Annotated in this window: 57 protein-coding genes (2 of these 57 cut by a window edge); 12 read left to right on the plus strand and 45 right to left on the minus strand. The window is 41.6% G+C overall.

What is annotated here, in order from left to right; all coding sequences use genetic code 11:
* Positions 1–686, plus strand: the 3' portion of a protein-coding gene (gene purH / locus VIA_RS02595) for a bifunctional phosphoribosylaminoimidazolecarboxamide formyltransferase/IMP cyclohydrolase (protein ID WP_004410715.1). 907 nt of this gene lie to the left of the window's left edge; the window shows 686 of its 1593 coding nt (coding positions 908–1593); its start codon lies beyond the left edge, outside the window; it ends in the stop codon at positions 684–686.
* A gap of 280 nt (positions 687–966) precedes the next feature.
* Entirely contained in the window at positions 967–2256 is a 1290-nt protein-coding gene (gene purD / locus VIA_RS02600; RefSeq protein ID WP_004410716.1) for a phosphoribosylamine--glycine ligase, read from the plus strand.
* A gap of 82 nt (positions 2257–2338) precedes the next feature.
* On the opposite strand, the gene VIA_RS02605 is transcribed toward purD, so the two are convergent.
* Both VIA_RS02605 and hupA read right to left on the minus strand, forming a co-directional pair.
* Positions 2339–3031, minus strand: a complete 693-nt coding sequence (locus VIA_RS02605) for a DUF1481 domain-containing protein (protein ID WP_038211454.1) — start codon at positions 3029–3031, stop codon at positions 2339–2341.
* Positions 3032–3122: 91 nt separating this feature from the next.
* A complete protein-coding gene (gene hupA, locus VIA_RS02610; protein WP_004410720.1) occupies positions 3123–3395 on the minus strand; it encodes a nucleoid-associated protein HU-alpha in 273 nt (90 codons plus the stop codon).
* A gap of 330 nt (positions 3396–3725) precedes the next feature.
* On the opposite strand from hupA, the gene VIA_RS02615 reads away from it, so the two are divergent.
* On the plus strand, positions 3726–4835 hold the full coding sequence (locus tag VIA_RS02615) for a CNNM domain-containing protein (protein WP_004410723.1): 1110 nt from the start codon (positions 3726–3728) through the stop codon (positions 4833–4835).
* Positions 4836–4879: 44 nt separating this feature from the next.
* Here the strand turns inward: VIA_RS02615 and VIA_RS02620 are convergent, their stop codons facing one another.
* Positions 4880–5467, minus strand: coding sequence for a YjaG family protein (locus VIA_RS02620; protein WP_004410726.1), 588 nt, complete (start codon positions 5465–5467; stop codon positions 4880–4882).
* 84 nt (positions 5468–5551) lie between these two features.
* Between VIA_RS02620 and VIA_RS02625 the strand changes: the two genes are divergently transcribed.
* The gene (locus tag VIA_RS02625; protein ID WP_004416749.1) at positions 5552–6478 is read left to right on the plus strand and encodes a D-2-hydroxyacid dehydrogenase; all 927 of its coding nucleotides are present in this window, start codon (positions 5552–5554) and stop codon (positions 6476–6478) included.
* A 15-nt stretch (positions 6479–6493) separates the two neighbouring features.
* Entirely contained in the window at positions 6494–7069 is a 576-nt protein-coding gene (locus VIA_RS02630; protein WP_004410732.1) for a uracil-DNA glycosylase family protein, read from the plus strand.
* Positions 7070–7142: 73 nt separating this feature from the next.
* On the opposite strand, the gene groL is transcribed toward VIA_RS02630, so the two are convergent.
* The 5 genes from groL to VIA_RS02655 form a co-directional block, all read right to left on the minus strand.
* A complete protein-coding gene (gene groL, locus VIA_RS02635; RefSeq protein ID WP_004410734.1) occupies positions 7143–8789 on the minus strand; it encodes a chaperonin GroEL in 1647 nt (548 codons plus the stop codon).
* 72 nt (positions 8790–8861) lie between these two features.
* Positions 8862–9152 (minus strand): co-chaperone GroES, encoded by a 291-nt coding sequence (locus VIA_RS02640; protein WP_004410737.1) that lies wholly within the window; start codon positions 9150–9152, stop codon positions 8862–8864.
* Positions 9153–9346: 194 nt separating this feature from the next.
* A complete protein-coding gene (locus VIA_RS02645; RefSeq protein ID WP_004410740.1) occupies positions 9347–9682 on the minus strand; it encodes a DUF3135 domain-containing protein in 336 nt (111 codons plus the stop codon).
* Between the two features lie 126 nt (positions 9683–9808).
* Positions 9809–10429: a helix-turn-helix transcriptional regulator gene (locus VIA_RS02650; protein ID WP_004410743.1), complete on the minus strand. Its 621-nt coding sequence runs from the start codon at positions 10427–10429 to the stop codon at positions 9809–9811.
* Between the two features lie 57 nt (positions 10430–10486).
* Positions 10487–10921, minus strand: a complete 435-nt coding sequence (locus VIA_RS02655) for a GNAT family N-acetyltransferase (protein ID WP_004416753.1) — start codon at positions 10919–10921, stop codon at positions 10487–10489.
* Positions 10922–10988: 67 nt separating this feature from the next.
* Between VIA_RS02655 and murB the strand changes: the two genes are divergently transcribed.
* From murB to VIA_RS02675, 4 genes are all read left to right on the plus strand, one after another.
* Positions 10989–12035 carry a UDP-N-acetylmuramate dehydrogenase gene (gene murB / locus VIA_RS02660; protein WP_004410747.1) on the plus strand — a complete coding sequence of 349 codons (1047 nt, stop codon included), beginning with the start codon at positions 10989–10991 and terminating at the stop codon, positions 12033–12035.
* Positions 12032–13003: a bifunctional biotin--[acetyl-CoA-carboxylase] ligase/biotin operon repressor BirA gene (gene birA / locus VIA_RS02665; protein ID WP_004410749.1), complete on the plus strand. Its 972-nt coding sequence runs from the start codon at positions 12032–12034 to the stop codon at positions 13001–13003. Before murB ends, birA begins: the two co-directional genes overlap by 4 nt.
* 69 nt (positions 13004–13072) lie before the next feature.
* Entirely contained in the window at positions 13073–14413 is a 1341-nt protein-coding gene (pssA, locus tag VIA_RS02670; RefSeq protein WP_004410751.1) for a CDP-diacylglycerol--serine O-phosphatidyltransferase, read from the plus strand.
* Between the two features lie 116 nt (positions 14414–14529).
* The gene (locus VIA_RS02675; RefSeq protein ID WP_004410755.1) at positions 14530–15756 is read left to right on the plus strand and encodes a sugar transferase; all 1227 of its coding nucleotides are present in this window, start codon (positions 14530–14532) and stop codon (positions 15754–15756) included.
* A gap of 1 nt (position 15757) precedes the next feature.
* Here VIA_RS02675 and VIA_RS02680 read toward each other — a convergent pair whose 3' ends face one another.
* The 27 genes from VIA_RS02680 to VIA_RS02810 form a co-directional block, all read right to left on the minus strand.
* Positions 15758–16786, minus strand: coding sequence for a glycosyltransferase (locus VIA_RS02680; protein WP_235801284.1), 1029 nt, complete (start codon positions 16784–16786; stop codon positions 15758–15760).
* A 1-nt stretch (position 16787) separates the two neighbouring features.
* Entirely contained in the window at positions 16788–17882 is a 1095-nt protein-coding gene (locus tag VIA_RS02685; protein WP_004410759.1) for a glycosyltransferase, read from the minus strand.
* Between the two features lie 38 nt (positions 17883–17920).
* Complete coding sequence (locus VIA_RS02690; protein ID WP_004410762.1) at positions 17921–18913, minus strand: polysaccharide pyruvyl transferase family protein; 993 nt, start codon at positions 18911–18913, stop codon at positions 17921–17923.
* Positions 18903–20066, minus strand: a complete 1164-nt coding sequence (locus VIA_RS02695) for a hypothetical protein (RefSeq protein WP_004410764.1) — start codon at positions 20064–20066, stop codon at positions 18903–18905. Before VIA_RS02695 ends, VIA_RS02690 begins: the two co-directional genes overlap by 11 nt.
* Before the next feature lie 170 nt (positions 20067–20236).
* A complete protein-coding gene (locus tag VIA_RS02700) occupies positions 20237–22171 on the minus strand; it encodes a polysaccharide biosynthesis protein (RefSeq protein ID WP_004410766.1) in 1935 nt (644 codons plus the stop codon).
* Positions 22172–22291: 120 nt separating this feature from the next.
* Complete coding sequence (locus tag VIA_RS22645; protein WP_004416770.1) at positions 22292–22651, minus strand: GtrA family protein; 360 nt, start codon at positions 22649–22651, stop codon at positions 22292–22294.
* Between the two features lie 4 nt (positions 22652–22655).
* On the minus strand, positions 22656–23597 hold the full coding sequence (locus tag VIA_RS02710) for a glycosyltransferase (RefSeq protein WP_004410767.1): 942 nt from the start codon (positions 23595–23597) through the stop codon (positions 22656–22658).
* The gene (locus VIA_RS02715) at positions 23594–24469 is read right to left on the minus strand and encodes a class I SAM-dependent methyltransferase (RefSeq protein ID WP_004410769.1); all 876 of its coding nucleotides are present in this window, start codon (positions 24467–24469) and stop codon (positions 23594–23596) included. Before VIA_RS02715 ends, VIA_RS02710 begins: the two co-directional genes overlap by 4 nt.
* Positions 24459–26618 carry a hypothetical protein gene (locus VIA_RS02720; protein WP_004410770.1) on the minus strand — a complete coding sequence of 720 codons (2160 nt, stop codon included), beginning with the start codon at positions 26616–26618 and terminating at the stop codon, positions 24459–24461. The genes VIA_RS02715 and VIA_RS02720 overlap by 11 nt, the downstream gene beginning before the upstream one ends.
* Before the next feature lie 208 nt (positions 26619–26826).
* Positions 26827–28008 (minus strand): DegT/DnrJ/EryC1/StrS family aminotransferase, encoded by a 1182-nt coding sequence (locus VIA_RS02725; RefSeq protein ID WP_004410772.1) that lies wholly within the window; start codon positions 28006–28008, stop codon positions 26827–26829.
* An 8-nt stretch (positions 28009–28016) separates the two neighbouring features.
* Positions 28017–28634 carry an acetyltransferase gene (locus VIA_RS02730; protein WP_004410774.1) on the minus strand — a complete coding sequence of 206 codons (618 nt, stop codon included), beginning with the start codon at positions 28632–28634 and terminating at the stop codon, positions 28017–28019.
* Positions 28631–29230: a sugar transferase gene (locus VIA_RS02735; protein ID WP_038210999.1), complete on the minus strand. Its 600-nt coding sequence runs from the start codon at positions 29228–29230 to the stop codon at positions 28631–28633. The genes VIA_RS02730 and VIA_RS02735 overlap by 4 nt, the downstream gene beginning before the upstream one ends.
* Positions 29226–30455 (minus strand): glycosyltransferase family 4 protein, encoded by a 1230-nt coding sequence (locus VIA_RS02740; RefSeq protein ID WP_004410777.1) that lies wholly within the window; start codon positions 30453–30455, stop codon positions 29226–29228. The genes VIA_RS02735 and VIA_RS02740 overlap by 5 nt, the downstream gene beginning before the upstream one ends.
* Positions 30445–31527, minus strand: coding sequence for a glycosyltransferase (locus VIA_RS02745; RefSeq protein ID WP_004410780.1), 1083 nt, complete (start codon positions 31525–31527; stop codon positions 30445–30447). The genes VIA_RS02740 and VIA_RS02745 overlap by 11 nt, the downstream gene beginning before the upstream one ends.
* A 1-nt stretch (position 31528) precedes the next feature.
* Complete coding sequence (locus tag VIA_RS02750) at positions 31529–32638, minus strand: glycosyltransferase (RefSeq protein WP_004410783.1); 1110 nt, start codon at positions 32636–32638, stop codon at positions 31529–31531.
* A gap of 2 nt (positions 32639–32640) precedes the next feature.
* Complete coding sequence (locus VIA_RS02755) at positions 32641–33858, minus strand: hypothetical protein (protein ID WP_004410786.1); 1218 nt, start codon at positions 33856–33858, stop codon at positions 32641–32643.
* Positions 33858–34547, minus strand: a complete 690-nt coding sequence (locus VIA_RS02760; protein WP_004410788.1) for a hypothetical protein — start codon at positions 34545–34547, stop codon at positions 33858–33860. Before VIA_RS02760 ends, VIA_RS02755 begins: the two co-directional genes overlap by 1 nt.
* Positions 34548–34555: 8 nt before the next feature.
* Positions 34556–35632 (minus strand): UDP-N-acetyl glucosamine 2-epimerase, encoded by a 1077-nt coding sequence (locus tag VIA_RS02765; RefSeq protein WP_004410789.1) that lies wholly within the window; start codon positions 35630–35632, stop codon positions 34556–34558.
* Positions 35625–36269 (minus strand): PIG-L deacetylase family protein, encoded by a 645-nt coding sequence (locus VIA_RS02770; RefSeq protein ID WP_004410791.1) that lies wholly within the window; start codon positions 36267–36269, stop codon positions 35625–35627. Before VIA_RS02770 ends, VIA_RS02765 begins: the two co-directional genes overlap by 8 nt.
* Positions 36266–37105, minus strand: coding sequence for a UDP-3-O-(3-hydroxymyristoyl)glucosamine N-acyltransferase (locus VIA_RS02775; RefSeq protein ID WP_004410792.1), 840 nt, complete (start codon positions 37103–37105; stop codon positions 36266–36268). Before VIA_RS02775 ends, VIA_RS02770 begins: the two co-directional genes overlap by 4 nt.
* Before the next feature lies 1 nt (position 37106).
* On the minus strand, positions 37107–38249 hold the full coding sequence (locus tag VIA_RS02780) for a glycosyltransferase (protein WP_004410794.1): 1143 nt from the start codon (positions 38247–38249) through the stop codon (positions 37107–37109).
* Entirely contained in the window at positions 38242–39348 is a 1107-nt protein-coding gene (locus tag VIA_RS02785; RefSeq protein WP_004410795.1) for a glycosyltransferase, read from the minus strand. The genes VIA_RS02780 and VIA_RS02785 overlap by 8 nt, the downstream gene beginning before the upstream one ends.
* The gene (locus VIA_RS02790) at positions 39335–40747 is read right to left on the minus strand and encodes a glycosyltransferase (RefSeq protein ID WP_004416779.1); all 1413 of its coding nucleotides are present in this window, start codon (positions 40745–40747) and stop codon (positions 39335–39337) included. Before VIA_RS02790 ends, VIA_RS02785 begins: the two co-directional genes overlap by 14 nt.
* Positions 40748–40754: 7 nt before the next feature.
* On the minus strand, positions 40755–41819 hold the full coding sequence (locus VIA_RS02795) for a DegT/DnrJ/EryC1/StrS family aminotransferase (protein WP_004416782.1): 1065 nt from the start codon (positions 41817–41819) through the stop codon (positions 40755–40757).
* A gap of 5 nt (positions 41820–41824) precedes the next feature.
* Positions 41825–42406, minus strand: coding sequence for an acyltransferase (locus tag VIA_RS02800; protein ID WP_004416785.1), 582 nt, complete (start codon positions 42404–42406; stop codon positions 41825–41827).
* Between the two features lie 186 nt (positions 42407–42592).
* A complete protein-coding gene (gene tviB, locus VIA_RS02805) occupies positions 42593–43867 on the minus strand; it encodes a Vi polysaccharide biosynthesis UDP-N-acetylglucosamine C-6 dehydrogenase TviB (protein ID WP_004410805.1) in 1275 nt (424 codons plus the stop codon).
* 18 nt (positions 43868–43885) lie between these two features.
* Positions 43886–44926 carry a Gfo/Idh/MocA family protein gene (locus VIA_RS02810; RefSeq protein ID WP_004410807.1) on the minus strand — a complete coding sequence of 347 codons (1041 nt, stop codon included), beginning with the start codon at positions 44924–44926 and terminating at the stop codon, positions 43886–43888.
* 495 nt (positions 44927–45421) lie between these two features.
* Between VIA_RS02810 and rfaD the strand changes: the two genes are divergently transcribed.
* Both rfaD and lpxM read left to right on the plus strand, forming a co-directional pair.
* Positions 45422–46363 carry an ADP-glyceromanno-heptose 6-epimerase gene (gene rfaD, locus VIA_RS02815; RefSeq protein ID WP_004410809.1) on the plus strand — a complete coding sequence of 314 codons (942 nt, stop codon included), beginning with the start codon at positions 45422–45424 and terminating at the stop codon, positions 46361–46363.
* A gap of 86 nt (positions 46364–46449) precedes the next feature.
* The gene (gene lpxM, locus VIA_RS02820; RefSeq protein ID WP_004410811.1) at positions 46450–47406 is read left to right on the plus strand and encodes a lauroyl-Kdo(2)-lipid IV(A) myristoyltransferase; all 957 of its coding nucleotides are present in this window, start codon (positions 46450–46452) and stop codon (positions 47404–47406) included.
* Positions 47407–47435: 29 nt separating this feature from the next.
* On the opposite strand, the gene VIA_RS02825 is transcribed toward lpxM, so the two are convergent.
* From VIA_RS02825 to VIA_RS02840, 4 genes are read right to left on the minus strand one after another with little or no spacing between them, the layout of a single operon-like run.
* Positions 47436–48404 (minus strand): glycosyltransferase, encoded by a 969-nt coding sequence (locus VIA_RS02825; protein ID WP_004410813.1) that lies wholly within the window; start codon positions 48402–48404, stop codon positions 47436–47438.
* Between the two features lie 13 nt (positions 48405–48417).
* A complete protein-coding gene (gene coaD / locus VIA_RS02830) occupies positions 48418–48900 on the minus strand; it encodes a pantetheine-phosphate adenylyltransferase (protein ID WP_004410815.1) in 483 nt (160 codons plus the stop codon).
* Positions 48901–48925: 25 nt separating this feature from the next.
* Positions 48926–49981 carry a glycosyltransferase family 9 protein gene (locus VIA_RS02835; RefSeq protein ID WP_004410816.1) on the minus strand — a complete coding sequence of 352 codons (1056 nt, stop codon included), beginning with the start codon at positions 49979–49981 and terminating at the stop codon, positions 48926–48928.
* Positions 49982–51079 carry a glycosyltransferase family 9 protein gene (locus VIA_RS02840; RefSeq protein ID WP_038210995.1) on the minus strand — a complete coding sequence of 366 codons (1098 nt, stop codon included), beginning with the start codon at positions 51077–51079 and terminating at the stop codon, positions 49982–49984.
* A 69-nt stretch (positions 51080–51148) separates the two neighbouring features.
* Between VIA_RS02840 and VIA_RS02845 the strand changes: the two genes are divergently transcribed.
* On the plus strand, positions 51149–51868 hold the full coding sequence (locus tag VIA_RS02845; protein WP_004410822.1) for a 3-deoxy-D-manno-octulosonic acid kinase: 720 nt from the start codon (positions 51149–51151) through the stop codon (positions 51866–51868).
* 67 nt (positions 51869–51935) lie between these two features.
* Here the strand turns inward: VIA_RS02845 and VIA_RS02850 are convergent, their stop codons facing one another.
* The 6 genes in view from VIA_RS02850 to VIA_RS02875 are tightly spaced (at most 3 nt apart) and all read right to left on the minus strand, a layout consistent with a single transcriptional unit that may run on beyond the window.
* Positions 51936–52826, minus strand: a complete 891-nt coding sequence (locus tag VIA_RS02850) for a hypothetical protein (protein WP_004416789.1) — start codon at positions 52824–52826, stop codon at positions 51936–51938.
* 2 nt (positions 52827–52828) lie between these two features.
* Positions 52829–53569 carry a glycosyltransferase family 25 protein gene (locus tag VIA_RS02855; RefSeq protein ID WP_004410827.1) on the minus strand — a complete coding sequence of 247 codons (741 nt, stop codon included), beginning with the start codon at positions 53567–53569 and terminating at the stop codon, positions 52829–52831.
* Entirely contained in the window at positions 53569–54864 is a 1296-nt protein-coding gene (gene waaA / locus VIA_RS02860; protein WP_004410829.1) for a lipid IV(A) 3-deoxy-D-manno-octulosonic acid transferase, read from the minus strand. Before waaA ends, VIA_RS02855 begins: the two co-directional genes overlap by 1 nt.
* The gene (gene waaF, locus VIA_RS02865) at positions 54864–55916 is read right to left on the minus strand and encodes a lipopolysaccharide heptosyltransferase II (RefSeq protein ID WP_004410831.1); all 1053 of its coding nucleotides are present in this window, start codon (positions 55914–55916) and stop codon (positions 54864–54866) included. The genes waaA and waaF overlap by 1 nt, the downstream gene beginning before the upstream one ends.
* Positions 55917–55919: 3 nt before the next feature.
* Positions 55920–56846 carry a glycosyl transferase family 90 gene (locus tag VIA_RS02870; protein ID WP_004416792.1) on the minus strand — a complete coding sequence of 309 codons (927 nt, stop codon included), beginning with the start codon at positions 56844–56846 and terminating at the stop codon, positions 55920–55922.
* On the minus strand, positions 56843–57671 hold the 3' portion of the coding sequence (locus VIA_RS02875) for an O-antigen ligase family protein (protein WP_235801286.1). It continues 404 nt past the right edge of the window; only the last 829 of its 1233 coding nucleotides appear in the window; its start codon lies off the right edge, out of view; it ends in the stop codon at positions 56843–56845. Before VIA_RS02875 ends, VIA_RS02870 begins: the two co-directional genes overlap by 4 nt.

Consider the following 57671-nt stretch of genomic DNA (forward strand, 5'->3'; position numbering starts at 1 on the left):
AAGCATACGACCGTGCATTCAAAACAGACCCAACGTCTGCATTTGGCGGCATCATCGCATTCAACCGTGAGCTGGATGCTGCAACTGCAACAGCTATCACTGAGCGTCAATTCGTTGAAGTTATCATTGCTCCTGCTGTTTCTGCACAAGCAGTCGAAATCATCGCGGCTAAGAAAAACCTTCGCCTACTTGAGTGTGGCGAGTGGACAACCAAGACTACGGGCTTTGACGTGAAGCGCGTTAACGGCGGCCTACTAGTTCAAGACCGCGACCAAGGTATGGTGTCTGAAGATGACCTTAAAGTCGTTTCTAAACGCCAGCCAACCGCTGAAGAGCTAAAAGACGCGCTATTCTGCTGGAAAGTAGCGAAGTACGTGAAATCAAACGCGATTGTTTACTCTAAAGGTGACATGACTATCGGTGTCGGTGCTGGTCAAATGAGCCGCGTGTACTCAGCAAAAATCGCAGGTATTAAAGCTGCAGACGAAGGTCTACAGGTTGAAGGTTGTGTCATGGCATCAGATGCATTCTTCCCGTTCCGTGACGGTATCGACGCGGCTGCAGAAGCAGGCATTAAGTGTGTTATCCAACCAGGCGGTTCTATGCGTGATGACGAAGTTATCGCGGCAGCCGATGAACATGGCATGGCGATGATCTTTACCGGAATGCGTCACTTCCGCCACTAATTCTCTCTTCGTATTTGGTACTGTGGCGTCGTTAACTGCTTTCGCCCACCCCGGTCACATAGCGGGGATGGGCTCAATTGTTGCCTAGCCACAGCACCAACTACTTTGAGAAAAGCTTATTACTTGGCTTTCAAATATTTAGCATTTCAAAAAATATTTGAAATACGTAGAGCAAGTCAGTGGTTTTAGTTCAAGGAAAAAGCGCGGAGTTTATAAGCATAAATGAGCACTTTTGACACAGAAATAAAGACACTGACGCAGCTATAAGGATTTTAAAGACATGAATGTATTAATTATTGGTGCTGGCGGTCGTGAGCACGCTTTAGGTTGGAAAGCAGCACAAAACCCAAATGTTGAGACAGTATTCGTTGCGCCTGGTAACGCAGGCACAGCTCTAGAGCCAAAACTAGAAAACGTAAACATTGATGTTGAAGCAATCTCTGAGCTGGTTGCTTTTGCTCAAGAGAAGAAAATCGAGCTAACAATTGTTGGCCCTGAAGCGCCGCTAGTTATCGGTGTGGTTGATGCTTTCCGCGAAGCGGGTCTACCAATCTTCGGCCCAACCGAAGCGGCTGCGCAGCTAGAGGGCTCAAAAGCATTCACCAAAGACTTCCTTGCGCGCCACAAGATCCCAACAGGCGCATATGCAAACTTCACTGAAATTGAACCAGCTCTAGCTTACGTTCGTCAGCAAGGTGCTCCTATCGTAGTGAAAGCTGACGGTCTTGCTGCAGGTAAAGGTGTTATCGTTGCGATGACACTAGAAGAAGCAGAAGACGCAATCAAAGACATGCTGGCTGGCAACGCCTTTGGTGAAGCTGGTAGCCGCGTGGTAATCGAAGAGTTCCTTGAAGGCGAAGAAGCGAGCTTCATCGTGATGGTCGATGGTCAGAGCGTTCTACCTATGGCCACCAGCCAAGACCACAAACGTGTCGGCGACAAAGATACCGGTCCTAACACTGGCGGCATGGGTGCTTACTCTCCTGCTCCTGTGGTAACACCTGAAATCCACGAACGTATCCTTGAAGAAGTTATCTACCCTACCGTGCGCGGTATGGATGCAGAAGGCCACCCATACACGGGTTTCCTATACGCGGGTCTAATGATCGATAAAGACGGCACACCGAAGGTTATCGAGTACAACTGCCGCTTCGGTGACCCAGAAACGCAACCTATTATGATGCGTATGGAGTCTGACCTTGTTGAGCTATGTCTAATGGCCATCGACGAGAAGCTAGATGAAGCTGAGTCAAAATGGGACCCTCGCGCGTCTATCGGCGTTGTCCTAGCCGCTGGCGGTTACCCTGCTGATTACGCAAAAGGAGATGTCATTTCTCTACCCGCTGAGCAAGCTGACGCTCAGAAGATCTTCCATGCTGGTACTGCAAATAATGCAGCGGGTGAAGTGGTGACAAATGGTGGGCGCGTACTGTGTGCAACAGCATTAGGTAATAGCGTTTCAGAAGCGCAAGAGAAAGCTTATGCACTGGCTAAGCAGGTGAGTTGGAATGGTATGTTCCACCGCAACGACATCGGCTACCGCGCGATTGCACGTGAGCAAGAGAAATAAATAACAATTTCAGTTTGGCTAACTGACTAAAAGTAAAAAGGCGCTCAACGAGCGCCTTTTGTTTATCTGTTAAAGCCTACGCTTATTCTTCAATTAAGCTTGGACGCTCAATACAGTCATGACTGTCATCAGACAGCATTAATAGCTCATTAACGACTACTTTATTGCTGCGTGTTGAACCAATAAACGCCGCATAGCTATCGACCGATGATAAACGATTCACGACGAAGCTTGGTAAGGTCTCATTAAACTCCACCTGCTCGTAACTCTTACCATTACATGCATCGAAGCTGGTTCCGTCCCAATAGCCTTGAATCAGTCTCGTACCATTGCTACTTTGCTGCTTGGCGACATCAGCAATGTTGAGCGCTTCTTGCTTCAACCAAGCAATTTTATCGGCCTTAAGCGGCAACACTCGACCATCTAGCCTATGTTGCTGATAGATCGCATCGCCGTCTTTGTTAAAGCGCACATGAATACGATACGGCACTAGCTCGGTATCTTTAAGCTGTTCACCTTCACGAATCAGTTCTCGCAGCTCACCGTCATCCCAGCGGTAGTCGGTTTTATACCAGCCATAATCGCCAGCCGCGACATAATCTGCAGCCGTATGAGGAAAGGTCAGACGCTCCGTGTACCAATATAAACTGGTCGCATCGCCCATCGTCTGTCCACCAGTATAGTTGGAGAACTGATCAAGGTTCGGCGTTGGTACACTCGAGGAGCAACCGATAAGCAAAGAAGCGATTAGTGAAGGAAGAAGTATTTTTTTCATAGTCACAAAATAAATATACGCCAAGATAGGAAAGACTACCTTGGCGTATTATATACAATCTAGAGTGTAAAACTCTGAAATCAGTATTTAATTATTTTACTGCGTCTTTCAGTGCTTTACCTGCTACGAATGCAGGAACGTTCGCTGCAGCGATTTGGATCTCGTCACCAGTTTTAGGGTTACGGCCAGTACGTGCTGCACGGTGGTTAACTTTGAATGTACCAAAACCAATTAGTTGAACCTGGTCACCCTCTTTTAGTGCGCCAGTCACACCTTCAAGAGTAGCTTCAAGAGCAGCTTTAGCTTGTGCTTTAGATAGGTCTGCTTTCTCTGCGATAAAGTCGATTAATTGGGTCTTGTTCATTAGGTTTCCCTTCTCATATGTTATCGAATTCAACTCACTCTAAATCATAAATGCCCCATCTGGCAAAGGTTTGTAAGCGATCTTTCGCTTTCATGACGTACTTTTAACCGTATTCTGAGTAATAACTCACAATTTGTTACTCTGGAAGGATCAGTTAATACTTGTTTTTAACCTCATTAGGCCTTATTTATACATCAGCGAAAGTCCGTAAAGCCTGATAGTGCGGGGCTTAAAGCGAATACAAAATGTCCACTTTAATCATGCACAGGTTCGAAAAGTCAGACTTTTCATGCAAAGTTTAAAGTGGAGATAAACCTACATAGGACACTTATGTTGTTGCTAACTATATACGTCTCTGTTGCGATTGGCGTATCGTTTATCTGCTCCGTTTTAGAAGCGGTTCTTCTGAGTATCTCACCAAGTTATATCGCCCAATTGCGTCAGCAAGGCCACCCTGCGGCTGCCGCTTTGGCAAAGTTAAAAACAGATATCGACCGTCCACTGGCTTCGATCCTTACCCTTAACACCATCGCTCACACAATTGGTGCGGCGACAGCGGGTGCTCAGGCTGCGGTAGTATTCGGTAGCGAATGGCTTGGCGTATTCTCTGGCGTACTGACACTAGGTATTCTGGTCCTGTCTGAAATCGTACCGAAAACCATCGGCGCGACATACTGGCGTCAACTTGCGCCAATGGCAGCAACTACACTACGCTGGATGGTATGGGCCCTGACACCGTTTGTTTGGTTCTCAGAACAGATCACTAAGCGCTTAGCTCGTGGCCATGAAGCACCAAAAATGCGTGATGAACTGTCTGCGATGGCAATTTTGGCAAGAGAGAGTGGCGAATTTGCTGAGGGTGAGTCTAAGATCCTCAACAACCTGCTAGGTATTCAAGATGTCCCCGTGACGCAGGTGATGACGCCTCGTCCGGTGGTATTCCGCGTCGATGCAGAAATGACGATTAACGAGTTTCTGGATAAACATAAAGAGACGCCATTTTCGCGCCCACTGGTATACAGCCAGTCAACGGATAACATCATCGGCTTTGTTCACCGCTTAGAGTTATTTAAGCTTCAGCAAGCAGGCAGTGGTGAGAAGCAACTTGGTGCAGTGATGCGTCCAGTACATGTACTGTTCAATACCATTGCGCTACCAAAAGCGTTTGAGCAGATGATGGCTAACCGCCTGCAACTAGCCATGGTGGTCGACGAGTACGGTACAATTCAGGGTATTTTGACTCTAGAGGATGTGTTTGAACACCTAGTTGGTGAAGAGATTGTCGACGAAGCGGATCGCACCACCGACATGCAAGAGCTCGCTTTTGACCGCTGGGAAAAGTGGAAAGAAAAACACGGCGTTATCGAAAATCGCGATGATGACGATGAAGAGTTTGAGAAACCATCAAGCACTGATGACTCGAAAGAGAATAAATCATAGAAAAAATAAAGGGAGCCTCGGCTCCCTTTATTTTTAAAACTGCTTTACAGACTAATACCGATATTGCTCACGCCTTCATCACGCAGCTCTGCTCGTAAATCTTTAATCAAGTCGATATCACGCTCTTCTGCTTCACGTAGCGGACGGAAGATCGCCCATTGCACGTCCCACTCCTCACAAACCGCTTCATTCTGCTTCTGGTTTTCGTTAGTGATTTCTTCACCCGTTTGCGCTTCTTCAAGTTGAGCAACCGTCATCACTGACTGCTGACTTACCTTATGCATGTTCTCAAACAAGTAGTCTCTGTCTAGCAAGCCATGAAGTAAGTGCGACAGCGATACACATGCATCAATCGCTGGGTAAACCCCGTAAAAATCAAAGTCTTCAGAAGTAGGGATAATCTCTTCAAGCTTTTCTAGTTGGCGTTCAAAATTCACCTTCGCGGTTTTAACGGTAAGCTGCTCCCAGATGCTATCCAACACATCGCGGTAAACACGCGCCTGAGCAAACTCTGTACTATCACAAAACATCGCATAGTTTGGGTACATACGTTCACACAGGCTCGCCATAAAGGTAATCTGTTTCCATGGTTCTAACTTCTCAAGGCGAAGCTGAAGAGGATTCTGTAGCATAGAGACTCTTAGGGTCTATTGACCTAGTTGCTGAATTAGACAGCGAAAGTGTACTTGATAACCAGCAGGGAAAAAAGCAAGGCGATGAACAATTTCACTCATAAGTTGTATCTACTCACTGAAGATAATCCATATTATCTCGCGCTATTGGATCAGTTAACACTACCTGATATAGAAATAACGTCTGATAAGGAACAAGCGACGATTCTATTAGCCTCTCCGCCCATGGCAGCCAAGTGCTTTGATGAGTTTCCCAATGTCGAGTGGGTGCAATCTATCTACGCAGGTGTTGACGCACTTGTTCCATGTCTAGAGAGCTTTAGTGGCGAACTCACCAATGTAAAAGGCATCTTCGGCCAACAAATTTCTGAGTACGTCCTTGGCCATACCATTGAGCATTGCCGTCACTTTACGCACTACCACCAGCAACAAATGCAAAAAGCTTGGTCACCAAAGCCTTATCAATCTCTGGCAGGCAAGAAGATGGTGATTCTTGGCACAGGTTCGATAGGTTCCTATCTCGCCAATACTGCTAAAACATTTTCGATTGTGCCTATTGGTATTAATCGTAGTGGTATCCCAAGTAAAGGCTCACCATTTGAGTCGACTTATCATATTCAAGAGTTAGCTACCGCCTTAGATCAAGCAGATATTGTCGTCAACACATTACCCAACACGCCTGAAACACAACATATTCTAAATAGCGACAGCTTATCTCACTGTAAAGGCGCGCTACTGTTCAACGTTGGTCGCGGCAGCGCGCTTGAGCAGCAAGGTCTACTAGAAGCTCTTGAATCTGAATCAATTAGCCATGCTTTCCTTGATGTATTCGAGCAAGAACCATTAGAAAGTAATCACCCCTACTGGCAGCATCCAAACATCACCATCACTCCACATATTGCGGCTCTTAGCTTTCCTGAACAGGTGGTGGAGATCTTTGCGGAAAACTACCAACGCTGGCGAGATGGGTTTGGTTTAATTAACACTGTGGACTTGGATAAAGGCTACTAGTGCCGAGAAAGATATATGTTGGATGATTTACTGCAGCAAGTAAGAGCTTGTCGTTTGTGTGAAGAGAACTTGCCCTTTGGCGCGAACCCCGTCATACAAGCTTCTGAATCTGCAAAGTTATTGATTATCGGCCAAGCTCCTGGAACTCGTGTCCATGAAACCTCAATCCCTTGGAATGACCCAAGCGGTAACAGACTAAGAGAATGGCTTGAGCTCGATAAAGAGACCTTTTACGACGAAAGTCAGGTAGCCATTATGCCGATGGGGCTCTGCTATCCTGGCAAAGGGACAAGTGGAGACTTACCTCCTAGAAAAGAGTGCGCCCCTAAATGGCATCAAGCGGTATTAGAACAATTACCTAATGTCGGTATGACGTTACTGATTGGACAGTATGCACAAAACTACTATCTAAATGACAAACCTAAGACTCTGACGGAAACTGTGCAGCAATGGCAGCGCTGGGCACCAACTTATTTACCACTGCCCCACCCTTCACCAAGAAACACATTATGGCTAAAAAAGAACCCATGGTTTGAAGATGAGGTGGTGCCGTTTATTCGCGACTACGTACATCGACACCTAGGCACCTAGCTAACTAGCAGATACAAAAAAACGGAGACCGAAGTCTCCGTTTTCAATTTCACTATGAATAGCGAGGGGATGATTACATCATACCGCCCATGCCACCCATACCGCCCATGCCACCCATATCTGGCATTGCAGGAGCATCTTTAGCTGGTTGGTCAGTAACCATAGCTTCAGTTGTGATCATAAGACCAGCCACTGACGCGGCAAATTGTAGTGCGCTACGAGTTACTTTAGTTGGGTCTAGGATACCCATCTCGATCATGTCACCGTATTCGCCCGTTGCCGCGTTGTAACCGTAGTTACCTTCGCCTGCACGAACATTGTTAGCAACAACAGACTCTTCATCACCAGCGTTCTTAGTGATTTGACGGATTGGCGCTTCCATTGCACGTAGTGCTACACGGATACCAACGTTTTGCTCTTCGTTGTCACCTTCAAGGTTAGCAACTTTAGATGCTGCGCGGATTAGTGCAACACCACCACCAGCAACCACACCTTCTTCAACCGCTGCGCGAGTTGCGTGTAGCGCATCTTCTACGCGGTCTTTCTTCTCTTTCATTTCAACTTCAGTTGCTGCGCCAACTTTGATTACCGCAACACCGCCAGCTAGTTTAGCTACGCGCTCTTGTAGTTTCTCTTTGTCGTAATCTGAAGTTGCATCTTCGATTTGCTGACGGATTTGAGCAACACGACCTTGGATCATCGCTTCTTCACCCGCACCATCGATGATGGTTGAGTTTTCTTTCGTGATAGTCACGCGCTTCGCTTGACCTAGGTCTTCAAGAACAACTTTCTCTAGTTCTAGACCGATCTCTTCAGAAATCACTGTACCGCCAGTTAGGATAGCGATGTCTTGTAGCATTGCTTTACGACGGTCACCAAAACCAGGCGCTTTAACCGCTGCTACTTTCACGATGCCACGCATGTTGTTCACAACTAGAGTTGCTAGCGCTTCGCCTTCTACATCTTCAGCGATGATTAGAAGTGGACGAGATGCTTTCGCTACCGCTTCCAGAGTTGGAAGAAGTTCACGAATGTTCGATACTTTCTTATCGATTAGTAAGATGAACGGGCTTTCTAGATCAACAGAACCTGCTTCTTGGTTGTTGATGAAGTAAGGAGATAGGTAACCGCGGTCGAACTGCATACCTTCTACTACGTCTAGCTCGTCTTGTAGAGCCTGACCTTCTTCAACTGTGATAACGCCATCACGACCTACTTTTTCCATCGCTTCAGCAATGATGTTACCGACTGTCGCGTCAGAGTTTGCAGAGATAGTACCAACCTGTGCGATCGCTTTTGTATCAGCACATGGTACAGATAGCGTTTTTAGCTCTTCAACAGCAGCGATTACAGCTTTGTCGATGCCACGCTTAAGATCCATTGGGTTCATGCCTGCAGCGACTGCTTTAAGGCCTTCATTCACGATAGCTTGAGCAAGTACTGTTGCTGTTGTTGTACCGTCACCCGCAGCGTCATTTGCTTGAGACGCCACTTCTTTAACCATTTGCGCGCCCATGTTTTGGAACTTGTCTTCAAGCTCGATTTCGCGCGCTACAGATACACCATCTTTAGTAATCGTTGGGGCACCGAAAGATTTGTCTAGAACTACGTTACGGCCTTTAGGGCCTAATGTTACTTTTACTGCGTCAGCCAGAACGTTTACACCTTCAAGCATTTTTACGCGTGCGTCGTTACCAAATTTAACGTCTTTAGCAGCCATCTTTTATTTCCTTTAAATTCTTTGTCTTGACTAGTATTTGAATCTGAGCAAAAAACTACTCAATGATTGCTATTACTCAACGATCGCCATAATGTCGTTTTCAGACATCACTAGCACTTCTTTACCGTCGATTTTTTCAGTCTTAGTACCGTAACCTTCAGCGAAGATAACCGTGTCGCCAACTTTTACGTCCAACGGTAGAACTGTACCGTTTTCTAGAATGCGGCCTTTACCTACAGCTAGAACTACGCCGCGAGTCGATTTCTCTGCAGCAGAACCAGTTAGAACGATGCCACCAGCTGACTTAGATTCAACTTCTTGGCGCTCAACGATAACTCGGTCGTGTAATGGACGAATATTCATCGGGTGTCTCTCCTGAAAATTTCCATGTTTGATTTGATAAACGGCTTTCAAAGCCTTGTGGTAACTATATGAGGGACGGATTAAGTAAACCCAAGGGGGAGTAGAATTTTTTTTGTGATCGAGTTCAGAGATGTAGGCAAACGAGAGCCTGTTCAATGAGAATATTCTTGAGAAATTAAAGCGACCTAAAGAACTCAGCGCCACTCATCTAACGAGATAACATCCGCTAATGGCTGTTTGTCTGATTCAATGACATCGCCATCTAATACACCTTGGAATTTGGTCATTTGAGATACAAGTTCACGCATTAAGACCATATTGGCATGGTTCGGGTTCTTACAGGTGCTGACAACACGATCGATATGACTTTGCTGTGCCCAAAGTCTCTCTTGCATCTCTTCCGAAGCGGAGAGGATCATCTCTTCACACATGTCTTGCTTGAGTTGAGAGAAGGCATCGGGGTTATTTTGTGCAAGCTCCATCAACTCATCAAAAGAAGGTAATGTTTGATTGATTAATGGTGTTCTCATAATGCCTCCTCATACACTGATTGAAGTATCAGCAACTCATTTAAGGATAGGTGATCATGAAAACAATGGAAGATGGGATTATTCTAAGTCTCAAAAGTAAGAACACTTAATGAGGTATAGGTTTAATCAGTCTTCAAACGAAATTCGGTAAGCGCATCGCCTTTCGCCTTGAACAATATGCTCTGTTCGTTCTATCAGGCACTCAGCACCAAGTAGCTTCTTAAAAACATTCAGCTCAGACTGACAAAGAGAAGGGCAACGCGTTGCAGCTTTACAGATAGGACAGTGGTTTTCAATCATAGTATATCCAGACTCCGTCTTCTCTAACTCAGCCATATAGCCTTCTTGTTGACGCAACTCGACTAGCTTTAGTAAACGAGCTTCCAGTTCAGAATATTCGCTTAACTGACTTAGGTAATTATGAAAAGTTTGCTTTTCCCTTTCATCGGCGACCTTTTGTAGCCCTTCTTTACCAAACAAGCTCTCAACCGCGTCTATGACTTGAATTGTTAGTTCACCGTGACGATCAGCAAATTCTTTGTGCCCTTCAGAAGTAAGCGACCAATATCTAGTTGGTCGGCCAACTTTTAATTTACGGTCTTCAAATGTAAGCACGCCTTGAGACTCAAGAGCTTGTAGGTGCTGACGAGCGCCCATCGTCGTCATAGATAACTCTTGTGCCAACTGTTTTACCGTAACCGCACCAGTGGTTTTGATTAACTGTAAAATTTTATCCGTGCTTTTCATATTTACTTCCTCAATCACTAGGTAATTATGAGGGAAGCCATTTATAAAGCAAACGCTTTACATGCCTAAAGATGACTCTGACACAAGGTACTTCATTGGTACCAGCGCTTTAGTACGAGTATAGCGATCGTATAAACCTTTCAACGAGTTAGGCAGCTCCTGACAATCAACCGTCTTAAAGCCATGCTGTGCATAAAAGCCTTCAAGGTGCTGATAGGCAAAGCAGTAATCGCCCTCAGCTAGCACATGCTGCGAACAATAACACATCAGTTCATGTCCGAGCCCTCGCCCCCTAAAATCAGGGATAACAAGCATCCCCGTCAGTAATCGATATTGTTCAATAGCTCGAAAGCGGACAACAACTGCCATTTGGTTTTCCATGTAGCCGACCAAAGTTAGCTCATCCTTTTTTGCCTTACCAGATGGATAAAAGGATTTGTATAGCCTCGTGACTAAAGGCAACTTCATCGGGTCCAGTTGCTCAATCTGCATTGCACTCATTATCACCAATCTCGATTTGAGGTAGAATGAGCGCAGTTTAGATTACTCGATAAAACCAATGCAAATTACAGCTAACGCCGACCTACGTCCTTATCATACTTTTTCTATTTCTCAGCAGTGCGCCTTTCTTGTTGAGGTCAACTCTATAGATGAGCTAAAACAGGTCTACCTGAATGCCGAATGGAACGCTTTACCTAAGCTCGTACTTGGTAAAGGCAGTAATATGCTCTTTACTGAGAAATACCAAGGTATGGTGATCATCAATGCGTTGCTTGGCAAAAAAGTTACTGAGTCTGACACACACTGGCATTTGCATATATCGGGTGGTGAAGATTGGCCTTCTCTTGTCCAGTGGGCGATTGAAAGTGGTTACCCTGGTTTAGAAAACTTAGCTCTTATCCCGGGTTGTGCCGGCAGTGCACCGATCCAGAACATTGGTGCTTACGGTGTTGAGCTAAAAGATATCTGTGAGTATGTAGATATTCTCTGCCTTGAGACCTTCACGGTTAAGCGACTGAGCGCAGCGGAGTGCCAATTTGGTTACCGCGACTCGATTTTTAAACACAAGTTATATCAAAAGGCTGTAATCATTGCGGTTGGTATGAAGCTCTCTAAAGATTGGCAACCAAATATCGAGTATGGTCCCCTTAAATCCTTGGCTTCAACAGACCTTGCCGCCCAACAGATATTTGATCGCGTATGCCAAATTCGTATGGAGAAACTCCCTAATCCTGCTGTAACGGGCAATGCTGGTAGTTTTTTCAAAAACCCGGTGATTTCAAAAGCCCACTTTGAGCAGTTAAAGAATCAATTTCCCGATATTGTTGCCTACCCCGCGGATAACGGAATGAAAGTCGCCGCTGGCTGGTTAATCGATCAATGTAAGTTAAAAGGTACAACCGTTGGTGGCGCTCAAGTTCACCCGATGCAAGCACTCGTGCTGATCAACCAGAACGACGCAACAGCGAAAGACATCATTCAACTTGCCGCTAAGGTTCGAGATGCCGTGTTAAATCGCTATCAAATAGAGCTTGAACATGAAGTTCGCTTTATGGGGGCGAAACAAGAAACCTACTTACAAGACATCTTGGAGAAGCAGTCATGAAGGACCACTCGGCAAAATTATCGATATTAAAAACGCTTTCCCAAGGTGGCTTTCACTCAGGTGAAGAGCTTGGTGATCAACTTGGTGTTTCTCGCGCCGCTGTGAGTAAGCATATTAAAGGTATTCAAGAATGGGGCGTCGATATCTTCCGCGTACAAGGCAAAGGCTACCAACTAGCGAAACCCATGCAGTTGCTTGACCAAGAATTATTAAACCAAGCCCTAACGACCCCCGTTGAACTTATTCCTATTATAGATTCGACCAACCAATACTTACTCGAACGAGCAGACAGCTTAGAGTCTGGGTCGGTATGTTTAGCTGAATATCAAGCTAAAGGGCGCGGACGTCGTGGCCGAGAGTGGGTTTCCCCATTTGGCTCTAATCTATACCTATCGATGTTTTGGCGCTTAGATGCAGGCATGGCAGCGGCGATGGGACTAAGCTTAGTCGTTGGTGTTGCCATCGTTGAAGCACTAGAAGAGATTGGTTTAGAGGGCGTAAAGCTTAAGTGGCCGAATGATCTTTATTATCAAGATAAAAAGCTCGCTGGCATCTTAGTTGAGATGTCTGGTCAAGCGGGAGCTGCGGCAAACCTTGTTATCGGCATGGGTATGAATCTGATGATGTCTGATAAAACTGAAGGCATTACTCAACCGTGGGCAAGCCTGTCTGAAGTGGCTGATAATCAGAATATCGACCGCAACCAACTGGCTATCACTATGATAAAAACCTTGAATAAGTCGCTCGCTGATTATGAGCTGCAAGGAATGTCAGGTTTTGTTGAAAGATGGAATCGACTCGATAATTTCTTAGGACGCCCTATCAAACTGATCATGGGGCCAAGAGAGATTTCGGGCATTTCAAAAGGCATCAATGAACAAGGCGCGGTACTTTTAGAGACCGAACAAGGAATCGAAAGCTATATTGGCGGCGAGATCAGCCTACGACCTTCAAGTAGCGAGTCTTAGGTCACTCGCAACTTTTTCGTTCTTTTGCTAATATCCCTGTCCACTTTAAGTAAAGGTTACCCATCCAACATGATGACTCATAGGAATTTATTCGAACAACTTCCTACTTTGGCGCAAGATCCCGCTCAATTTGAGACGTTATACGCAGCCAAAGACTTTCGAGCTCGCTTAATTGAAGCGATTCGTCAGGCAAGTAAACGAATCTACCTTGTGGCTCTTTACTTAGAAGATGATGAGGCTGGTCGAGAAGTTTTGACCGAACTTTATCAAGCCAAGCAGCGCAATCCAGGCTTAGATATTAATGTCTGTGTAGACTGGCACCGTGCCCAACGTGGTTTAATTGGTGCTGAACCTGGCGAAACCAATGCAGCAATGTATAAGTCATTTGCCGAAAACCATGAACATAAGATCCCAGTTTACGGAATCCCTGTTCGTGGCCGCGAAGTATTTGGCGTACTACACCTCAAAGGCTTTATTGTTGATGATCAGGTCATCTACAGTGGTGCAAGCTTAAACAATATCTACCTGAACTATAAAGACCGTTACCGCTTTGACCGCTACCATATACTAAGCAACAAAGCGCTCTCAGATAGTATGGTCGAGTTTATTCAGTCTGAAATGATTGAGCACCCTGCAGTGAATGACTTGGCGTGCCCAAGCAAACCTGAAACCAAAGAGATCAAAGCGCAAATTCGCCAGCTACGAGCATCGTTAGCAAAATCGAATTACCAATTTGAGTCTCAAGAAGTTTCTGCTGAACAAGTCGCTGTCACTCCTATCGTGGGTGTCGGTAAAAAACGTAACAAGCTAAACCAAGGTATCAACCAGCTACTTGCTCAAGCCAAAGATGAGATATTCATCTGCACGCCTTACTTTAACTTCCCACGCAGCGTGGCAAAAGAAGTGAAGAAGGCGCTCAAACGCGGGGTAAAAGTCACGATTGTTGTTGGTGATAAAACAGCTAATGACTTTTACATCTCACCAGAAGAAGATTTCCGCACCATTGGTGGCTTGCCGTACTTGTATGAGCGTAACTTACGCCAATTTGCCAAAGCCAATGAAGCTAATATTGCTAGCCGTAAACTATCTATCCATCTTTGGAAACACGAAGAAAACAGCTTCCACTTGAAAGGAATCTGGGTTGATAAACGCTATATGCTAATTACAGGCAATAACCTTAACCCACGTGCTTGGAAATTAGATTTAGAAAACGCTATCTTCATCCAAGATAACTATCATCACCTAACACCTCAGTTTGAAAAAGAGGTCGAGAATATTCTTCAACACACTGACCTAATCTGTACATACCGACAGTTAGAGAAATTTGAAGATTACCCAGATGCAGTACAAAAGCTGATGCGCAAAATTACTCGTGTAAAAGCGGATCGGGTTTTGAAACAGATTTTGTAGACAATATAAAGTTAGCTTGATATCTCCATACATCGAGCTAACTCACTTCTGCAAGAGAGTCGTTGTTTACATGTATATGCTAATATCTATCCAAGACTAATTAGAACAAGCTACTCATGGAAAAACGTCACTGCATTTATTATCACTGCTGTTATTTCTTTTTTATGCTTAGTGTCTTACTAGCATGGACATCCTTTAGCTACCCGACCTTTCCGACAACCATTCTCTCTAGTCTACTTATTGTTTTTTCTGTCTTCTTCTTTACTTCCATAGTACTTCCTCCTCCGACATGCTCTATTTTACAATCACAAGTTAGCCGAATTATTCCGACGCTCTTAACCGGGTTTGGAGTCGCATTTTTTGCTCTACTGTTGTTTAGAATCGACTACTCGAGACCAATATTGTTAATGGGGGGGACCCTAAGCTGCATTTGGTACATCAGCTTTTATGCTCGGCAAGAAGCAAAGTGGAAAGCAACTCTATACTTAGTCGGTGATTTCCAGCAATCACACGATAAGCTAACCAAGAAACTCACCTTAAAGCCCTATACTCCCATCATGGATTTATCCCTGTTAAAAAATGGCATTCTTGTCGATATGCAAACACCTTTTACAGAAAAGGAAGAGGGTATTATCTCCGATTGCTCCATTGCACAAATCCCGGTATACCATATCAGCCGACTTCAAGAGCGCTTAGAGCATAAAGTATCCAGCATGCACTTATCCGATACTACCGTACGCGCGTTACAGCCTAACTCAGGGTACTTTCGGATAAAATCAGTGCTCGATTTTGTAATAGCGATACTCGCAATTATCATCTCAGCTCCTATCATGGTAATTATCTGCGTATTGATTAAGAGTCAGGGGGGGGGATTGATCTTCTTTAAGCAAACTCGGGTTGGCCAAAACAACCAGACATTCACACTATACAAATTTAGAACGATGAGAACTAAAGCAAAGAGGAACACTGCTAAGTTTGCTTCAGAAGAGCCAGAGCGTATTTCTAAGCTAGGCCGGGCTTTGCGTCACAGTCGCCTAGATGAACTGCCGCAATTTTGGAATGTCTTGAAAGGAGACATGTCAATCATAGGGCCAAGGCCGGAGCAACCCTCTTTTGCAAAACAATTTGCTAAAGAGATCCCCTTTTATGACTACAGGCATATTGTAAAACCCGGGATCACAGGTTGGGCACAAGTAACACAAGGCTATACTGACAATACAGAAAGTACTAAAGAAAAGCTCGCATACGACTTCTACTATTTAAAATATTTAAGCTGGCAACTAGATTTCGAGATTTACCTCAAAACACTACGGGTAATGTGGATAGGCAAGGGAGCAGCCTAACCTACTCCAATATTGAAAGATATTCTGATTTATAGCTATAGATATTGAACTTCTCTGAGAGATCATTCGCTGCCGTTTTATATCGAGGGTAATTTAGCTTGATCTCCATAAGAGCTCGACGAACCTCCTCAATATTATTTTCAACGAGAAGACCATTCGGATTGCTTGGCTCAATCAACTCACGACAGCCTCCAACATCACTTAATATTAAGGGGATATTTGCGCTACCAGCTTCAATTGCAGACATGGGTAAACCCTCACTATCTGACAGCAAGATAAAAACATCAAAGTCAGCATAGTCTCGAAAGTTCTCAACTTCTCCAACCAACTCAACATTGGGTGATCGCCAAGTCGATAATTCGTTAAAGTCAGGGCCATTCCCTACAATCGTCAATTCAACCTCTGCTAGGTTGTGAATTGCATCCATCAGCAATTCATACCTTTTGGGCTGGCATAATCGCCCAACACTTACGACACGTAGCGCCCTTCCTTCCTCCAAGAAAGTTTTCTTACTCACCCTGAGCGGGAAAGTAGCGTTTTGAGCTAATTTCAGCTTCCTTTCTGGTACTTTTATAATATCCCTAGCCTTAACATAATCACTATGAGAGACACACCAGACTATATCTGAAAGCTTAGATAGTAGATGCTCTAAGGTGATGTATACCGACTTAAGTACTCCACCGTTATAGATACATGACCAACCATGAGAAACATACACACATTTAAACGAGTACTTGAGAGATATCAAGCGAGCATAAACACCTGCATTTGCTGAACTAGCAATAACAGTATCGACCTGATTATCTACCAAAAGTCGCGATATCTTACAAACGGCCTTTATCGAGAAACCTTGCTCTATTTCAGAGACAAAGTAGCAAGGTATGTTCGGTGATGCGCTGGATAACCAACCTGGCTGATTTGTAATGATAATAGGCTGAATGTCTCTCTCTAGTAGAGTAATGAGTTGTGCCACCCACGTTTGAGCACCACCGACTTCAGACTTTGTGATTAGGAATGCGACTTTTTTCACTTTACCGCTCATACACTTCAAGCCACTTATCAACCACACATATAATAGAGTAATGCTCCTCAATCATAACCCTAGAAATTCTACAATCACTATGTAAAGAGCGACTAGCTGCTTGCTCTAGCGCTTTAGCCATCGCTCCTGAATCCCCTACTGGCACTATAAGATCTTTATTAGCTACAAGTTCCCGAACGCCTTCACAATCAGAAGCAACAACAGTTCTCTCACAAGCCAAAGCCTCCATAATTGATACGTTAAGTCCCTCATGCTTAGAAGAAAGCACATAGATATCACAAGCAGATAGCCATTGTTCAGTATTATGTTGAACACCTAAAAATTGGATCTGTCGCCCCAAACCTTTAGAATTGACTAACTGTCGCAACTCATTCAACTGACTCCCTTGACCTATGATACCCAAAACAAAAGACTGGTTACTTTTAGCTGAGCTCAGCGTAAGTAGGTGAAAGGAATCAATAAGAGTAGCAAAATCCTTGGGCTCCTCTAGACGTCCGATTGAGAGAATAAAGATATTATCGTCTAGTAAATCAGCCTGAGAGCGGATCAGTTTTCTCGCCGACAGCGAATACTTGAACCGATGAGTGTCAATTCCATTGCCAATTACCACCATCTGGTTGGCTTTTCTTACTACTCCGAGATCTACAAATGATCTTAATGCCGCAGAACTTACAATTGTATTCACGCTAGCCAAAGGGTGAGTGACTCGGTAAACCAAAGTGCGCCATAGCCCTCCTTCATTAGAGCTATGAGCTGTGCAAATCAACTTAGGAATAGCCCCCATGATACGAAGTACACGACAAAATATATTGGCGTGAAACATATGACTATGTACAACGTCAGGCCTTATTTTCAAGATTAAAGCTTGGGCATGCACAAGACCAGCGACCATCCCCCAAGGAGTCTTGCTCATAGACAAAGAATGTAGCGTTACTTGAGTGGACTTAGGAGATACCTCATGCCGAGAGTTCAAACATAATATAGTTACAGAATGCGCTTGCCGTATAAACTCATCAGCCAGATCGCAAATTTGTCGTTCTGCCCCGCCCATGCCTAAACCAGTAGTTACCAGCAAAATCTTCATCTATATTCAATCTGTCCGCTTAGCTGTCAATACCATCATCAGAATTGAGATTTCCAAGTACTAATATTTTCAAAAGGAATGCGTAAAGACACCTCCAGTGGCATTTCAACACGATCTATAAGTGCCCGTTTATAGTTATCTAATTCAGTAGCCACTTCTGGTCGGAAAATTACAGGCAAGCCAAAATCTTTTTGCTTCTCTTTAGCCCTATTATCTACTCCAATAATAATTGAACGTTTATGGTGTTGCAGTGCAAGAACTCCACCATGCAATCGAGTACCTACATAGTCTAGTTCAGGATTAAGACTAAAGAGCTGGGTTATACTATCGATACTAGGTGATATAACCTCAATGACGCTATGCTCAATAGGAAGTAACTGGTAGTACTCAAAGTCCTTTGAGCCTTGTATCCAAAAGTATACCTTTCTGTATAGGTGTTGAAGCACCGAGATCATCACTGCATCAGCTTCTCGGTTTGGGCGATAATCTGTAAGCGTAAAAACAACGTCTTTACCTTTCTTCGATGAAATCAAGCTCAGGGAACTTGGAGTCAAACGCCATAATGTTGGGCAACCCGTATTAATTACATTGCCAATCCCGCAGGCCCTTAGTTTTGACTCTGTATATGAATCTCTGACCGAATGCAGGTGAGAATCTGAAAGCATCCTTTTTAACAAGCTTCTAGTATAGATGTCAGGATCCCCTTCATAACTTCCCCACCCAACCCCCAACGCAACTGTCGGAGCCATTAAAAACGTATTTACGAAGCCCACATTCCATTGACGCTTGAATAACATATGGGAATTTAAGCAGTTAGTTCCACACAAGAAGTTAACGCTAACTTCTCTCTGACGTTTAAAACCAACTCTCGTAAGCCTTTCATGGGTGGGGAACTGTACTTTCTGCGCTAAAGGAAATAGTTCAACGAGCTCTTGTTGAGCCGAGTTCATAATAACCTCATCACCAAGGTTAGTACTCACTATGCTCGTATTTAGAACTCCTAACTTAATTCCTAATGTATTAAAGCCCAAGTTTTTTCCTTACTAACTTACCCATTGATGCTTGCACGACAACTAATGCAAAAAAAGCCAAAGCGATAGCGAGATCCGTAAACTTAGACAATATTGCAAAGCATAGCAGCGACAGGAATACTGCAAATACATTAGATATCAAAACAAAACGCAGTTTTACATAAGACTTTAGCAACCAGAAGTCGAACCTAGACTTTGCTATCACTGTTTGTGACAAAATCACGATAACAAAGATAGCCACATTGATGGCATTCAATTCAACGAATGACAAAAACAAAGGAATAGCGATTGAAGTCACTGCTAACATAACTCTATTACTCTGCTTCAAGTAACTACTTTCAGCAAGGCTGATTTCAGTACTCTTGCGCTGACTAACCATTGTGGTTAGCAAGGGTTGCAGTTGATTTTCTTTAGCTGAAAAATAAACACTAGAAAAACCCATTACCATTATTGCAATTCTAGAGGCAACAACTACATCAGGGGCTAACCCATCAGAGAAAAGCAAAAATATTGCGTTAGTTCCAAACCAAAAAAGTAAGATAGATGACGTGTTCATCGCCCCCCGAGAAAAATAGAGGGCAATATTTGTAAAACAGACTCTCCCTAGCGTAGCAGCTCTGGAAGCACATAAGCCTAAAATTAAGCCTAGACAAGCTGACATCACAATCGAGGTAACAAGGTCGGTAACATTATTGATAAAGCCAATCATAATAAAAATGGACAAACTGCATGCCGATGACAAACTCATCAGCATCGCCCAAATATCCATTCCATATTTATACTTAGCTCTTCTAGAAACATCTAGCAAGGTAACAAACACGTAAAGTGCTACACACTGATAGGAAGCAAGAAATGCATCGATGATCTTTAGCTTTGCAGCAAGTATCACGGCACCAATCAAAGTAACCAATAACCCGGCTAAAACTATATTTCGGCAAGATTCAACGTTGTCAATATGGCTCGTCGATAAAAAATACGGAACAGTCACCATTCCATGACTTAACATTAGAAATAGAGATAATGTCGCAGCCAATTTTACAACCAGAAGCGCCTCAGAAGGTGATAAGAAAGTCGAAGAGAATAAAACGGGCAACGCTGTCAACAAGGTAAAAGAAACTTGGTCAACGTACTTATGAGTCTTCAAGCAGTCCACTAAGCTGTATCCCTCATAAATTTGTTAACCCCAGATTAGAAAATATAAACAAAATCATTTAGTTTGAAGGGTAAATGAAAATCATTAATAATCTAGCTCGTTATAATAAAGCTTATATGATGCTTTATTATATGCACTAATTTTTGAAGTGAGTAAAAAACACATAAAATCTAATGGAGCACGTCTATTTCATTAACTGTTTCACCTTTCAGTTTCTTCCAAACCAAATCTTCTATACCATCTTTTGGAGTAAACCCTATAGGAGCTTCTAATAACAATCTCCTGATTTTTTCATGCTCAAAGGCATGACAAGCCTTGTCTAACGATTCGAGCAACTTTAAGTATTCACTTAATAGAAGATAATTCTCATTTGCCGTCATAACTCTTGGGTGTGAGGTCCCTTCAACACTATCACTAATAAGAAGCTCTTCGAATAATTTTTCACCTGGCCTTAAGCCGGAGAACTCAATTGATATATCACCATCAGGGTGTAGTTTATCCTTCACTTCAAAGCCAGAAAGGCGAATCAACTTCGCTGCTAAGTCTACAATTTTAACTGGCTCCCCCATATCTAATACAAACACGTCTCCACCACGACTCATCGAGCCCGCTTGAATCACTAATTGTGCTGCTTCGGGGATAGTCATAAAATAACGAATAATATCTGGATGAGTAACAGTTACAGGTCCTCCAGCGGATATCTGATGCTTGAATAATGGAATAACTGAACCAGATGAACCCAGTACATTACCAAAACGAACCATTGAGAAGTTCGTGCGGCACTCTCCCATACTGTTTCCACTCGCCAGCGCTTGAAGCGCTAATTCAGCCATCCGCTTTGTTGCCCCCATAACATTAGTTGGACGAACAGCTTTATCTGTCGAAATAAGAACGAAAGACTCAACACCAGCTTCTAGAGCTGCCTTTGCCGCATAGTATGTACCAAAAATATTATTGCGAACGCCTTCAACAACATTAAACTCTACCAGTGGAACATGTTTATAAGCTGCCGCGTGATACACTGTATCAACGCCGAAGCTCTTGAATATCACCGAAAGCCTGTTAATTCTCTGTACTGAACCAATTAGTGGAACAATCTCTATATTGTAGCGCGACTCACAAACAACCTGTCTGATCTCACGCTCAATTGCATAAAGGCCATACTCTGAAACATCAAATAATATTAGAGTCTTAGGTGACAAATGAACGATCTGCCTACATAATTCAGAACCAATAGAACCACCTGATCCAGTTACCATCACCGTCTTATTCTTAATATTAGACTCCAAAAGTTCGCGCTTTGGTGCTACAGGATCTCTGCCTAGTAAGTCTTCTATAGCGACATCTTTCAGCTCATCAATTTTTGCCTTCCCTTCGACTATTTCTTTTAAATCAGGAACGGTAAGAACCTCGGCCTGCAAATGAACCAAAGAGTTAATTATCTCTTTACGTTTTGCTCGGCTGGCGCTCGGAATCGCTAATATTATCTGAGATATTTTATGCTTTGCGACGAGCTTGGGGATATCTTTTACACTTTCTACGGCGATGCCTGAAATCACAGATCGTCTAAGAGACTGATCTTCGTCAACGAATGCTTCTACCTTGTGCGAATCAGACGATCTCATCGCCTGAGCAAGCTGCCGACCAGCTGAACCTGCCCCATAAATGAGCACTTTCTTTCGGTCTCTCTGTAGAACACCGGAGAGCAACACTCGTACCAATAAACGAGCACCGCCACACAATAAGCAAAGAAAGGAGCCATAAATAACAGGAACAGATCTGGGAACAAATGCATCAAAATAGAAAGATAAAAGCCCGAATGTTCCCGCCGAAATTAAAGTTCCAATGCTAATGACAGCCAGAGCATGAAAAGTAAGATAGCGAAGTATAGCTCTGTATAGGCCTAACCGAGTAAAAGCATATACCGTGATAATTATTGTACCTAGTAGAATAAAGTGGTAATTATCATCATATAACGAAATGGGCTTACCTAACCTAGCCAAAAACGCCAAATAAAATGAGAGTACAATAAAAAAAACATCGACACTTACGCTTATGATACGTTTCTTTGAACGAGATAAGCGCCAAATTTCATTAAGGTTCATAAATAAGCCATTCCCAACTACATGTTAAAGTCACTAGTGTCCAAAAATAGAAAATTTAATTCTCAGAATGAAAACACAGCCATCATTACAAAAATCAATTAAGTACAATTTCCCCAAAAATTAACCATCAGAATTTTTAAATACCCAATGCCTACACATAATGAAGAAAAATGGAACATGAATCAGGCTTACTATAACAAAAACCAACATATCACGGCCGCCTAATATTAACACCAGCTTTCCTATAAGTTGTTGCACAACAAATGCAATACAAACTGCTAAAAGAAATTTAACCTTGGCCGCCTCTTCTGTTCTAAATACAAACCGGGAGTTAATAAGATAGCTGACAAAAAATGTAATCCAGAACGAGCCCGCTAGTGATACTGATTCGGAAAAATGTTGATTAATAAAATAAAATGAGACTACTGACACTAAGGTGTTGATGCCTCCACCAAACAAAAAACGCAAGTACTGAAACATAAAATCAATCTTCTAACTCTGTTTGTAAGTTACGAACATCGACTATTAACCGGGATAAGCTTAGGGATAAAATTCCCAGAGTACTCCACAAAATCATAGATAACAAAGCTGTTATTGTCATATACCCTGGATACAAAGTGCCAGCTAGCCAATCAACAATAACAAACCCGATAGGTAACAATGATGCAACAACACAAAAACCTAGCCCACCATAAACGATCTTTGATAACGCATTAGGGTTGAGTAGTAAGCACCTAAGCCCTAACCTAACTAATCTCCAACTTGAAAAGCGAGAGCCACCTTCCTTATCTGCTCTTGAGGCTTGAAACTTCACTGAGTCATCCGGTTTTAAAAAAGTCGCCAAGAATATTCGCCATGGAATGAAACGAAACAACTTGTTTTTGTTCCAGCACCTCACCGCCACTTTCCTGATTTTTTTTTCAAACATAATGCAATCAGTTAAGCCATCAATCTCAACGGAAAAAAGCCGACTCGATACAACCCTAACACTTTTCCGCATAATGTTCTTCAATAAAGATTCACTAGTCGTTGGTTTTTCTCGGTTGGCTAAAACCAAACGAGAGCCTCGTTCATGAATTAATTTCCATTGTTGAATAAGCAGGCTCGCTGGCTGCTCTCCATCACCATCAATTGCGCAATAATAATTAGCTTCGGGAGCTCGGCATAAGCCATAATAAAGAGCACTATCTTTGCCCAAATTTTGATGTGTCCCAAGAATAGTAATGTTAGAAAATTCAACACTTTCAACATCACTTAGTATAGGGATGTTTTCTTTAGCCGAACCATCATCAATTATAACTATCGCAACATTGGTGTCAGGAAACTCTTGATGGAATTCAAATAAAATCTCTTTAGAAAAATTAACCGGTAAGTTGCCTTCATTAAAAGCAGGAATTAGAATGCATAAATCATATACTGAGCTCATTTTACTTTTCTCACAACCGCGATAAAGTTTGAACGATATCCAATTGGAACTAGATCTAGTATATTAGAAATTGATTTCGTCGGTTTTATTTTCAACCATTTAAGTGCATCACTTAGTTTTGCTTTCATCATTGGAGCTTTGATAATTAAAGCCTCACCCACACAATCGTTATTTTTGAGAAGAGCCTTCATAGAGCGCCATGTAAAATAACTAAAGTGCATAGGAGTAGTCAGATAGTAATTATTCCCCAATATACGGGCAGGTAATCTAGAGTAATCAGGAACACTAATTATAATTATTCCATCAGGCTCTAGATAGTCCATCACTTTACTTATAAATTCATTAGGGTCTTCTACATGCTCCAACAAATCATTCATTGTAATAAGTTGAAATTTTTTTTCCTTAGGAACTTCAGAAATATCTTTGTAGCTAGATACATTATTTTTCCTAAGGTTATTTCTTAGCAATGGAGAAGGTTCGATAGCATATTTAACAATTTCATCGTTAAGACTAAATAAAAATTCACCATCTCCAGCCCCAATATCAAGTACCGATTCAAAAGAGTCCAGGCTAATACCAACCTGCGTTTTAATGCGACACTTAAAGTCTTGATAAAACTCCGCTCTTTTTACATCACCATCGGAATAGCCTTGGTCTTCGTTACCGAAATTCTGATAAAATGATTCATAGTTATCGGCCAGGTTATTAATAAACTTAAAACCACATTGCAAGCATGAAACAACATTCTCTATCTTACTATACCCGCCGTAAAAGAAGTCCATTGATGACTTTGGTGGAGTATAGTTTTTATTGTTAGATAATTGTAGGCTCTTACTATGACAGCAAGGACACTCAGAAAACCTAGTGGACATAACTATTCCTTGAAAGTTTTAAATTAATTAAAATAGGGCCAAAAAGCGAGAATACCCACAATGCAATTAGTATCAACATTGTCATATAGACGCTAAAAATCAAATATACATATCTAGGTGTAAGATTAGAAGTGACTTTTATATTTTCTGTATTCTCATCCATGACTAAACAAACAAAGCCCGAGCAACTAGAATAATTCATATCTCGCTGACCGTTTGATACTAAACTTAGAGAATCATGGTATCGAATAGGAAGAACAACAAAGTTTGCACCCTTACTTTCAACAAGATTAAAAAGCGCTGAAGAATTAGAAAGTTTCATTTCTGAACCATCATAAAGTAATATTGAATACTTCAAGATGCATTTTAGATCTTCTACGCACGAACCTTCCGGCCGATCAATTACACCTTCTAGATCTTGATAACCAGATCTTGAAAATCGAATCTCTCGATACGCTACCTTTCTTTTTTTATCTATCATAACCCACGGTTCGGATAAACGTTTCTTAACATCTACAATACCCTTGACTCCTAACGCAGCTAAATAGAGTTCAAAATTATCGGACCGTCCCAATTCTAAAGATGCTAGCAGACGCTCAGTAGTTAGCATCGTATACCCCTGTCGAAATGAAGGGTAAATAGGCTCGCCTGTAACACCTTTTCCGAACATTGATAAATTATTTATACCATCAAGACTCATTGACGTCCCATGAACAAAACGATGACGTAGCTTTTGATTATGTACTAAAGTTTCACTTTTTTTTGAAAACAGTACTCGGTCTCCCTTTAATACGCCATACTCACCTTTCTTTCCAAATAAAAACTTATTAGGGACAGAGCTCGTACTTGTTGAGTTGAGGAAGTTAGTAGAGTACTTTTTAAATGCAAATTGTTGTAAAAGCATTAACATTAAAATTAGTAACACCAAGCAGAGAAAGGATATTGTTTTTAACGCTATTGGATAGTGCCTTGGGGCTAATGCAATAGAAAGAACCAAAGCAGAGACCATGAAACCTTCAAAGAAATGATTTGCTCCCGATCCACCTAGAGTAATCCCATTCACAAACAAATACTGTAACGCAACTGTAAGCACCAAGCAGGTGATTGAATATATAAATGCTTTTCGAGATATGACAATTGAAAATAAAAAAATAACACCAAGAAATGGTAAATATCTCGTTGAACGTGATAAATAAAAATAAAAGTGGTCAAAACGCTCTAAGTTAACTGTATCGAGCACTTTAAATGGAAACAATAACGATTGTAACCAAAAGAAATCATGCCTACTCGGGTTTTCATCATAAACAACTCTTTCTATTAGATTTGAAGATTGAGCTGAGAAAACATCCCAATACGCTAAGAGTTTTGGAGCACTAAGTAGGATAGCCATACCCAGGGGGACAACGAGAACCTGCATTGACTTCATCAAGGAACCATGATGGTTCACAGCCAAGTATAATGCTGCTAATGCAGGAATTGCATAGAAGGGGTAAAACATCCCTGGGTGCCCGCTATTTATCAGATACCCTCCCATAGTACCTAATAAAAAAGTGTAATATATGCCTTTAGACCCTTTTTCATTAAATTCTTTAAGTCCATTGAGCTTTAGGTAAACATATATAAGAGCTGGTGCCACTTGTATAGACGCAAGAACTGACGGGGCATCATGAACAAAAATATACCATCCTTGAGGTGGAAGAAAAGACAGTAAACAAGCAGCAATTACGCCGTAAATTTTCGATGAGTCATATATTCTACATATACCCAAAAAGCCATAAACACTTATGTAAAAATTTAATGTGTAAAAAAGGAAGAAATACTGTTTTGCGGAGATAAAACTCAATAACAAGTTGCCAGGAAACGCCCAGGCACCATGAGCCAAAGGAGCTTGCCAGCCAAATTCCCAAAGAAAGTTAACCGGATTAATATTCCCAACGCTTAGTTTATAAAACCATTCAAATAGAGGCACAAAACTATATTCGATATCCTCAAATCCGATATGGCTCGCATTAGAAAAAAGAAATGGAAGGAAGAATAAAGCTGATAACGCCATCGAAAAAATGTGGTCTTTTTGCTTTTCAGTCAGTGTCCTCACTAAACTGATCACTACATGATTACTGGCACTTCCAACGGAGAAGATACGATTCATTAATAATTAAACCCAATTTATGCACTAATTCACTTAATGCAACCATAAACAATAATATTGGTAACATCTAGATGCGCTATCGTACCTAGTAATGTACCAACTGAGCAACTACTTCCTATACAACTGACGATTCATAATCTTCAGCTAAAACTAATCAATACGGGGGGCAAAGCCATTTTTCGACGATTTCACACCCACCTTAAAAGCGTCAGTCACCTTCTTGACTACTGAGAAGAACGCCTCTTACAACACTAGCTACATGCTCAATTTCTACTACGGTTAATGAAGGATGCACTAAAAGCATAATACTATCTTCCCCTAATTTTTTTGCATTACTTAAACGATTTCTAGGTCTAAAACCTGTATTTTCAAAAGCTTTCTCTAAATATACTTCAGAACAACTCCCATGATATACAGGTATGTTATGAGATTGTATTTCTTTAATAATTCTATCTCTAGACCAACCTCGTTTTAAATGTTGTTGATTCACAAATAGGTAAAAACGATAAAATGCATGCTCCATATACTCTGGAATATGTGGTGTTCTGACAACTGGCAAATCTTTAACTGCAGACTCTAAAGCTTTCGCGTGTGATTGACGAATACTAATCCAACTATCAACTTTATTTAGTTGAATCCTTCCGATTATTGCTTGGATTTCTGTCATACGAAAGTTTGTCCCAAAGCTATCATGTAACCAGCGAAAACCTTCTGAATGCGATTTTTGATAAACTAAATCATAACTTTTGCCGTGATCTTTATATGACCACATTTTTTGCCATAGCGTTTCAGAGTTTGTGGTTACCATGCCCCCCTCTCCGCCTGTAGTCATAATCTTGTCTTGGCAAAAAGACCAGCAACCAATATGCCCGATTGTCCCTACACTTATTCCCTTGTATTTCGCACCATGTGCTTGCGCGCAATCTTCAATAACATATAGGTCATACTCTCGAGCAAGCTGCATAATTGGGTTCATTTCTGCAGGGAAGCCAGCCAAATGTACCACAATAATAGCTTTCGTCTTTGGCGTAATTACTTCCGCGATTGAATCTGCGGTTATATTTTGACTATTGAGATCAACATCTGCGAAGACTGGACTTGCTTGTGCATTTATAATCGAAGAGACCGTCGCTAAGAATGTTCTAGATGTTGTAATAACTTCGTCACCTACGCCAACACCTATTGCTTTCAGTGCAACATCTAGCGCTTGAGTCCCATTACCTAAAGCTACTGCATGTTTCGCTCCAATCCACTCTGCGAACTCACTCTCAAAGTTCCGCCCTTGCTCTCCTGTCCAATAGTTAACTTTATTTGATAGAAGAACACTACTTACTGCTTCGGCTTCTTCTTGAGAAAAAGAAGGCCAAGGAGATAATCCTGTATTTAACATTTATTAACCTACTCTGATAGCTCTTTTGCAGGAATTCCAACAACCGTTGTCGCCTGCTTGACATTCTCAACAACTACTGCCCCCATACCGACAACCGCATTCGCTCCTACGCTTATTTCTTGTCGGATACTGCAGTTGGCTCCCAACCAGCTATACTCACCAACCGTTACATTTCCCGCCAGAATTGCTCCTGGGGAAACGTGGGCATAATTTCCTACCTGGCAGTCATGCTCGATTACTGCAGCAGAGTTAATGATCACTCCATTTTCAATTTTGGCAAACGCATTAATTATCGCTCCAGGCATTACCACTGTACCGCTGCCAATGTTTGCAAAAGTGCTGACTACGGCTTGAGGGTGGATCAGAGTGATTTGCTTTTCTGGATCGATTTTTTCATTCAAGATCGAGCGCATCTCGTTGTGTCCTATGGCAACAAAGATCCCTGCATAGTTGTCCTGCTGCTGGAGAAGATCCTTCACACAACCTTTAACTATCCAAGTGCCAACCATTGTTCCTATTGACTTACTGTCATCGTAGAAGTCAATTAGCTTGAACCCACTTTGCGATGCAATATCTGCAACCACCCCCCCATGCCCGCCAGCACCAACAATCGCTAAGCTCTTCATGATTTATTTCCCTTAAAGGGATTAGCCGTTGCACTATCATCTGCTGTAATGTCTGACTTTCTTATCACTTTATGCAAGGTCATGAGTATAATTTTCACATCAAGCAAAAAAGACATGTTATCTACATACCAAACATCAAGTACGAACTTCTCTTCCCATGAGATATTGTTTCTTCCATTAACCTGCGCCCAACCTGTAATACCTGGTTTAACTTCATGTCGTCTGGCTTGCTCCTTGGAATAAAGAGGTAAGTACTCAACAAGCAGTGGTCTTGGTCCGACTAAACTCATATCTCCTTTGATTACATTCCAAAGCCCTGGTAATTCATCTAAACTACTCGCACGAAGCCACTTTCCAAAACTTGTAAGCCTTTTTTCATCCGTTTTTACATTTTCCAAGCAGCTAGTACTCTTAGCGTTAAGCATTGAGCGAAACTTATACATTTTAAAGGGTTTACCTTCATATCCTGGCCTTTCTTGACTAAAAAGCAAAGGGCGCCCCAATTTCAATAAAATAGCTAGCGAGACAAGAAAGTAAATCGGTGATAACACAACTAGTGCACACACAGAAACGGTGATGTCGAATAGGCGCTTAATTACTGAATAATTCACTATACTTCTCTGCTAGTTTTTCGTAGCTCAATTCGTTAAGGATGTACTGTCGAGAGCGAATACCTAGCTCTACCTTTTCCTCTTTTGACATTTTTAAGTAATCGTTCACACTTTCATAGAATGCCTGTGCATCATCTGGCGCGATGACCACACCAGCCCCTGATTCTTCCAACATCGGACAATATACGTTTCCAATACATATCGTTGGCTTACCTGCATACATGTAATCAACGAATTTGTTGGGAGAAACGCCATATTTGAATACAGGCTTTTCATCAAATGAGTGCAGAAGCACATCTGCATGTCGTAGCACACTATTCAATGCCGCTCTGTTAACCTTTGAAGCAATGGTCAAGTTTGAGATGCCTTTGCTTTGTTCCTTTAGTTTTTCAGCTTCTGGGCCATCGCCAATAAGAATAAAGTTAACATCAACTCCTTTTGCATTCTTTGCCAAAGCAATAAAGCGTGACAACTTATAGGCTTGATTAAATGATCCTGCATAAACAAGGTTAGGTTTGTGAACCGAGAAGTAGCGTTCAACATAGCATTTTTCTATTTCCACTTGCTCATTTTCATAGAACTCAACACTAACACCATGCGGAATACATGTTACATTTTTAAACTCTTTTATTTGCCTCTCAACGTGAAGGCGTAACCTTCCCATAGTGCCTACAATTACATCGCTCCTTCTATAACCAAGCTTTTCAACCCAAGAGAGGAAACAGACAAGAGGGTGGCTACGCTTCAGCCCTTTTAGCTCGATCAATGACTGTGGCCAGATATCTCGCACTTCAAAAATAAACTTGCTTCTAAGGCATCGCTTAAAAATAGAGCCAGAAATAGCACTTAATATAGAGAGGGAAGAGGCTATAACAACATCGGGCTTAACCTTGCGGTTCTTAAGACCGTATATCAGCACTAAAAGCTCAAAGTGAATCCAGGACAATATTCTAAATATGGAGTTGGGGTTTTGATACTGAATGACATTCAGCCAAACGACGTTAACCCCGTTATAAGTTTCTTTTTTAAACGGACCCCGAAACTGAGGTAAAGTCGAATAAAGGTGCGATGAATTAGAAAGAAGCAGTGTTACGTCGTACCCCATTTTAACAAATTCTTTACAAAAATAGGCCTGCCTAGTATCTGCTCCATATTTAGCGATATTCGCATACTTGGAAACATACCATATACGATCATAGCTATTTCTCATTACACAGCTCTTTATACACGTAAATCATCCTATCTAACGACGCTTCCCAGGAGTAATGTTCAGAAACATGGGCTCGACCTCGTCGTCCCATCCTTGTTCTTAATTCAGTGTCGGATATAAGTTGATATATAGCCTTAGCAGCTTCTTGGGGGTTATCTCTGGCTACAATCAGCCCCGTTGTTTCATTGACAACGACTTCTTTAAACCCTGAAACATCAGAAACAACAACCGGTAATCCACACGCGTTAGCCTCTACTGCGGCAACACCAAAACTCTCGCTATCCAATCTGCTTAACGCGACAAACACATCAAGCTCACATAAAGCAAGTGGAACTTTTGAGTTATCAATGTAGCCCTTGAATTCAACGAGGTGAGATATCCCCAATTCAGTCACCAAAGCCTTTAAGCTCGCTTCCTCAGGTCCATTACCAATTATAACAAGCTCCATATCAGCCTTCCGATACTGATCGTGAACTAAAGCAAATGAACGAATCAAGGTGTCAATACCATATTTGTTATGGAGAAGTTTTACTGTTCCAACCCTAACTTTTTGCTCTTCTGTAACTTCACTTTTAGGGTGTGGATAGAACAAATCTGTATCTACTCCGAAAGGAGTAACATAGATTGATGGTAAATTAGGACTGATAGATTTAACCACTTCGAGCATACAGTGGCTAGTTGACCCTATTGCTTTGCAATTTTTCAGGTTTCTTTCCACTAACCAATGATGGAAACAGCTTTTGGTTGGAAAATCGTATACGTCTGCCCCCCAAGCGGAGAGCATTAACTGTTGAAATCCGCTAAGCACGGCAAGCGTCCCATAACCCGTTACGTAGTGTGCATGAAGTAGATCTGGCTGTATGCTTTTCAATACTTTTTTTAATCGACGAGCCGCAAGAATATAACCAATGGGTACCAAAGGAGTTAGTTGATGGAGGTAAATACCTTCAGAGTATGACTCCTTGATCGGATGACATGTTAGCAAGTGCACTTCTATGCCTTTGGAGAACAACCCCTCAGCCCAGCGTCTTATATGAATACTATTACCATTACCTAATAACGCGATCTTCATTCTACTTTATATTTCCGAGTAAAGTTTCAACTTCCCGACACCTTTTATACCATGTGTACTGAGAAGCCTTTTTACCTATACGCTCTGAAAGTTCGGGAATACTGCTTTTTTGGGCCACCAACTCATCAAGAAAGCAATGAAGTTCGGTCTCTTTGTACTCTATCGTCCAACCAAGTTTCTGCTCACGAACAAAATCTCCCACCCAAGTGTTAGCGCTAGCAATGACAGGTTTCCCAAAGCTTACATACTCAAATAGTTTTATAGGCACGGCGAAGGCCCTATATTCCGTTGGTTGCATATAAAGACATGCACAATCAGCCTTTTGATATAGTGTTTCTAGCTCTTCTCCACTACGACTGACTACTTTCACATTATGCGGCAAGGAACCAACTTTTTGTAATAATACGCTAGCATCGGCAGGGCGAGTACAAATCGTTAAGTTTATCGTGTCATTAAAATGCTTACTAATAACCTCTACCAAAAGGTTTATATTATAAAAGCCCACCGTTCCTCCAACATAAAGCAACTCCAGTCTTGAACCAGGTATGTTGGCTCCATTAGCCTTCGGCGTAGAACCAGGGTTAAGCTCATGGAACTTCTCTTCTTGTATTAAAGGAAGGTATTTTGCCATCGCTAATGAAGGAACAAATAGCTTATCAATAAAAAGATTATATATGAATAACTCGACACGATAGAATAAGTTAGCTAGTAGCTTTTTGATGGCGTTTTTAGGAGACGAAGGCACTGTTTCTTCAAATCTCCAGTAGATATCACGATAGAAAACCCCAACTCTAATCCGTTTTTTCTTTAGATAATGAAAGAATCTCGCATCCATCAATGGTCTTCGTGGTATATGATCTTTATCAGTAAGAGCTAGAGGCATTGTAGATGCCTCTGAATAGCAAAATTGGTACTTTTCCCCAGCTTCAACTTTCGCTTTAACTATTTTTATACTTTCTTGTCGCTCTTTAGAGTAACCCACAACAAGATCGACATCATACCCAAGAGAAACAAATGCCTTGTACATTTTCACGGGCCGTATGCCACTACCTGAAGGAGCATCAAAGTTGAGAGGCAGGGGGTGGTGGAAAATAATTTTCTTATTTTTCATTGTCAAACCAAGAAATAGACATTATCAGTAGTGCAAACATGATTCTTGACAAAATGCTTAATTTTCTTTTTCTCTCTCGGGTAATCTTTGGAGAAATTTGCTGTTTCTACTCTAATCTGTTCCAACCCAATTATTTCCTTATACTTCAATTCAGCTTCATCGATCGTATTTGGGTCAGTAAACAAGGCTCTATCACCAAAAGATTTTGAAATGAATAAAAGACCTCGCTTAACATCGGATTCTTTTTTTGCATTCGGCCCTAAAGCGTGAAGGTAGTTTTCTATATTTACTAACGCAACGATATTTTCTTTAAATGGTACGCAGCTTGCAGATATTACGGCAATAGGGGTATATATATTTGAAATGTAACGGAGAAGAAATAATGTCAAAGTTAATTTATCAAGAGATGTCAAGAAATCTAGTGAACCAACTACGCCCACCACGACTGAACTGAAAAGAACCAGATTAGTCGCATTTCGGCCGTAGATTCTCATCCGCTCAAGCCTTTCAAAAGACTTAGATGATATACCTACACCTTCCATCTCAGCTGCCGCTTCAGCTGCCGCTTCCATCGCATCTTTTTGAGATTCTTTCTGTTCTTTTCCGCCCTTTTTCTTTTTAACTTTAGTTAAGATGAACATGAATACGATTAAGAAAACAATATTGAATAGGGCAAGGTAAGGTTCAAAATAGAATAAAACACCAAGAGCAACAAAAGCCTGTGCAAAGACAAAGGCGTTTAAAAACAAGGCTCTCATTGCCCCAAATGTACCATCCATGTTCTTGTAGAAGGTTTCATCACCTTCACATGAAATAATGTTTTCCGTATTTTGATATTTTGATATTAAATGTTCACGAAAACGTAACACTAATCGAGAAAGGCCGACTCGGCTTACCGAAAGTACTTTTGAGCAAATAACTAGAAGTAGTATTGCTGGCGCGAAAGAAATAACCAACTGCTCTACTTTGGTAAACTCCATAGGGATGTATGATAATACCCTTGTCACATACCCCGAACTGGTTTCATCAATATAATGTTGTACTCCAAAGTAAAAAAGACCTATCGCAAACCCTTGTAGGAAGATCGAAGATATATATATACCTACAAGAACTAGAAATGAAGAGCGGTCCTTATTAGAAGCCCCTTTCACTAATAAATAGGAGAAATGCAACAACGACAAAAATGCTGCATATTCCCCTTTACTCAGATACCTATTCATTATAAGTACTGTAGTATTCTATTTTTAAATCTAACCACAGTTTGATGCATATCAAATTGACATTCTGCTCTAGATATAGGAATACCGTCAACACGAATACCGCAAAGCAAACATTTGTTAATAAGCTTGTTGGAAACTTTCTCGTTTCCAATAAACTTCACTCTACTAAAAGGAAGAAAAACAATATCCCGTTCAATTTCTTTCTCTAGCTTCTCTAACGACATTGGAATTCGAGACAGAACTTTTCTTTTGATTCGAACTGGCAATTTCGAATCAGAAATCCAGTTCGCCAATTTGTCTATGAGCTTTGAGCTTTTAACAACAACAGTTTTCTCAGTAGTAATGATTTTTTCCCGCCATTCGCTAGCGCTTAGGGGGATATCTTCTTCATCGATATATTCAATGCCTACAAGAGTAGATTTTGATGAAACAGCTTTACCACCGAATATGAATATTTTCTTATTGTCTACACCAGCTAACAGCTCAATATTTTGGTTAACAAAATCATTCGAGGCTGCGAGCACTGTCGTTATGCATCCAGAGTTTAGTGCTTCGGTTTGTTTGAATGAAAAGTCGCTGATTATCTCTTTAAATAAAAAGCTATTCTCACCTTTAAGAAGGTCATCATCCACCATCACATTTCGACAGATTTCATGCTCTCCTACAATATTTGAGTATTGGAAATACATCGAAGCTCCTATTTGGTGTTCAAGTGCGATTTTACAATATCAATGATTTTATTTGTTGCCATTTCGCTACGATATGACTGAATAGAACCATCCAGTTTGGCCAGACAGTAATCTTTCAAAGATTCACTAGTCATATCATCCAATGCATCTACAGTATGGATGTAACCAAGTTGGTGAAGCTCTTTCCAAATAGGATCATCGCGCAGCACAACTGATTTTACGCCTGCATAAGCAGCATCTTTTGGTAAGCCACCGGAATCAGTTACAACACCTGTTGCACTATTTAGTGTATTAATTACTTCTGAATATTTTAGTGGCTCGATTACCTTAACCGAACTACTTTCCAATTTCGCCAACTCTTCTCTTGAAGCCTTCGCCTTTAGACGAGGGTGTAAAGGAAGTAGCACTTCGGCATTTTTTGATAACTCAATCAGTGTTTCTAAAATCAGTCCGCGTCTTTCGTCATCATCAACGTTTTCTGCACGGTGAATCGTAACTAAGATTCGCTCCTTAACGCTCTGCACCTCATTCAGACACTCGCTCATAATGTGGAACGCATCGTACATCAGATCACCCACGAGGTGGTTTCTGTCAGATGGCAAACCTTCTTTAGCAACATTGCTGTGATCTAACTTATTTACGCAAAAGTGGTGTGTAGCAAGGTGGTCAGCAACCTTTCGGTTTACACCTTCTTGAATACCAACGTGTTCCTCTGTCCTTACACCCGCTTCTAGATGTCCATAAGGGACTCCTAGCTTGGCACAAGCGATAGAACCAGCCATCGTTGAGTTGGTGTCCCCATATAGAAATACGTAGTCAGGCTTAAATGACACTAACTTATTCCAGATGTTTTCGATCATCATTGGGATTTGCTTTTCCGGCCCAAAGCCTGCTATTTTTCCGTAAGAAATACTTTCGAAACCGAACTCTTTAATCAACTCTTCAGACATATTTTTGTCGTAGTGCTGACCAGTGTCATAAATCTCTTGGGTAATGGTAGTATCATCATTGATAGCACTCCACAAGGGAAAAAGCTTGATGTACTGAGGTCTTGTACCAACTATGTGGAGAATTTTATTAGTCATTTTTTACACTCATGGTTACTAATTCAAAGCGTTCTGCATAATGAAAACCCGAAGCAATTCCAGCTTCAATCGCCAAGCTTCCTATTACGTTGGGTTGACTATAACTTCGTTGAGACTGACTTTCGAATACAGAAATCGCTTCAATTTTTTTACTAAGGTTATCTTCACTTAGTTCAAAAAACACATTGCCGACGACTTTACGGGTATTCCAAGGGTGAGTATAGCCAAGCAATGTTGCCTGTTTAAAAGCTCTGATAGCTTCACACGCCAAAGTATTATGGTCTTGGTGATAATCATTCTCGGAGCTTGTTACTACAAGATCAGGTTTAATGCTTTCTCGCAATTTGATCAGATCTTCTAAAATTTCCTGACGATAATAGGAAAATTTTCGAACAGGATAGTTGTAAAAATGTATATCTGATTTCAACCCCAAGATCTCTGCCGATGCTCTTTGCTCGTTTAGCAACTTTTGAGGGTCCGTTCCTGCAGGAAGTGACTCAACTGGATTACTTAATACAGCAAGATGAACCTCTACCCCCTTCTCAATGAGTACCCGCACTAAGCCAGCAGCGCCGAACTCTGTATCGTCAGGGTGTGCAGAAATAAACAACGCCCTTTTTGTTGCATTAAAAATCATTTTTCAACTCGTAGTTTCTTAGCTGGGTTTCCGGCTATAACTCCACCATCAAAAGACTTAGTGACACAAGCCCCAATACCAACGAACACTTCCTCACCAAGTTTGGAGCCGTTGATTACTGAACTATTTGGCCCCAACCAACTTCCTTCACCTATAGTGACAGAGCCTGATAATGTCGTCGCCGCTGTTAAGGTCGAATTATCATCAACACGGCAATTGTGTGCGATATGAACATGATCATCTACTAGTACGTTCTTGCCAACAATTGTCGGCTGAAAAGTACCGGAGACAACGGTTACATTGCTGCTTATTTTTGAATCTTTCCCTATGTACACACCGCCGGAATGATCAAGCCGATAACCTTTATCACCAAGCCTACCAAACCCGAAACCTTGAAATCCTATAGAACAATTTGCACCAATTTCAACACCCGCATCAACGTAAACATTTGGGCACAATTGAGTCGAGGAGTGAATTTTAGCAGACGGGTGAACAAAGCTTAGCTCACTTCTCTTGGTCCAAGCGCCGCGTTCAGACTCCATCCCCAGGTTCATTAAATAGGCGTAGACATCTCTAGGATTGCTGCAAATACAAAATGTTTTGTTAACAACAGAAGACCAGTTTTCCGGCTTGCTCTTTGCGAGAACAATCGCGACTGAACTTGTATCTTCCAGCGTCCAATGCGACTCCTTTGTATTGAAAACTATAGAGAAGTCACTCAAATTGGATAATGTTTTGAATTCGTAAGGGGCTTCAATTAGTCGCCCGAACACCTCAGTCAGCCTGGAGAGTTCATCACCAATGAACTTGTCAAGAATTATTCTAACATTCGACATTTTATAGACCTATGAAACTAGAAAGTTGACGGTTAACTTGGCCATCAGTATCGACAACACCTCGAATATTTGGCAGAGGAAGGTAATCAATAATCCAACTATCCTTGCTAAACCCTTCAGATATATAAACATCTACACAATTTGGCAACTGACGAATCAAGCAGCAAGTGGCTAGGTTTGCCTCTTCAAAAATGATAGAGCCTTCAAAATTCATTAGCTCTTTTTTCAACGCCGAGTAAGACTTGTTATTCTTTTCAAAGTAGCTATTTAAAGCGTCCCAATTTCGCCTTTTTAGATGCTTGGTTAATCCATGTGGCACAGCGGCTGAAAAAGTAACATATTTAGCACCTTCAACCTTGTCTTTTCTATGAATCTTGTTGTTAATGCGCACAATGCTTTGAAGACACCTTAGTTTCACAAACTCAATGCGGCTTTCCTTCGAATACTGATAAAAGCCTTTGTCTTCTTTTCTTGGACTGACAATAAAACTGCTTCGTGTTTTGTTACGCGTAGAGTCGGATACGTGACGATACTTCACGACGTCTGAATCTGGGTAGACAATTTTGCCAAGTTTTGCAATGGTCGCCCACAAGTCGTAATCGCAACAGAAGCCTGTATAGTTAGGAGGCAGACATTCATAAAGCGCTTCTGAGCGTTTCCACATTACAGCACAGCCATTGACATAGTTTCCTTCATGGAGATGATTCTCTATTTTGTCTTTATCCGGAGACCAAGTGGTAACGCGCCCATCAATATATTCATATATTGCTTTACCAATTGCCATAGAAGCTTCTGCTTCTTTCTCTAAAGCGTTAACAAGGTTTGCTATTGCACCCTCAACGTGAAGATCATCTGAAGGAAGGTAAATACAATATTTGCCACTTGCAAGCTCATGACCGAGATTGAATGTGTAAGTGGATGCAATAATCCCAGTACCAGGCTTTTTGTAATACTTTACGTTTGGGTATTCATCCACTAGGTGGGCTAAGTCCATATCACTACCGTCGTCGATAATAATATGTTCATAGTTAGGATACTGCTGATCGCGAATTGACTCGATACACTCTTTCAGAAGTTCATATCGCCCATTTGATTCGCTAACATACGCGAACGTAATAACTGATACTTTAGGAAACTTATCCATTGTATCGCTCCCAAAAATAGTCGAGTTCATCGTTAATCACTTTGGCCACATTTTCTTTGGAGTGCCTTTGAGCTCTTTGCTTCAAATATGCTTCTATTTCTTCTCGTTGCGTTTGATTTAGAGAGGTAATCTTGTCCAGTTTATTAACAAAATCCTTTTGATTGCCATCCTTGATTGTTGTACCTTCTTCAAAATCCCAGAAAAATGGATACTCACTACCAAGTTCATCAACACGTGCGTCGTATCTAGGAAGTAATATAGGCACCCCTACAGCCATCGCCTCCAAAACTTTTAGTGAACCTGCGATATGCCCTGAGGCATCCTGGTTATACCAAATTGCTGAAGCAGAATGCAGCATTTCTGCAACCTCTTCTTGCGGTATTCTTGGTACATTCACAATCTGCTTTGGCAGGTTCATTTTCTTGCCTGCACCGATACATTCTGCTTTTACTTTGGTAGCAACAGCATTATCGGACAAAGCCGAAATCACTTGGTAAGGAAAATTTGAAGGTCTTACTGGCCCAAAATGACGAATAATTTTCTTTTCTGGCTGCTTTCCTCTAAAGAAATTTACTATTTTTTGCTTTGTAGTCAGAGGGGCTATTACTTTTTCTGACTTCTTTGGCACCTCAACAAAGTGAGAATCATCGATAACTTGAGGAAAGAGGATACATATTCTAGGTGCCTGCATATTTTCAGGATAAGTCGCCTGAAAATACTCATATTTTGAACTGTCATATGTTTGCAATTCAGCCTTCCAAGGCTTGGTCATACATACAATTCCGTCAGCTTGATTAAAACACTCTTCATCATATGGACTAGCAAACCAAAGCTTGGGAGAAGGCGAATTTAAAAACACCTGTTTGTTATTTCGAATGTAGACTAAGTCATACTCACCCTCTTTAGGGGTGTTTATCTTCTTACTTTCGTCACCGAACGCCTTATCTTCTGCTCTCACCAGTACGCCATTGTAATATACATCATACTCATCAAGCATTGCTCTGATAATATTCATCTCGTTGATTCGATCACCCGAGATTGGCTCTAGGTAAGCTTCTGAACTCAATAGAAAATATACTTTCTTTTTAGGTGTACTCATTACATCTGACTCTTTCAATAAATTCCAAATATTTTTGTGGTATATCTGTGCTGTAAAACCCTGCAGACTCAGACTGATATTTTTTACTGACTTTCTTGTAGTCGAGACTCGCTCTTAGTATACCTTCAGCTGCTTCGGCTGGGGTTTCAACCACCTCACACATCGGAAAGGCTCTTTTTGCACCATCGAATGGGGCGAGCATGGGCCAATTTCTTATGACAGGAATGCAGCCATAAGCCATTCCCTCTATAATAGATTCATGAGAGCCTTCCCTTTCGCTTGTTGACAGCATGTAGCCAACTCTGCGGAAGAAAGAGTCAACATCAGTAACGTAGCCAAGCTCTTCGACAACCCCTTCTGGAAGGGAATTAATCTCTTGTAGTAAGAGAGCATTTTCAGCTGACTTCATCTCTGCGAGTGTCTGACCACATAACAAAAGCCTAAACTCACTATCCTTTTCATACACACGCTTGAATACTTCGAAGGCAAATCTAAAATCTTTTACAGGTAGCGCATATTGCATCATGCCTATGGTTTTCCCTCGCCCCGTGATTGAAACGGATGCATCTGGGCAAACCCTCTTCTTACATCGAATATTATCAATCACAGTCGTGGACATATTGTCTGGAAGCAACCACCCCCACATCTCGAGAAACATATCTCGGATACCATGTGAAATAAAGATCAGGCCGTCAATTCTACCAAAGTTTATTGTCGCCGGAAAAAAAGAAAGCACTTCATAAGAATGAATCCTAACAATAACTTTCTTATCGGCGCTCGTGTTCTCTAAAACCCAATTCGTATTGTGATTCAGCCAATCAACAATTATAACATCCGATTCTTTGTAGAATTTGTCAAAGAAATCTGACGTATAGCGTCTATTTTCCTTGTTAAAACTTTGCTTTCGACGAAATGTTATTGCCAAGTTTTTAAACGCTTTTTCTCGATGATATTTAGATTTATTATTTATTTTATGTTCTTTGAAAAACTTTTTATCAAACTCATTAATATCATATTTTTCGCACTTAACTCCTTTTTCTACAAAGCTTTGAAATACAGGTTCAATAAAGTGCCAACTACGAGTAGCAAAAAGAATTGTCCCTTGTGATGTCCCATATTTCTTTCTTCGTGCCTTGGTTTTTTGTGCTTTTTTTGCTAGGTACTGACCAAGACGAGAAGTATCGAATCCTCTAAGTACCCTCCTGTAATCGCTCCCAATATTCTTATAGGTTGCCAAATCATGCAGCCTATCATTGTCACCTGTTTTTTCATTAAAGATAATAGAGAGGATCTCTATTTTAGCAGCATAACCAAGATTAACGAAAAAGGGAGACATACGAATTACATGCCTCACCATAGTGACAAGAAAAGACTTAATTTCTCTTTTAATGTCTTTCATCGTTTAATTATAAATATCCATGCATTGGCAGACTAAATACTTGCTTAGATAACTTCTCAGCAACAGGGAAGTCACCCTCTTTGTAACCTAAATCTTTAAATGCTGTTTGCATATGCATACAGGTGCGATAGTAAACCATTGTCGGAATACCTTGTTCTGCATAGCCTTGCATCTCGTTGTCTCTGTCTTCACAAACAACCGTGTACTGAGCCCAAGAACTGTAATAACCCTCTGGAATAAAAGGAGTTATATACTTTTCAGAAAGGGTCTTAGTATAATTTTCAGCAGCTATGTTTCGGTTCTCAAGTTCGGTAGGGAACTCAGCTAATTTCTCAAGTAAGATTGCAGCTTGAATAGTATCCAATCGGCTATTCAAACCGATTCTGATATTGTCGTACTTATCTGTCCCTTTGCCATGAACACGGTACGACCTAACCAATTCAGCGAGCTTATCGTCGTTCGTAAAAATAGCGCCACCATCACCATAACAACCCAAAGGTTTCGCAGGAAAAAAGCTTGTTGTAGCAATATCGCCAAAGCTACCCGCTTTTTTTCCATTAATAGAGCCACCAAAACCTTGTGCTGCATCTTCAATAAGCTTTAGGTTATATTTTTCCGCAAGGGCTTCTAGCTCAATATAATTTGCAGGCAAACCAAACAAATCAACTGAAATGATCGCTTTAGGTACTAACTTACCTTCTTCGATCACTTTTAAGATTTGCTTCTCCAAACTACCCACACAGATATTGAACGTTCGCTCATCCGAGTCCACAAATACTGGCGTCGCATTGGCATACGCGACCACTTCTGCTGTCGCGAAAAATGTAAACGTCGGACAGAATATGGCATCACCTTCACCAATATCTAGGGCCATTAATGCTAGTTGAAGCGCATCAGTGCCATTAGCGCATGATACGACATGCTTCACCCCTACATATTTAGCCAAAGCGTCTTCAAGCTCTTTTACCTCAGGTCCCATAATGTAGTGACCGTGGTTTAACACGTCTTGAATTCGTTTATCAATTTTGCTTTTTAAGTGTTTATATTGTGACTCTAAATCTATGAATTGCATAATCTTTACTCAGAAAACAATGTAACCGTATCGCCATTTAGGACGTACTTCTCACCAGTATGCTGACAAACGGCTGTTCCAGCACCTGATAGGGGTAAATCTATTTGTTCACCGTATTTACTCATCCAACCAATTTGCTTGGCAGGTACACCTACCATCAGAGCAAACGCTTTCACATCTTTGTTGACAACAGCGCCGGCACCAACCAGCGCATACTCACCAATTTCAATACCACAAACAATTGTACAGTTAGCACCAAGGGTCGCTCCTTTTTTAACTGTTGTAGTGAGGTATTCATCCTTTCTTTCAATGAAAGAACGTGGGTTATATACATTTGTGAAAACCATACTTGGTCCACAAAACACATCATCTTCTAATACCACATTGTCATAAACAGACACATTATTCTGTACTTTGACGTTGTTCCCTATTTGAACTTTGTTTCCAACAAAGACATTCTGTCCTAAAGAAACACCACTTCCAATTAAGGCACCGCCACACACATGTGCCCAATGCCAAACTCGAGAATCTGCACCAATAACGGCACCCTGATCAATTATCGCGGTATCATGCTTGAAAAAGCTCATAAAATTTAGTCCCTACTCATAAAAACTAAAGCAAAAATTTAACGTACTCTATCGGTTCTCTTCACCAAGCTTTGCCCATCCCCAGATGAGTGCCTAACTTACAGGTTCACTCATCTAGGTATGAGATACCCGCTAAAAATCGGTCAACAAAAACATCGGGCTAAGAAAAAACAAATACTCTGAACTTTACAAACGTAAATCAGCCTCATCTACTTTTAGTACATGCTTAACATCATAAAGAACGTGCTCGTTCTTACCATACTTGCGAATTGCCTGACTTCCCATTGATTTAAATTCGGAATGATCTACAGCAAGTACAATTGCATCATATTCTCCTTCATTTGGAGAATCGATAAGTTCGATGCCGTATTCACCTTTAACTTCATGCTTATCAGCCCATGTATCAAATACATCTACTGACATATTAAAATCTTCGAGTTCTCGGACAATATCGATGATCTTGGTATTGCGTACATCAGGGCAATCCCCCTTAAATGTAAAACCCAAAACCAGCACTTTAGCTTCATCAATATGAATTTTCTTACTTGCTACTTTTTTTACTAACTGAGTAGCAACATACTCACCCATTCCGTCATTAATACGACGACCAGCTAAAATCACTTCCGGCCGATAACCGACCTCTAGTGCTTTGTGAGTTAAGTAATATGGATCTACACTGATGCAATGGCCACCAACTAATCCTGGTTTAAACGGCAAGAAATTCCACTTAGTACCAGCGGCTTTAAGTACCTCTTCAGTATCAATACTCAGCCTATTAAATATCTTTGCGAATTCATTAATGATTGCAATATTTAGATCTCGCTGCGTATTTTCAATTACTTTTGCGGCTTCTGCCACTTTAATCGATGATGCTTTGTGAGTCCCTGCCTCCACAATAGTTCTATAAACCTCATCCACATATAAAGCCACTTCATCTGTAGAGCCTGAAGTAATTTTCACTATTGAAGTCAGTTTATTTACTTTATCACCTGGATTGATACGTTCTGGGCTATAACCGACAAAAAAGTCTTGATTAAACTTCAATCCAGACAATTTTTCGATTATTGGTACACATACCTCTTCAGTTGCCCCAGGGTAAACAGTCGACTCAAAAACAACAGTATCGTTTTTGCTAATTACTTTAGACAAAGCTTCTGATGCTTTTTTAAGGGGACTTAGATCAGGAATGTTTTCTTCAGTAATTGGAGTAGGAACAGTAACTACGTAGAAATTACAATCCTTGATATCTTCTAATTCTGAAGTGTATATTAGCTTGGTCGCTTGCTTTAATTCTTCTGGAGAACACTCTAGAGTCGAGTCTTGGCCTCCGCGAAGTTCGCCTACTCGTTCTTTATTAATATCAAAGCCACATGTTGGGAATTTTTTACCAAATTCAACGGCTAAAGGCAAACCAACATAACCAAGTCCGACTATACCTATTTTTAGAGTTTCAAATGCCATTTTTACATCTCAGATAAATTATAAATTAAGTGGTAATCCAATTTCTTTTCCATCGCGAGCTGAGCGATAAGTACTTATAAGAAGCTCGAGAGACTTAAGGCCTTCTCGACCATCAGTTTCTGGCTTTGCTTTGCCACGAAGTACATCAGCGACATTTTGGAAATAAGGTGGGTGTCCAAACCCATACACTGAAGTTGTCTGATAGTTCGCGTTTTCTATATCTTTGTCGTAGTCTCGCTCATCAGCGAAGTTCCACTCTTGAATATCATTTACTGCAACACCACCAACTCTTACTGAACCATTCTCACCCAAAATGGTAATGGACCCCTCCAAATTATTAGGGTAAGTACACATTGTCACTGCCATCGAACCTAGAGCACCGTTACGCCATTTTATGTTTACTACGCCAGTATCTTCTACTTCGATATCTCGACTTGTTGAAGTCATCGCATGGAGCTTCTCAACTGGACCAATAAGCCAATGTAAAAGGTCTACGTAGTGAGTTGCTTGGTTCATAAAAGCACCACCGTCCATATGCCAAGTACCAGACCAATCAGCACGATCATAGTATTCTTGTGGGCGCGTCCAAAACACGTTTAGGTGCACCATATGAATCTTACCGAAACGTTTTTCTTCGACTGCCCTCTTAAGCATCTGTAGAGTAGAGTTTCTGCGATTTTGCTTTACTACAAACAATTTAACATTAGCGGCATCACAAGCATTAACCATTGCTAAGCCATCTTCCCATTTAGTGGCCATCGGCTTTTCCGTAATAACATGTATACCTGCTTCAGCTGCTTTGATAGCTTGTCCAGAGTGAAGCCCACTAGGAGTACATAAAGTGACAAGATCTAACTTTTCCTTAGCGATGAGCTCGTCAAATGAGAGGTATCCAGGTACGCCATATTGCTCCTGATGATGGTTTAATACCTCTTCATTATTATCGCAAACAGCGACTAATTCATATTCTGAAGAGAGTTGCTCTATTGAACCGAAGTGGTTCTTTGAAATTCGCCCACAGCCAACTACAGCAATCCTAATTCTTTGATCTTTATTCATAATGTATCTTCTCTAAACTATAAGCCTTACAAAGATGGATGCCCCTTGAACGTTACCAACTCCGCAAAATGCAATACTAAATTAAAGGGGAATATCAGGAAGCGTGCTCCTGCTTGCCTAACACAGTGATATCTCAATGTGCTTTTGAGTCGAGACAAAGGTAATTTATCAAAGCTTGAACTACGCTAAATCACCTTTTCTGAATTACAGAGGGGCTGTCTAACAGCATCACGGCTATCCAAAGTTTGTGGGGCAAAAGTTTACCATGGAACAAAGCCAAGATTAAAGTTATAACCTTAATACGATTTATACAATACTCAGGTCATTGACAAAAAAAGTACACCAATCACATTTTCCATATAGTTGAAGCACTCTAGCAACGTCGACCTTCATTATTATAATGCCATACGCATTCAGCCAGTTCTGACGGAATCTATCAACCTATTAACATACTTGTTATACTCACCCTAAATTCGTAAATGGGTGAATAGTATTATGATCATCGTAACTGGCGGCGCTGGCATGATTGGCAGCAACATCGTTAAAGCACTGAATGAAAAAGGCATTAACGACATTTTGGTAGTCGACAACCTTAAGAATGGCAAAAAGTTCCAGAACTTGGTTGATTTAGACATCACAGACTACATGGACCGTGACGATTTTCTGACTCAAGTCATGGCCGGTGATGACTTTGGGCCTATCGAAGCTATCTTCCATGAAGGTGCTTGTTCTGCTACGACAGAGTGGGATGGCAAGTACATGATGCTCAATAACTATGAGTACTCAAAAGAGCTACTGCATTTCTGTTTAGAACGAGAAATTCCGTTCCTTTATGCCTCTTCAGCTGCAACTTACGGTGAAACGGATACTTTTATTGAAGAGAAAGAGTACGAAGGCGCATTAAACGTATACGGCTATTCAAAGCAGCAGTTTGACAACTACGTACGCCGCATTTGGCAAGACGCTGAAGAACATGGTGAGCAACTGCCTCAAATTACTGGTTTCCGTTACTTCAACGTGTATGGTCCACGAGAGCAACACAAGGGCTCAATGGCATCTGTTGCCTTCCATCTAAACAACCAGATGAACGCAGGTGACAATCCAAAGCTATTCGCAGGAAGTGAGACTTTCAAGCGTGACTTCGTTTACGTAGGCGATGTTGCAGCAGTAAACTTATCATTTTTAGAAAGTGGCCAATCAGGTATCTTTAACCTAGGTACAGGTAATGCGGAATCTTTCGAAGAAGTGGCTAAATCGGTGATTAAGTTCCATGGCAAGGGAGAAGTTGAAACTATTCCATTCCCTGAGCACCTTAAAGGCGCATACCAAGAATTTACTCAAGCAGACCTAACAAAACTGCGTGCAGCAGGCTGTGATCACCAGTTCAAAACAGTCGCCGAAGGCGTTGCTGAATATATGAGCTTGATTAACAGCTGATCGAACTATTTGCTGATTGAAAGCCAAGACGTTATCTTAGCAATAACTCTTGGCTTTTTTCTTTTCTTGTCAGATAAAGGTTTTTCGTGACTACAGATCGCAACGACTACGACCCTAAAGCATATAACCCAACATTCCAGAAAGCGTTCCTTGCTCCCAAACATTGGGGTACATGGCTTGGGCTATTAATTGGGTTACCTATTTCTTTACTCCCTAACTCAGTTAGAGCTACAGTGGCATCCTTTGTCGCAAAGAAACTATGTAAAAAGCAAAAGGGCTCTATTCAAAAAGCTCGTATTAACTTATCGCTTTGCTTCCCAGAAAAGTCTGAGCAAGAGCGTGAAGCTATCCTAGAGAAATGCTTAACGACAGCCGGAGCATTTCTACTAGGCTTTCCCGCTATCACTCTTAGAAATAAAAAGTGGCTTGAAAAGCATTCTGAGATAAAAGGAATTGAACACCTACACACACTAAGAGATAACGATCAAAGTGCTATTTTACTCGTGCCACATTCTTGGTGTATTGATATTCCAGCAATCTTACTAGCATCACGCGGGCTACCAGTGTCTGCGATGGCCAATAGCCAGAAAAACCCTTTAACTGATTGGCTGATGCATAAACAGCGAGTCCAATATGGTGGCCGAGTTTATGACCGAAGTGGTGGTATCAAACCATTTATTAAATCGGTAAAAGATGGCTATTTAGGTTACTACCTACCGGACCAAGACCACGGCCCTGAACAAAGCGTTTTCGTTGATTTCTTCGCGACAGAAAAAGCCACACTACCGGGGCTAGGTAAGCTAGCTAAAGTGAGCCGCGCCAAGATTGTTCCGACTTTTGCCAGCTACAATATTGAAACTGGCAAATATGAGATTGAGATAAAAGCGCCGATTGAGGAGTTATCTGGCGATGAGCATAAAGATGCTCGAGTAATGAATGAAGTGGTCGAGCAATTTGTCAATCCGCGTCCAGAGCAATATATGTGGATACTCAAATTACTCAAGACACGCAGAGATGGCAACGACCCCTATGTAGGTTACTAGTCATAGACGGGCCACGCACATGCGTGGCCTTACTTTATGTAAGGTAAACGCTTAAAGTCAGTAATAATTTTGCCTAATTGAGGATTAAGCACCTCGCCTGAAACCACCTTCTCATACATAGCAACATACGCTTTCGCCATTACATCCGCATTGAACAAGTCTCGAGCATATTCATGACAAATAACCGGAGTAAAACTTGAAGAGGATCCAACAGCTTCAATAAGCTCTGATTGTTTATCAGATAAAAAGCCTACATCACGACTCACAAGTTCAGGAAGTGAGCCATAAGGAGTGCCAAACACAGGGCAGCCGAAGTAAAGGCTCTCAGTGATAGCGAGTCCAAATGGTTCATGCCAAGTCACAGGGAAAATTAACCCCTTAGATTTGGTCATCACTTGCGACTTTGTCGTATCATCCACCATCCCTAAGAAACGGACATGACGGTCTAGTGTCAGGCGAAAGCCCATCTTGAAATTGAGTCGGTGGCCACCCAGAATATCGAGTTGCTCACCAGCGCGCTTGGTTATATCAATCGCCCCTTGAACATTCTTAACTCGCCATGCTGCCTTGCCTAAAAAGTGAAAGCGCTGTCGGTCAGCATTTAGGTTTGGTGTGAGGTAGTTATCCCAGTTTAAGCCGTTGTGCACATAAGCTTGCGCTCCGTGATTACGAGCATGCTGCGAAGAGACAAAAATAGTATTTGGATCGATAGGTCCGTTTGAGTTGCCGTGTTGAGTCATCACGTAAGGACGCGAAATAGGCTCAAAATCACCATGGAAATGCACGACATCAACATCACTAGGGATTTGATTTTCAAGCGGCATCTCTGAGTTATACTCGATTACCCTAGCCCAATCACAAACCGTTCCTTTACCAGCAAGAAGCGTAACTTGATGACCTTGCAGATGAAGCGCATAGACAAGGTCCCATATTACACGCTCAGTGCCACCGTAATTCACTACAGGCAAAGTCGCATGAGTATAAATCAGTATGTTCATTCGACTCTCTTTACTATTTAGCCGCTAACTTTTGGGTAATCGCACGATGAACGCACTTTGGAACAAATTGCTCTACTTCACCACCATGAATCGCGACTTCACGAACAAGAGTAGAAGAAAGAAACGCATACTCTTCAGCAGGTGTAAGAAACAAGCTTTCAAGTTCTGGTTTTAGACGGCGGTACATGGTCGTTAAACCAAATTCATACTCAAAGTCCATCGTCGTTCTTAGACCGCGAACCAATATCGTCGCTTTCTTTTCTGTGGCAAAATCAACCAGTAAACCACTAAAACCATCTACTGACACATTGTTTAGTTCCGAACAGGTTTCTCTCAACAGTGCTACTCGCTCCTCAAGAGAAAACAGAGTATTTTTGCTCGGGCTTTCTGCAACACCAATAACGAGGTGATCGAACATACTCGCTGCTCGTTTTACTAAGTCGTAATGACCATTGGTCACTGGATCGAAAGTGCCTGGGTAGATGGCGATACGCATAACTATCCTATATATATTCCGTTTCTTATTGCACCGCTGACTTTTCAGCTTGTGGTACAGTCAATACTTTATCTAATTGCTGCTCGACTAACTCAACAGAGATGTTCGACATTAAGTCAGCTCCTTTTACCCTCGCGCCCCAAGGTAAATCAGAGACCGCTTTACCATATTGGGCTTCTGCAACTTGCTCATAAACTGATGCCACATATGGCAAGCCATTATAAGGCCCTGTTCGGCGAGGATTACTGTGGGCATAGAGACCAATAACAGGCGTGCCTTGCGTCGTAGCAATATGGGCGGGACCTGAATCTGGAGCAATCACAACTTCTGCTTTTGAGAGTACCGCCGTTAATTGCTTTAAGTTGGTCTGGCCGACTAAATTGTGAATCGATGTCTCTGCAAAACCTATGATGCTATCAGCTAGACGATGCTCTCTATCAGTAGGGGCACCACAAAGCACGACTTGGTAACCTTTTCCCGCCGCATAGTCAGCAATACTCGCATAACGCTCCGGAAGCCAATTACGTTCATCTTTGCTGGCTGCTGGACTAATCACAATATAGGGTTTACTACCAAGTTGAGCCAGCGTTGAATAATCGCTATCTGCGAGGGGGATATTCCATTTAGGCTCTTGAGTCGGGCAACCCAAGTACAAGGCAAACTGAGCGAAATTATCCAGGACATGGGGGGCATCAGTTGCAGGCAACTTAACATTAGTAAATAGCCACTGACCTTCTTTTGCTCTACTCCAGCTAAATCCAACTCGCTTTTTAGCTTTGATCCTAAGTGTTAACAGACTTGCTCTTAGTGCGACCTGCATATGTAATAGGTAATCAAAGCGCTGCCCTTTAAGCTGCTGCCATACCTCTTGCATTCCTTTAAAACCGCGCTTTTTATCGAAAACAACAACGTTAATACCTTCAAGGTCGCCCAATAATTGCGCCTCAATTTTTCCCATTATCCAAGTAATATTGCAACTCGGGTAACGTTGTTGAATCTGCTGCACAACAGAGAGGGCATGACAAACGTCGCCAATTGCAGAGAGCCTCAATACACAGATACTTTGTGGTTCAGGAATCATTTACTCGCTCTCTTGCAAAGGAATCATTGACCTAACAGCACCGACGACAGCATCAGGGGTGATATCTTGTAGGCATGGAGAATATAAATCATCACTGATCTTACATTTATTGCCATAACAAGGTACACATTCGCGTGGTGACTGAACCAAACGAATATTCCCCACAGTTTGAGAAGGCGTGCCATTAGTATAAAGATTATTATCCACATCGACCGGCAAGGCGTATGGCCAAGGTGACCACATGCTCGCAGGTGCAACACTGATAATCGAAACAATTGGGATGGGGTAGCCTGATGCCATATGCCCAGGCCCACTGTCAGGACCAACAAAGCCTTGGCTCATTTTTAGCAAGCTTGATGTTTGAGCAAGAGTTAATTGCCCAAGAACACTCACTAGATTTGGTGATTCAGGTAAAGCGGCAAGAATCTCTTCCACGATCATTCTATCGCGTGGAATATCAGCCCCAGTCAGCACTATCTTGTATCCATCCTCTAATAGCGCTGTTATCATCTCTAGCCAATAGTTAACTGGCCATTGCTTAATTTCATTGGATGATGGCGCATGGACCACAATGAAAGAGTCGGGTAGTTTCTTGATTACCTCATTAGGTAACGCTTCTTCTGGAGAAATGAGTCGAGGTTCGATCTCAACCCCTATCAATTTCAGCATCCGCGCGGCGCGGCTCATCTTATGTTCAAAACGATGTTGCTCAACAATATGATGATTAAAGATAAACTTCTTTAACCAGGCGCCGCCAAGAGATTCATCCACAGCCCCTAAGCGCTTTTTACCAAACACAAAGCTGTAGATAGCAGTACGATCATTGAGCATTTCATTGACGACAAGATCATAACGCCCACGCTGACGAAGAATGCGCAAGTAATCTTTGACCTTTGGACGAGGAGGAATTTCAACCAGTTCATTAATGTCTGGGTTAGTACCAAACACCATCTCACCTCTCGCATTCACAAGTACGTCGATTTGAGCGTTTGGATACGCTGCTCGAAGGCTACGAGTAAAGGTTGTGATCAACAAACTGTCTCCAATGCAGTGTGTTGCGATGACAAGAATCTTTCGATAATTATTTGAGAGGCTCATTTGTAGCAAGTGTTTGATATAATCATCCGTCTAGTATGCCACAAACTAACCAAGTCGAGACAGAGATAGATGTTCAAGCAAACACAAATCAATAACACCACATACTGGCATGACCCTTTGCTTTTGCCAGAAAATGTTGAACAGGCTTTCTCTATCGAATACTGGCAAGTGAACAATGCTGTGACCGGCAGCGCTCAAGGCCGCGGCACAACTTGGTTTGTACAAGGCGAACAAGGTGAGTTTGCACTAAGGCATTACCGCAGAGGTGGGCTATTTGGCAAAATCATCAAAGATAGCTATTGGTTTACCTCACTCGAAGAGACACGCGCCTATCAAGAGTTAAAACTATTACGCCAGCTAATCGAGTGCAATGTAAACGTGCCAGTACCTGTTGCAGCACGAGCTACGAAAAGCGGCCTAACCTATCAAGCAGATATTATTGTTCAACGAATCAGCAATGCTAACGACCTTGTCGGATTGCTATCTCAACAAGTGCTATCTAAAGAGCTCTTTAAGAAAGTTGGTTGGGAAGTAAAGAAAATGCATGATGCGAGCGTCAATCATACCGACCTTAATATTCACAATATTCTGATCGACCAAAGCAACCAAGTTTGGATTATCGACTTTGATAAGTGTAAGAGGGAAGAAATAGATAATGGCTGGAAGCAGAGCAATCTAGAACGACTCAAACGCTCTTTTGACAAAGAAGTTCGTCTCGGTAAAATCCAGCTCCCAGATTATGCTTGGACAAGCCTAGAAGAAGGCTATCAGAGTAACGAAAACGTATAAGGCGTAGCTCTCATGGCCATACTGTGGTGACAACTGCTGGGCTATGAGAGTCCACCGCTCTCGAAGTTTACTCTTCTTTCAATCCAAAAAGCTTACGCAGCTTTTTCTTCTTTTTGTATATATGTCCGCGAATCACCTCGGAAAGCGGACGAGTAAAACTGACATCTTTTGCTAATTTGATCTGCTCTTCAAAAGGTTTATTACCATGCGAAACAAAAAAGCTTTCTAGCACTTTTCGTCCCCAGTCCTTACGACCGCTGGTCGAATAATGCTTTAGCCAATCTTTACTTGGTACTAATGTCACTTCGCGGCTCAAAGCTTCTGACAGAGCAAACTGCTCCAATGTATGAGCTTTGCAGCCACCATTACGCAGCGCTTTGATAAGTTGATCAGCATAATCAAATGCCTTCAATTGCGCGCCTGTAATTCCGATAACAGCCGAAGCCCACATTGTCGACTTGTCATTGACGCTATAAGTCGAGCCATCCTCAAGATCAAAGGTTTTGTTACGAATAACGGCGTATTCATTAGTGTCAGGCAGAGAGTTGATTACCACTTCAGGAAAAAACATCAGAGACTGCTCTGAAGCAATGGAATCAAAGTAGATATTTGTCGGCTGCTCAAAATACGTATCAGTATCTAGGAAAAGTAGCTTATCTTCTTCTTCTAACTCTAACTGTTCACCAATGTACTTTAAGCCTCGGTTTTTGATTCTAAAGTGATAAGTATTATTTAGGCTCCACTCACTCTTTTGATCCGCATTAATTGGGAAAAGATGAATAGGCAATCCCGAAAAATGCTCCGTTTCTTCTGCAAGAACAACGACCTCAGGCCTAGAACGTTCGTCTCCTTGCCAATTAGCTAAGAAAGACAAGATGCAGAAGCGAGCTCCCTGATAATAGGTCTTATCATTGCCATAAATGACAAAAGCTAAGTATTTCTTTGCTGTTCTAGTCATGTTCAGTACTTCGTTACGTTTTCAAATAGAGCTTTTTGCTTTTTACTTACATGGCTTCGAATATGTGTTCGATAGCCTTCTTTAAACCAACTTCTAACCGTTGCGTATATACCTGAAGTACGCCCACTCAATTGACTTTCAAACATACCAACTTTACTACCCTGCTTCACTACAGGAGGGTGTACCCAATACAGGTTAAATTGAAGTTCATCAATCTTATCGCCAATTAAGCCATCGATTGGCGTATCAATCTGTTGAGATTCGATGTATTCGACCATTTTTTTCGCAAAGACTAAATCAAAAACATAGCCTCCGCATAGCTTGTTCACCTTACAAGGGTATAAGCATTGGTTTGATTTTCTTACACTTAGCGGTACCGAGTTAGATGCTTCCTCAATATTAGCGAAATAATTACTCCTACCTTCTAACTCTGACAAAATGAGGGAAAAGTCTTGAGTGAAACTATCAACCAGTAACGCGTCATCTTCTAACACTAAGACTTGTTCTATGTTTCGTTCAACCGCTTCTTTCATCACAAGATAATGCTTATAGAAACAAGATTTTTCAGCCAAAGAGAGCTTCGAACCAAAGAATTCATGACGTACAGCATCACTCAGATCATCGATATCACCTCGAAGCATATACTCATACTCATTGATACCTCGAGAAGGAAGATGACTATCAATATGCTTACGTCGTTCTTCATAGCCTTTGCTGACGTGAATGATGAATGTTTTGATCACTAAGAACTCTCTATAACTCTGTTGATAATATCGACACTACGCTGAAGCGCACCTTGGTTTTGCTCTACAATGGATAAAGCAGCTCTACCACCTTGTTCTAACTTTTTAGGTGACGATAAGCATTCAATAACCTTGCTGGATAATTGCTCTTCATCCTCGACGACTTCTAAAGCTCCTTCGGCGACAAGCTTCTGAGCGAGGTCAGCAAAGTTATAATAACTTGGCCCAGTAATCGTCAGCTTAGAGAGCATAGCGGGCTCGATAAAGTTATGCCCACCCACCTTATCTCCGATCAGGCTGCCGCCCATAAAAACAAGCTCGCTTGCGGCAAGAAACTTGATCATTTCCCCCATAGTATCACCCAAATAGACATCTGTACCTTCAGGTAATCGCTCTAAGCTTCCGCTACTTCGCCGAACCAAAGATAACTGCTGATTTTTTACTAGTTCAGCTACAGAGTCAAAACGCTCAGGATGGCGTGGAACCAGTACAAGTAGTAATTCTGGATGTTCCAATTTTGCAGATTTAAAAGCAGAAAGGATTTGTTCATCTTCACCGAGGTGCGTGCTTGCTGCAACCAAGACCTTGCGGTTATCTCCAAATTGAAGCTTTAGCTCTTGGCCTTGGTGGTATGCCTCTTCGTCAACTGTCACATCATACTTAATCGAACCAGTATCAATAACCTTATTACTACTGATTCCTAATTGTCGAAAGCGCTCAGCATCATCACCGTGCACTGTCATTATTATCGACAATTTCTGCAATATTGGTGTTATCAGCAGGCTAAGCTTTCGATAGTTTGAAAATGACTTTTGAGATAGGCGCCCATTCACAAGCACCATAGGTACATTGTGCGAAGCGACTGTATGTATGGTGTTAGGCCATAGCTCTGTTTCAATAATGAGCATTGCTTCAGGCTTAATAGCGTTAAGAAACTTTCGTACACACCAAGAGAAGTCTATAGGCATATAGCGATGAGTAGTATGATTACCCAATTTAGATACTTGCTCAGCGCCAGTACTGGTTGTCGTAGTAACAAGTAGCTGCTTCCCCGGGTATTGCTCTGCTAAGCGATTAACTAGCCCCTTACTCGCCAGAACCTCCCCGACAGAAACAGCATGAACCCAAATTACACCTTTTTTCTGAGTATCAAGCTTAGGTGTAAAACCAAAATGCTCTTTCCATCGCTGCCCAAACTTGGGTTTATTAGGCTTTGAACGATAAAGCCCCCAAAGCAGCAAAGGGCTAACACATGCTAGTAACAAGGTATAAGCTAAGCGAACCAATACTGTCATTAACCCACTACCAACGCATCAAGTTTTGTAATTGCCTCAATAACCTTCTCTGGCATAAGTTCTTGTAAGCATTTAAGGTGCTGCTTAGGACAAGTACGTTCAAAACAAGGACGACATTCTATATCTGTATTTAGAATAGCCAGTTTGTCAGTGAGTGGCGGGGTATATTTCGGGGAGCTTGAACCATATACCGCGACTACATTACAGCCAACCGCAGCGGCTACATGCATTAGTCCAGAGTCATTACTCACAACTGTTTGACATGCCCCAATCAAATCAACAGCTTGAACTAAAGAAGTACTACCCGCTAGGTTATAGCAATGTTGCTGGTTCTCAGAAGCGACCTGTTCGATAATGGCAGAAGTCACTTCACGATCCTTTGCTGAGCCGAATAGCCAGACTTGGTAGCCCTTACTAATCATCTCTGAGGCCACACGAGCAAAGTGCTCCTCTGGCCAACGCTTAGCTGGCCCAAACTCAGCTCCTGGACATAAACCAAGAATCGGACGCCCTTCAGTAAGCTCAAACTGCTGCATTGCTGCTTGCTGAGTTTCTGCCTGTAAACTTAAAGCTGGATACGGCAAATCTTTCAACTCACCTAAACACCCACTGCCTGTCATCGCAGATTTTGAGTGAGCTAAAGCAACATAGCGCTCTAGCATATATTGGAACGACTTTTTATTGGTGCGAATATCATTGAGAAGACCAAAACGCATTTCCCCTTTCCAGCCAACTCGTTGAGGAATTTTAGCGAAAAATGGGATCAGTGCTGACTTAGCTGAATTAGGCAATACATAAGCTTGAGTGTAGTTTGGACTTCTTAATCGCTTACCCATTTGGTAACGAGTTTTAAGGTCAAATTGTCCATGACCAAGCGGCATCTCTAGTGCTTTATCAACTTGTGGCATTCTCTCAAGAATGGCTTTACACCATGCTGGTGCTAGCACGTCGATCTGTGAGTCTGGATACTGCTTTTTAAGCTCAATATACAGGCCCTGAGACATGACCATATCACCAACCCAAGAAGGGCCTACGATTAGAATTTTTTCCATTGCTTACTTTTTCTCTAACTGTCCGGATAGCTCGAAGTATCGTTCTAGTGTCTTAATGCATACTAATTGCTCTAGCTTCTCATCTTTAAACGGAGCGATATAATCATGAGCATTTTTGACGATTTTTTCAGCTTCTAGTGGATTATCGATGTAATACTGAATCTTTTCTTCAAAATCAGACCAATCATCTTTCACTTCAATATAATGAACACCCGCTTGAAGAGTGCCTTCCATAAACCAAGTTTCAAACTTCATTTTAGGAGTAACCACAACTGAATTTGAAGACATCGCCCACTTTAAGTTGGAGGCAACATCATTTCCTTCTAAACAAATCAAGAACTTATATTGAAGCTGCTCTTCAACAGACATAAATGGCTTTTGCCACTCAGGGTGTTCGTCTGAGCTGTTTGACTGGCCCGCATCAACCAAGGGGTGGTCAAACATTTCTTGCATAAATCGAATACGATGTGGTTGGGTGACCGCACCTCGAAATACTGCAGCATCTTTTTTATCAGCAAAACTAAGCTGATCTTCAACAAAACGAAAGTGCCTGCGTTTATCGAGCTTAAACAACACAGAGTTGTTATTGTTACCTTCGATTGGCCTAGCTTTAAAGAGCGTAGGAATTGGTTCTATGTGTGTTTCATCGCCAAAATAGTAATTAAATCGATATGACTTAGGGAAGTAGTGCAGAAACTCTTTTAGATCAAAGTAGTAAGATGTGTAACCTTTACGTTTGTAGTCAGAAATCTTTGTAACTTTATTACCAATAACAAAGTTACTATCTAGCTTGCAATAATAATCTACCCTAGTCTGTATACAATCGTTATGGTCAGCGTAAGTCTTTTCTAGTGCTCGCTTTCGAAAATCAAACAAAAATCTTGGCATAATTTCTAAAAAGGCATGCTTGAGATAGTATAATATTTTCACTCCCTCTCCTTTTCATTAGACAATATCATGGTAACGCTACCAATGATAAACATATAATAAATTGCTGCTTGTGAATTAATAAACGGGGCGTCAGAAAAATTGCATATTGCCACAAATAATGCAGGAGCCCAGAGTAAGACCGCACCTCTCTCAATCGTATACTGCCGAGCCTTCCATATTGGGTAAAAAAGAAATGTGAGAAAAATCAACCCTCCTAATAAACCGTAGAGAACAAATTTATCTACATACCCATTGTGGAATGTCATGGATATAAGTCGATTTAATGAAGGAGTGATTCTTTTTTCATATTCCAACTTATCAAACTCTATCTTTATATCTTTACCATAGCCAAGCATTGGGTTTCGCTGCCAAAGTTCTATTCCAATTCCAACCATTTGTAAGCGAACTCCTATAGATGAGTTAAGGTGCCCTTGCTCGATCAAGTGATATTCCTGAATTGTCCTTTCAATTCTATCCTGTATCACTGGTAGCTTAAATAGCCCCCCAACACCTACCACCAAACACAAAAGTGTTAATACACATAACGCCCAGTTTTTTCTGTATGAAACATATAGCAACAAAAGGAACACAACAACTATTAGAGCAATCAAAGGCCCTCGAGACTGACTTAACAATAAACCAGCCATAGATAACGTTACTGCAACAATAAGAACAATGGTATTTTTCTCCTCAAAGCGAGTTAATAGTAACCCCAAAGAAGAGATTGAAACCAAACCACATATGGTGGCAAATGGAATCGCATTAATAGGCCACTCACCACGGAATAAACTGACATTAATTTGATAGTAGTAGCTGTATGAGCTA

The sequence above is a fragment of the Vibrio orientalis CIP 102891 = ATCC 33934 genome, from assembly GCF_000176235.1.
Lineage (GTDB): Bacteria > Pseudomonadota > Gammaproteobacteria > Enterobacterales > Vibrionaceae > Vibrio > Vibrio orientalis.

What these genes read in the sequence shown, in the direction of transcription:
- purD (WP_004410716.1), top strand. Translation starts at nt 967, where the DNA reads ATGAATGTATTAATTATTGGTGCTGGCGGTCGTGAGCACGCTTTAGGT.
- VIA_RS02605 (WP_038211454.1), bottom strand. Translation starts at nt 3,031, where the DNA reads ATGAAAAAAATACTTCTTCCTTCACTAATCGCTTCTTTGCTTATCGGT.
- hupA (WP_004410720.1), bottom strand. Translation starts at nt 3,395, where the DNA reads ATGAACAAGACCCAATTAATCGACTTTATCGCAGAGAAAGCAGACCTA.
- VIA_RS02615 (WP_004410723.1), top strand. Translation starts at nt 3,726, where the DNA reads ATGTTGTTGCTAACTATATACGTCTCTGTTGCGATTGGCGTATCGTTT.
- VIA_RS02620 (WP_004410726.1), bottom strand. Translation starts at nt 5,467, where the DNA reads ATGCTACAGAATCCTCTTCAGCTTCGCCTTGAGAAGTTAGAACCATGG.
- VIA_RS02625 (WP_004416749.1), top strand. Translation starts at nt 5,552, where the DNA reads ATGAACAATTTCACTCATAAGTTGTATCTACTCACTGAAGATAATCCA.
- VIA_RS02630 (WP_004410732.1), top strand. Translation starts at nt 6,494, where the DNA reads ATGTTGGATGATTTACTGCAGCAAGTAAGAGCTTGTCGTTTGTGTGAA.
- groL (WP_004410734.1), bottom strand. Translation starts at nt 8,789, where the DNA reads ATGGCTGCTAAAGACGTTAAATTTGGTAACGACGCACGCGTAAAAATG.
- VIA_RS02640 (WP_004410737.1), bottom strand. Translation starts at nt 9,152, where the DNA reads ATGAATATTCGTCCATTACACGACCGAGTTATCGTTGAGCGCCAAGAA.
- VIA_RS02645 (WP_004410740.1), bottom strand. Translation starts at nt 9,682, where the DNA reads ATGAGAACACCATTAATCAATCAAACATTACCTTCTTTTGATGAGTTG.
- VIA_RS02650 (WP_004410743.1), bottom strand. Translation starts at nt 10,429, where the DNA reads ATGAAAAGCACGGATAAAATTTTACAGTTAATCAAAACCACTGGTGCG.
- VIA_RS02655 (WP_004416753.1), bottom strand. Translation starts at nt 10,921, where the DNA reads ATGCAGATTGAGCAACTGGACCCGATGAAGTTGCCTTTAGTCACGAGG.
- murB (WP_004410747.1), top strand. Translation starts at nt 10,989, where the DNA reads ATGCAAATTACAGCTAACGCCGACCTACGTCCTTATCATACTTTTTCT.
- birA (WP_004410749.1), top strand. Translation starts at nt 12,032, where the DNA reads ATGAAGGACCACTCGGCAAAATTATCGATATTAAAAACGCTTTCCCAA.
- pssA (WP_004410751.1), top strand. Translation starts at nt 13,073, where the DNA reads ATGATGACTCATAGGAATTTATTCGAACAACTTCCTACTTTGGCGCAA.
- VIA_RS02675 (WP_004410755.1), top strand. Translation starts at nt 14,530, where the DNA reads ATGGAAAAACGTCACTGCATTTATTATCACTGCTGTTATTTCTTTTTT.
- VIA_RS02685 (WP_004410759.1), bottom strand. Translation starts at nt 17,882, where the DNA reads ATGAAGATTTTGCTGGTAACTACTGGTTTAGGCATGGGCGGGGCAGAA.
- VIA_RS02700 (WP_004410766.1), bottom strand. Translation starts at nt 22,171, where the DNA reads ATGAACCTTAATGAAATTTGGCGCTTATCTCGTTCAAAGAAACGTATC.
- VIA_RS22645 (WP_004416770.1), bottom strand. Translation starts at nt 22,651, where the DNA reads ATGTTTCAGTACTTGCGTTTTTTGTTTGGTGGAGGCATCAACACCTTA.
- VIA_RS02710 (WP_004410767.1), bottom strand. Translation starts at nt 23,597, where the DNA reads ATGAGCTCAGTATATGATTTATGCATTCTAATTCCTGCTTTTAATGAA.
- VIA_RS02715 (WP_004410769.1), bottom strand. Translation starts at nt 24,469, where the DNA reads ATGTCCACTAGGTTTTCTGAGTGTCCTTGCTGTCATAGTAAGAGCCTA.
- VIA_RS02720 (WP_004410770.1), bottom strand. Translation starts at nt 26,618, where the DNA reads ATGAATCGTATCTTCTCCGTTGGAAGTGCCAGTAATCATGTAGTGATC.
- VIA_RS02725 (WP_004410772.1), bottom strand. Translation starts at nt 28,008, where the DNA reads ATGTTAAATACAGGATTATCTCCTTGGCCTTCTTTTTCTCAAGAAGAA.
- VIA_RS02730 (WP_004410774.1), bottom strand. Translation starts at nt 28,634, where the DNA reads ATGAAGAGCTTAGCGATTGTTGGTGCTGGCGGGCATGGGGGGGTGGTT.
- VIA_RS02740 (WP_004410777.1), bottom strand. Translation starts at nt 30,455, where the DNA reads ATGAGAAATAGCTATGATCGTATATGGTATGTTTCCAAGTATGCGAAT.
- VIA_RS02745 (WP_004410780.1), bottom strand. Translation starts at nt 31,527, where the DNA reads ATGAAGATCGCGTTATTAGGTAATGGTAATAGTATTCATATAAGACGC.
- VIA_RS02750 (WP_004410783.1), bottom strand. Translation starts at nt 32,638, where the DNA reads ATGAAAAATAAGAAAATTATTTTCCACCACCCCCTGCCTCTCAACTTT.
- VIA_RS02755 (WP_004410786.1), bottom strand. Translation starts at nt 33,858, where the DNA reads ATGAATAGGTATCTGAGTAAAGGGGAATATGCAGCATTTTTGTCGTTG.
- VIA_RS02760 (WP_004410788.1), bottom strand. Translation starts at nt 34,547, where the DNA reads ATGTATTTCCAATACTCAAATATTGTAGGAGAGCATGAAATCTGTCGA.
- VIA_RS02765 (WP_004410789.1), bottom strand. Translation starts at nt 35,632, where the DNA reads ATGACTAATAAAATTCTCCACATAGTTGGTACAAGACCTCAGTACATC.
- VIA_RS02770 (WP_004410791.1), bottom strand. Translation starts at nt 36,269, where the DNA reads ATGATTTTTAATGCAACAAAAAGGGCGTTGTTTATTTCTGCACACCCT.
- VIA_RS02775 (WP_004410792.1), bottom strand. Translation starts at nt 37,105, where the DNA reads ATGTCGAATGTTAGAATAATTCTTGACAAGTTCATTGGTGATGAACTC.
- VIA_RS02780 (WP_004410794.1), bottom strand. Translation starts at nt 38,249, where the DNA reads ATGGATAAGTTTCCTAAAGTATCAGTTATTACGTTCGCGTATGTTAGC.
- VIA_RS02785 (WP_004410795.1), bottom strand. Translation starts at nt 39,348, where the DNA reads ATGAGTACACCTAAAAAGAAAGTATATTTTCTATTGAGTTCAGAAGCT.
- VIA_RS02790 (WP_004416779.1), bottom strand. Translation starts at nt 40,747, where the DNA reads ATGAAAGACATTAAAAGAGAAATTAAGTCTTTTCTTGTCACTATGGTG.
- VIA_RS02795 (WP_004416782.1), bottom strand. Translation starts at nt 41,819, where the DNA reads ATGCAATTCATAGATTTAGAGTCACAATATAAACACTTAAAAAGCAAA.
- VIA_RS02800 (WP_004416785.1), bottom strand. Translation starts at nt 42,406, where the DNA reads ATGAGCTTTTTCAAGCATGATACCGCGATAATTGATCAGGGTGCCGTT.
- tviB (WP_004410805.1), bottom strand. Translation starts at nt 43,867, where the DNA reads ATGGCATTTGAAACTCTAAAAATAGGTATAGTCGGACTTGGTTATGTT.
- VIA_RS02810 (WP_004410807.1), bottom strand. Translation starts at nt 44,926, where the DNA reads ATGAATAAAGATCAAAGAATTAGGATTGCTGTAGTTGGCTGTGGGCGA.
- rfaD (WP_004410809.1), top strand. Translation starts at nt 45,422, where the DNA reads ATGATCATCGTAACTGGCGGCGCTGGCATGATTGGCAGCAACATCGTT.
- VIA_RS02825 (WP_004410813.1), bottom strand. Translation starts at nt 48,404, where the DNA reads ATGAACATACTGATTTATACTCATGCGACTTTGCCTGTAGTGAATTAC.
- coaD (WP_004410815.1), bottom strand. Translation starts at nt 48,900, where the DNA reads ATGCGTATCGCCATCTACCCAGGCACTTTCGATCCAGTGACCAATGGT.
- VIA_RS02835 (WP_004410816.1), bottom strand. Translation starts at nt 49,981, where the DNA reads ATGATTCCTGAACCACAAAGTATCTGTGTATTGAGGCTCTCTGCAATT.
- VIA_RS02840 (WP_038210995.1), bottom strand. Translation starts at nt 51,079, where the DNA reads ATGAGCCTCTCAAATAATTATCGAAAGATTCTTGTCATCGCAACACAC.
- VIA_RS02845 (WP_004410822.1), top strand. Translation starts at nt 51,149, where the DNA reads ATGTTCAAGCAAACACAAATCAATAACACCACATACTGGCATGACCCT.
- VIA_RS02850 (WP_004416789.1), bottom strand. Translation starts at nt 52,826, where the DNA reads ATGACTAGAACAGCAAAGAAATACTTAGCTTTTGTCATTTATGGCAAT.
- waaA (WP_004410829.1), bottom strand. Translation starts at nt 54,864, where the DNA reads ATGACAGTATTGGTTCGCTTAGCTTATACCTTGTTACTAGCATGTGTT.
- waaF (WP_004410831.1), bottom strand. Translation starts at nt 55,916, where the DNA reads ATGGAAAAAATTCTAATCGTAGGCCCTTCTTGGGTTGGTGATATGGTC.